Annotated in this window: 43 protein-coding genes (2 of these 43 only partly in view); 16 read left to right on the forward strand and 27 right to left on the reverse strand. The window is 42.0% G+C overall.

Annotated features, from left to right (window positions below; all coding sequences use genetic code 11):
- The 7 genes from FM107_RS08740 to FM107_RS08770 all read right to left on the reverse strand — a co-directional run.
- A protein-coding gene (locus tag FM107_RS08740) for a DUF6620 family protein (RefSeq protein ID WP_086948126.1) crosses the window boundary here: on the reverse strand, nucleotides 1-459 show its 5' portion. The gene continues 309 nt to the left of window position 1, outside the view; the window shows 459 of its 768 coding nt (coding positions 1-459); the start codon lies at nucleotides 457-459; its stop codon lies off the left edge, out of view.
- A 38-nt stretch (nucleotides 460-497) separates the two neighbouring features.
- Nucleotides 498-1,301, reverse strand: coding sequence for a hypothetical protein (locus FM107_RS08745; RefSeq protein WP_086948127.1), 804 nt, complete (start codon nucleotides 1,299-1,301; stop codon nucleotides 498-500).
- An 11-nt stretch (nucleotides 1,302-1,312) separates the two neighbouring features.
- Nucleotides 1,313-1,555 carry a hypothetical protein gene (locus FM107_RS08750; protein WP_086948182.1) on the reverse strand — a complete coding sequence of 81 codons (243 nt, stop codon included), beginning with the start codon at nucleotides 1,553-1,555 and terminating at the stop codon, nucleotides 1,313-1,315.
- A 7-nt stretch (nucleotides 1,556-1,562) separates the two neighbouring features.
- Nucleotides 1,563-2,555: an SPFH domain-containing protein gene (locus FM107_RS08755; protein ID WP_086948128.1), complete on the reverse strand. Its 993-nt coding sequence runs from the start codon at nucleotides 2,553-2,555 to the stop codon at nucleotides 1,563-1,565.
- A 143-nt stretch (nucleotides 2,556-2,698) separates the two neighbouring features.
- Nucleotides 2,699-4,528, reverse strand: a complete 1,830-nt coding sequence (locus FM107_RS08760; RefSeq protein ID WP_086948129.1) for a hypothetical protein — start codon at nucleotides 4,526-4,528, stop codon at nucleotides 2,699-2,701.
- Between the two features lie 199 nt (nucleotides 4,529-4,727).
- Nucleotides 4,728-5,630 (reverse strand): hypothetical protein, encoded by a 903-nt coding sequence (locus FM107_RS08765; protein WP_143559460.1) that lies wholly within the window; start codon nucleotides 5,628-5,630, stop codon nucleotides 4,728-4,730.
- Between the two features lie 130 nt (nucleotides 5,631-5,760).
- Nucleotides 5,761-6,441, reverse strand: coding sequence for a hypothetical protein (locus FM107_RS08770; protein WP_143559461.1), 681 nt, complete (start codon nucleotides 6,439-6,441; stop codon nucleotides 5,761-5,763).
- Between the two features lie 455 nt (nucleotides 6,442-6,896).
- On the opposite strand from FM107_RS08770, the gene FM107_RS08775 reads away from it, so the two are divergent.
- From FM107_RS08775 to FM107_RS08790, 4 genes are all read left to right on the forward strand, one after another.
- Nucleotides 6,897-8,144 carry a PQQ-dependent sugar dehydrogenase gene (locus tag FM107_RS08775; protein WP_086948132.1) on the forward strand — a complete coding sequence of 416 codons (1,248 nt, stop codon included), beginning with the start codon at nucleotides 6,897-6,899 and terminating at the stop codon, nucleotides 8,142-8,144.
- A 129-nt stretch (nucleotides 8,145-8,273) separates the two neighbouring features.
- Nucleotides 8,274-9,020 (forward strand): 5'-nucleotidase C-terminal domain-containing protein, encoded by a 747-nt coding sequence (locus tag FM107_RS08780; protein WP_256959437.1) that lies wholly within the window; start codon nucleotides 8,274-8,276, stop codon nucleotides 9,018-9,020.
- Nucleotides 8,995-9,954 carry a bifunctional UDP-sugar hydrolase/5'-nucleotidase gene (locus FM107_RS08785; protein ID WP_086948133.1) on the forward strand — a complete coding sequence of 320 codons (960 nt, stop codon included), beginning with the start codon at nucleotides 8,995-8,997 and terminating at the stop codon, nucleotides 9,952-9,954. Before FM107_RS08780 ends, FM107_RS08785 begins: the two co-directional genes overlap by 26 nt.
- 19 nt (nucleotides 9,955-9,973) lie before the next feature.
- A complete protein-coding gene (locus FM107_RS08790; protein WP_086948134.1) occupies nucleotides 9,974-11,182 on the forward strand; it encodes an MFS transporter in 1,209 nt (402 codons plus the stop codon).
- 10 nt (nucleotides 11,183-11,192) lie between these two features.
- Here FM107_RS08790 and recR read toward each other — a convergent pair whose 3' ends face one another.
- Complete coding sequence (recR, locus tag FM107_RS08795; protein ID WP_086948135.1) at nucleotides 11,193-11,807, reverse strand: recombination mediator RecR; 615 nt, start codon at nucleotides 11,805-11,807, stop codon at nucleotides 11,193-11,195.
- Between the two features lie 182 nt (nucleotides 11,808-11,989).
- On the opposite strand from recR, the gene FM107_RS08800 reads away from it, so the two are divergent.
- Nucleotides 11,990-12,694, forward strand: coding sequence for a TIGR00730 family Rossman fold protein (locus FM107_RS08800; protein WP_086948184.1), 705 nt, complete (start codon nucleotides 11,990-11,992; stop codon nucleotides 12,692-12,694).
- Nucleotides 12,695-12,767: 73 nt separating this feature from the next.
- On the opposite strand, the gene FM107_RS08805 is transcribed toward FM107_RS08800, so the two are convergent.
- Nucleotides 12,768-16,109: a carboxypeptidase regulatory-like domain-containing protein gene (locus FM107_RS08805; protein WP_086948136.1), complete on the reverse strand. Its 3,342-nt coding sequence runs from the start codon at nucleotides 16,107-16,109 to the stop codon at nucleotides 12,768-12,770.
- 403 nt (nucleotides 16,110-16,512) lie between these two features.
- On the opposite strand from FM107_RS08805, the gene FM107_RS08810 reads away from it, so the two are divergent.
- Nucleotides 16,513-19,068: a TonB-dependent receptor gene (locus tag FM107_RS08810; RefSeq protein WP_218778944.1), complete on the forward strand. Its 2,556-nt coding sequence runs from the start codon at nucleotides 16,513-16,515 to the stop codon at nucleotides 19,066-19,068.
- 121 nt (nucleotides 19,069-19,189) lie between these two features.
- Here FM107_RS08810 and FM107_RS08815 read toward each other — a convergent pair whose 3' ends face one another.
- From FM107_RS08815 to FM107_RS08850, 8 genes are all read right to left on the reverse strand, one after another.
- The gene (locus FM107_RS08815) at nucleotides 19,190-20,941 is read right to left on the reverse strand and encodes a hypothetical protein (RefSeq protein ID WP_086948137.1); all 1,752 of its coding nucleotides are present in this window, start codon (nucleotides 20,939-20,941) and stop codon (nucleotides 19,190-19,192) included.
- Between the two features lie 45 nt (nucleotides 20,942-20,986).
- Nucleotides 20,987-22,804 (reverse strand): hypothetical protein, encoded by a 1,818-nt coding sequence (locus FM107_RS08820; RefSeq protein ID WP_218778945.1) that lies wholly within the window; start codon nucleotides 22,802-22,804, stop codon nucleotides 20,987-20,989.
- Between the two features lie 23 nt (nucleotides 22,805-22,827).
- The gene (locus tag FM107_RS08825; RefSeq protein WP_086948138.1) at nucleotides 22,828-24,588 is read right to left on the reverse strand and encodes a RagB/SusD family nutrient uptake outer membrane protein; all 1,761 of its coding nucleotides are present in this window, start codon (nucleotides 24,586-24,588) and stop codon (nucleotides 22,828-22,830) included.
- A 40-nt stretch (nucleotides 24,589-24,628) separates the two neighbouring features.
- Complete coding sequence (locus FM107_RS08830) at nucleotides 24,629-27,748, reverse strand: SusC/RagA family TonB-linked outer membrane protein (RefSeq protein ID WP_086948139.1); 3,120 nt, start codon at nucleotides 27,746-27,748, stop codon at nucleotides 24,629-24,631.
- Between the two features lie 19 nt (nucleotides 27,749-27,767).
- On the reverse strand, nucleotides 27,768-29,681 hold the full coding sequence (locus FM107_RS08835; RefSeq protein WP_086948140.1) for a RagB/SusD family nutrient uptake outer membrane protein: 1,914 nt from the start codon (nucleotides 29,679-29,681) through the stop codon (nucleotides 27,768-27,770).
- Nucleotides 29,682-29,693: 12 nt separating this feature from the next.
- Nucleotides 29,694-32,888 carry a TonB-dependent receptor gene (locus FM107_RS08840; RefSeq protein ID WP_143559462.1) on the reverse strand — a complete coding sequence of 1,065 codons (3,195 nt, stop codon included), beginning with the start codon at nucleotides 32,886-32,888 and terminating at the stop codon, nucleotides 29,694-29,696.
- Nucleotides 32,889-33,473: 585 nt separating this feature from the next.
- A complete protein-coding gene (locus FM107_RS08845) occupies nucleotides 33,474-35,852 on the reverse strand; it encodes an endonuclease MutS2 (RefSeq protein ID WP_086948142.1) in 2,379 nt (792 codons plus the stop codon).
- Nucleotides 35,853-35,860: 8 nt separating this feature from the next.
- Nucleotides 35,861-36,517 carry a DUF4296 domain-containing protein gene (locus tag FM107_RS08850; protein ID WP_179204445.1) on the reverse strand — a complete coding sequence of 219 codons (657 nt, stop codon included), beginning with the start codon at nucleotides 36,515-36,517 and terminating at the stop codon, nucleotides 35,861-35,863.
- An 80-nt stretch (nucleotides 36,518-36,597) separates the two neighbouring features.
- On the opposite strand from FM107_RS08850, the gene FM107_RS08855 reads away from it, so the two are divergent.
- From FM107_RS08855 to FM107_RS08880, 6 genes are all read left to right on the forward strand, one after another.
- Nucleotides 36,598-37,299, forward strand: coding sequence for a YggS family pyridoxal phosphate-dependent enzyme (locus FM107_RS08855; protein WP_086948187.1), 702 nt, complete (start codon nucleotides 36,598-36,600; stop codon nucleotides 37,297-37,299).
- Nucleotides 37,286-37,738 carry a GNAT family N-acetyltransferase gene (locus tag FM107_RS08860; protein WP_086948144.1) on the forward strand — a complete coding sequence of 151 codons (453 nt, stop codon included), beginning with the start codon at nucleotides 37,286-37,288 and terminating at the stop codon, nucleotides 37,736-37,738. Before FM107_RS08855 ends, FM107_RS08860 begins: the two co-directional genes overlap by 14 nt.
- Nucleotides 37,738-38,568, forward strand: a complete 831-nt coding sequence (locus FM107_RS08865) for an RsiV family protein (protein WP_086948145.1) — start codon at nucleotides 37,738-37,740, stop codon at nucleotides 38,566-38,568. The genes FM107_RS08860 and FM107_RS08865 overlap by 1 nt, the downstream gene beginning before the upstream one ends.
- A gap of 17 nt (nucleotides 38,569-38,585) precedes the next feature.
- Nucleotides 38,586-39,848: an aspartate kinase gene (locus tag FM107_RS08870; protein WP_086948146.1), complete on the forward strand. Its 1,263-nt coding sequence runs from the start codon at nucleotides 38,586-38,588 to the stop codon at nucleotides 39,846-39,848.
- A gap of 35 nt (nucleotides 39,849-39,883) precedes the next feature.
- Nucleotides 39,884-41,077 carry a hypothetical protein gene (locus FM107_RS08875; RefSeq protein ID WP_256959438.1) on the forward strand — a complete coding sequence of 398 codons (1,194 nt, stop codon included), beginning with the start codon at nucleotides 39,884-39,886 and terminating at the stop codon, nucleotides 41,075-41,077.
- A 101-nt stretch (nucleotides 41,078-41,178) separates the two neighbouring features.
- Nucleotides 41,179-42,171, forward strand: coding sequence for an LLM class flavin-dependent oxidoreductase (locus FM107_RS08880; RefSeq protein WP_086948147.1), 993 nt, complete (start codon nucleotides 41,179-41,181; stop codon nucleotides 42,169-42,171).
- 94 nt (nucleotides 42,172-42,265) lie between these two features.
- Here FM107_RS08880 and FM107_RS08885 read toward each other — a convergent pair whose 3' ends face one another.
- From FM107_RS08885 to FM107_RS08895, 3 genes are all read right to left on the reverse strand, one after another.
- Nucleotides 42,266-43,336: an acyl-CoA dehydrogenase family protein gene (locus FM107_RS08885; RefSeq protein WP_086948148.1), complete on the reverse strand. Its 1,071-nt coding sequence runs from the start codon at nucleotides 43,334-43,336 to the stop codon at nucleotides 42,266-42,268.
- Between the two features lie 5 nt (nucleotides 43,337-43,341).
- On the reverse strand, nucleotides 43,342-43,953 hold the full coding sequence (gene pnuC / locus FM107_RS08890; RefSeq protein WP_086948149.1) for a nicotinamide riboside transporter PnuC: 612 nt from the start codon (nucleotides 43,951-43,953) through the stop codon (nucleotides 43,342-43,344).
- A 182-nt stretch (nucleotides 43,954-44,135) separates the two neighbouring features.
- Nucleotides 44,136-45,629 (reverse strand): malate:quinone oxidoreductase, encoded by a 1,494-nt coding sequence (locus FM107_RS08895; RefSeq protein ID WP_086948150.1) that lies wholly within the window; start codon nucleotides 45,627-45,629, stop codon nucleotides 44,136-44,138.
- Nucleotides 45,630-45,865: 236 nt separating this feature from the next.
- Between FM107_RS08895 and fabG the strand changes: the two genes are divergently transcribed.
- On the forward strand, nucleotides 45,866-46,609 hold the full coding sequence (fabG, locus tag FM107_RS08900) for a 3-oxoacyl-[acyl-carrier-protein] reductase (RefSeq protein WP_086948151.1): 744 nt from the start codon (nucleotides 45,866-45,868) through the stop codon (nucleotides 46,607-46,609).
- A 109-nt stretch (nucleotides 46,610-46,718) separates the two neighbouring features.
- Nucleotides 46,719-47,693 (forward strand): acyl transferase, encoded by a 975-nt coding sequence (locus FM107_RS08905; RefSeq protein WP_086948188.1) that lies wholly within the window; start codon nucleotides 46,719-46,721, stop codon nucleotides 47,691-47,693.
- Between the two features lie 2 nt (nucleotides 47,694-47,695).
- Here the strand turns inward: FM107_RS08905 and FM107_RS08910 are convergent, their stop codons facing one another.
- Nucleotides 47,696-48,565 (reverse strand): neutral zinc metallopeptidase, encoded by an 870-nt coding sequence (locus tag FM107_RS08910; protein WP_086948152.1) that lies wholly within the window; start codon nucleotides 48,563-48,565, stop codon nucleotides 47,696-47,698.
- Nucleotides 48,566-48,674: 109 nt separating this feature from the next.
- On the opposite strand from FM107_RS08910, the gene FM107_RS08915 reads away from it, so the two are divergent.
- Nucleotides 48,675-49,253, forward strand: a complete 579-nt coding sequence (locus FM107_RS08915; protein WP_086948153.1) for an alkylphosphonate utilization protein — start codon at nucleotides 48,675-48,677, stop codon at nucleotides 49,251-49,253.
- 59 nt (nucleotides 49,254-49,312) lie between these two features.
- Here the strand turns inward: FM107_RS08915 and FM107_RS08920 are convergent, their stop codons facing one another.
- Together FM107_RS08920 and FM107_RS08925 are read right to left on the reverse strand one after the other, a co-directional pair.
- On the reverse strand, nucleotides 49,313-49,684 hold the full coding sequence (locus FM107_RS08920) for a hypothetical protein (RefSeq protein ID WP_086948154.1): 372 nt from the start codon (nucleotides 49,682-49,684) through the stop codon (nucleotides 49,313-49,315).
- The gene (locus tag FM107_RS08925; RefSeq protein WP_086948155.1) at nucleotides 49,671-50,303 is read right to left on the reverse strand and encodes a hypothetical protein; all 633 of its coding nucleotides are present in this window, start codon (nucleotides 50,301-50,303) and stop codon (nucleotides 49,671-49,673) included. Before FM107_RS08925 ends, FM107_RS08920 begins: the two co-directional genes overlap by 14 nt.
- 99 nt (nucleotides 50,304-50,402) lie before the next feature.
- Between FM107_RS08925 and FM107_RS08930 the strand changes: the two genes are divergently transcribed.
- Complete coding sequence (locus tag FM107_RS08930; protein WP_086948156.1) at nucleotides 50,403-52,409, forward strand: M13 family metallopeptidase; 2,007 nt, start codon at nucleotides 50,403-50,405, stop codon at nucleotides 52,407-52,409.
- 74 nt (nucleotides 52,410-52,483) lie between these two features.
- Here the strand turns inward: FM107_RS08930 and FM107_RS08935 are convergent, their stop codons facing one another.
- From FM107_RS08935 to FM107_RS08950, 4 genes are all read right to left on the reverse strand, one after another.
- Nucleotides 52,484-52,930: a DoxX family protein gene (locus FM107_RS08935; protein WP_086948157.1), complete on the reverse strand. Its 447-nt coding sequence runs from the start codon at nucleotides 52,928-52,930 to the stop codon at nucleotides 52,484-52,486.
- Nucleotides 52,931-53,104: 174 nt separating this feature from the next.
- Nucleotides 53,105-56,278 (reverse strand): efflux RND transporter permease subunit, encoded by a 3,174-nt coding sequence (locus FM107_RS08940; RefSeq protein ID WP_086948158.1) that lies wholly within the window; start codon nucleotides 56,276-56,278, stop codon nucleotides 53,105-53,107.
- 18 nt (nucleotides 56,279-56,296) lie between these two features.
- Entirely contained in the window at nucleotides 56,297-57,355 is a 1,059-nt protein-coding gene (locus tag FM107_RS08945; RefSeq protein WP_086948159.1) for an efflux RND transporter periplasmic adaptor subunit, read from the reverse strand.
- A gap of 10 nt (nucleotides 57,356-57,365) precedes the next feature.
- Nucleotides 57,366-57,671, reverse strand: partial view of a TolC family protein gene (locus FM107_RS08950; RefSeq protein ID WP_086948160.1) — the end only. It continues 1,032 nt past the right edge of the window; only the last 306 of its 1,338 coding nucleotides appear in the window; its start codon lies off the right edge, out of view; the stop codon is at nucleotides 57,366-57,368.

Raw genomic sequence — 57,671 nt, forward strand, 5'->3', positions numbered from 1 at the left:
CGGTTTGTTACTCGGGACTAGGGTCGCAAATTTTGGGTGTTCTTTTGCCTGACCAAAATGCTTCGAGTATACGTTCACAAGGTTATAACTCGTATCATCCCGCATTCTGTTATTCCAAGTCGTTTGCACCTCATCCCATATAGGTCTTTCAACTCCCAGTGCTGCGGACACTTCATCCGCCGTACAGCCCTCTCCTATTTTATAGGCACCAGCGGCATAATCACCGATCGTTAAACCATGAACGGGAGCCAGTAAGGGATCGTTTGGATCTTCGGTTGCTGTATTCATCGTTTTAACGCCGACCGAGGCCGTCCCCATGTCAAAAATTTTCTGCATATCCTCTTGCCCATAATTGGCGCTGGGTTGTTCTGAGGTATTCTTTTCAAGCTGAGTTTTCATCGCGTCTTTCGCAAAATCTTCAACTTTGTCATTAAACTTTTTTATTAGCTTTTTAAACATGATATTTTATTTTTAAGTGTCTATTTGTTTTTCTTTTCTTACCAGGGCAAAATTTCGTTTTCAAAATCTGCCAACATACGTGTACGATAGTTTTCATGCTGCTGCGACATTCCAGGTAGGATGGCATTCATTTCATCGATCAGTGCGTCTAGATAAGCGTGGAACTCCTTTTTAGCGTCTTTTTTACTTGTCAGCTCCTTTTTCTCTTTATAAAGTTGATACGATTCTCTACACCGCGCGCGTGCCAGTGGTTGAACAATATGTTCAATCATCCGTGCTTTGGTTCCCGGATTGAATGTATTTTGTGTTTGACAATAGGTACATGTGATATAAGATGATTGAAAATAGAATTTATCTATCTCGAGCTTTGCTCCACACTGCATACAACTAAATGTATGAACGGCGGAATTGTATTCGTCCATTGCTTGGGCATATTCTTTCTCCAAGTCACGCTCGAGTACGCCATGAAACAACTTTTGCATCGTATCAACCATACGTGCATTCCAATCGCCGTAAAAAGGAGCTATTTCAAGCATCTCCATACCCCGTGCAGCAGGAATAACTTTTGTTTGGTAGGTTGCACTTGCTTTCTGAATAATTTGTGTGAACTGGGCTAGGATTGCAGATTTGAACTGTAGAAAACTTCGCTTATACGGATCTGTATCCGCATCTGCAATAATTTGGGCCGATTCCTCGACATCTTTCACGATCTCTTGAGCGCGCTCGTCTAGTTTTGCCAGAAACACCTGAAAACGGCTAAAAGCGGACGTAGATTCCAATGGTTGCGCCTTATCATCTCGATCCGTCTTTTTTTCTTTGTTAAATCCAAATATATTACTCATATCTCAAATTACTACTGTGAATTATCCTTGGACGTTATATTTATACCATCGTTCAATACGACTTCAATCAATTGCCGCCCGCAATAAGCGCAATGTGTCAACCCATCAACTTTAGCGCGCCCTGCACCGCAATCAGGACACTGAAGCATCGTTGTATTGGATTTCTCTAGGACAATCGGCTCGCGTTTCTGCTCCAATACTTGCTTCTTTAGTCGTTCAACTAATGAAATTCGTTGTTTATCTGGTGTATTCATTGTTAGCTTATAATTTTGAAAGTAATTCTGTCTTTTTATCCTTATATTCCTTTTCATCAATTAATTCCGCATCGAATAGCTTTTTTAATTGCAATAAGGAGGCGGTAATATCGTTAGAACTCGGCTTGGCAGCGTCATTTGCAGGCAGTACCGGTGCCGCGGGAGCGCTTTGCATTTCTTTAATGAGTAGCCCTAATCCGACACCTTGTTGAACGTCGCCCGACACCGAGTTGTCAGGTGATCCAATTGCCAATGAAGTATTAAAATCTCGGAAACGAGCTGTATCGTCGGCAACCATATTCATTCCGGTAACTTTATCAAAATACTCATTTACCTGATCGGGTAGGCTAACCGAAGAAACGGTAAATTGAGTTATACTTACTCCAAAATCTTCAAAATAGGGTTGTATCAAGGGTTCAATTTGACTGTTCAGTACCGAAAAGTTACGTGCAATATCCAGCACAGGAACTTGTAAATCGGCTAAGGCTTCGGCAAATTTAGGAGCGATGTAGTCCCGAAGCTTCGCTTCGAAATCCTTGATCGTCAGCATTGCGCTTATTCCCGCATATTCCCGAAAAAAACGCTCAACATTACTTATACGCACGTTGTAGCTACCAAATGCGCGTATACGAACCTGCCCAAATTGCGGATCACGTAACAGCACCGGTGCGGGGGTCCCCCATTTTAAACTCACAAATTGTTTACGCGCAAAATAAAATACATCTGCTTTGAAAGGGCTTTCAAAACCATGTTTCCATCCTTTAAGACGACTCAATATAGGGATATTCTCGGTCTGTAAAACATGAGTACCTGCCTCGAATATATCCGCTACTGTCCCTTGTGTCAGAAACATACTGGATTGTCCCTCGCGAACGATCAGCTTCGCCCCATTCTTTATCTCGCGATCCTCATCAGGCACTTTCCACATCATAACTGGTGCCGGTTGATCATGCCATTCAACGACTTCTATAAATGGTAAAAAATTGTGACCTTTATTCATCGGGTAGATTTTTAGTTAAAAATACTTTGCTCCTAAATCTACGTCAGAAGGACGCCACTTGCTATATAATGGCTGACTACAAACCGACTACAAAACACATAAAAACCTTTATATCAAGAGCTTAAAACGAATTAACACATGAGCTAAAAATTACTAATTAAGGTTTGCAGATAATTATCTAAGTCAGTTTCTTTGGATAATTGCAACTTTTGTTTAATTCGATATTTGCTAACGCGTACACTTTTAGGTTCGATATGAAAGGCGGATGCAATTTCTTTGGTGGTCAACTGTAAATGAATGTATGCACAATGTTTAAGTTCGAGTGAAGTTAGCTTATCTTCGGATTGATTTTTGAGTTTCTCAAAGAAATCCGGATGAATATCTTTAAATGCACGTGCCGATTCTTGGACCTTTTCCTCTAGCCGCATTTCTTCCTTTATGATATGATTGATAAAGCCAACATTACCCGATGTATCCAACTGCTTAAAGCGCTCCTTTAGCTGAATAAGGAGCCTGTTTTTCCGCTCGATCTGCAATGCATCGGCCATTGCTTCCTTATGTAACTGTTCTTGTCGGATATACAGAAGCTCCTGCTCGGACTTTAGTCGAGCTTGCTCCTGGAGCTGAAATTGCTGCTCCAACTTTGCGCGCCGCTCGTTGTCATCTTTCTGTTGCTGTAGCCTTAAATTGCGCTCGCGGGCCAACCTATGTTTATTTTGACTTGAAATTCGAAGAAGCAAGAGAATAATAAAAAGCAATACACACAGACCAATTAAAAGTATTACTTGAATCCGGCGCTGACGTTCACGATCCTTTCCTATCTGTATCTCAGCTTGCAATCGACTATTTTCAAACTGCGTTTCTAACCGCTTGGCTTGCCGCATTTCTGCTTCGTCGAAAATCTTTTGATTAAATTCTTGCTTCTTTTGCTGGTAAAATAATGCTTTCTCAAAATCATCTCGATTATTATAAAAATCACTTAGACCTTGCGTAACGTTGGCAAGGGCATAATACGAAGGCGCCTTTGCGGCATTCAAATGAATATAGGAGTCCATTAAATAACTTTCGGCAGCGAGGTCGTTCCCACGTTTCTTGGCCACTTCTGCAAGCAAGCCGTTTACATTCCCCATAATCAGATAGTTTCGGTCGTGCATCAAGTAACTATCTTTGGCGACATTTGCATACTTTAGAATGCTATCCTGGGTCGCACTATTCTCGGGCGTATGAAACTTAAAAAAATAGTTTGCCAGATTTACGTTAGAAATTGCATAGGTGCGTTTACTGACGGCCGATGGATTATGATGATAAACTTCCAGCGAGCTACGTAAATGATGTTCAATACTATCAAGGTAACTTGGATTTTTGTCCTTTCTGTACTGATATTCCATTACTGTTGCATACGCATTAAATGCGTTCGCAAGTAACTCGTAATCTTGGGCCCGTTGTGAATTTTCGATCGCTAATTTTGCATATTTGTTTGTTAAGGCAAGATCATCCCATCCGGAGTACACGCCATATAAAATATAGTATGCTCTAGCCGCAAGTGCGTAATTGGAGCGTTGCTCCACCAGATGTATTGCTCGCTGCGCATACTCCACGGCCATGTTTCCGATATCTAAATAATTATAGTAAGTGGCCGCACCAATGTATGCTTGGGCTAATGCATCGGGGTTGTTCGCAACCTTAGCCAGCGTCAAATTGGTATCTACATATAGTTTTGCTCGATCAAAATCATCGGTTACCAAATAATGTTTACTTAATTCAGCGAGCAGTTTCCCGCGTTCAACAGGGTAGTCATCGAGATCATTCCGCTGTTTCATTTGCTGAAGTAAACGATAGTTTTCTTCGGAATTAGCTTCCATACGTGCGTGCGTTGCTTCATCTAACAATACGTTTAGAGAATCTTGCTGCGTCTGTACAGTAAAACTAAATAGAATAAAAATAAAACAACTAAAATATAAAATCTTCGGCATGTTTGATTTACATGGATTGAATTAAACCAAAAGTAGAAATTACGCTATCCAATGGAAATAAAAAATAAATATATTAATTTAATTCAACTTCATGGATTGTCTAAACGATCATAGGAATTCGTTTTACCTGGTAAATGTCTTCTGTGAGCGCATTTGAGATTGCGCACGAGAGATTCCAGCTGCCCCGGACCTCGCTAAATTAACCGATGTACGGGCGTGAGGAATCCGGAAGCGATAGATCGGACTCCGCGGGATAATAATCCTCTGCCAATATTACTTTCGAAGGGTCCTCAGGCAAATAAAGAATTGGCAGTTCGGTTTCGGTCGTTGTGTGTAGTTTCAACAGACTAATAATTTTTGTTATTTCTCCCACACGGACCTGACCTTGTCGGTCTCTAAACTCAAATTCGAAACGTACTTGCGGCTGCTCGTTTATATAGGTGCCTGTAAGGCTTCTATTACGCAATTTGGCCATTGCAAATTCACCCTGCATAACAATTTTTCTATTTAAAACGGCGTCTTTCGAGTGCACACCTACCACATCACTAAACATTAATCCTCCAATGAGCGAACCAAAGAACAATCCCCAATAGGGTATCGTGATCCAGGGATGAAAAAAGTGTAAAAATCGCCACCCCATTCCATTATTTTGAAGCCAATAGGAAAATAATAAATAACCGATGCAGAACACAAGAAGAAAGATAAATCCGTACGTATAGGAGCGCATTACACGTGATTTGCCTACCCAGGCCCCCTCAATAATATACAGCGGATCGCCCAAACCACGATTAATACGGATGTTGAGTTTCGTTCCCTTTTCAAACCGTTTCTTTTCTGGAGCGCTGTCATTAAGCTCGTAGGGCATTTTTAAAAACACATTAGCCAGGTTTTTAAAACGCAGTTCTAACTCTAATTGCTGCGTATCTTCGGTCTCTTTTCGAATCGTCTTCGATTCTATTCGCGCTACTCGCACAATCCCGTCACGCAAAGTGGCTTCTGCATTTCTCGCCGTTTTTATTCCTGCATTAATCGTTTTCAAATAATAAACGCTGATAAGAACGATCCATCCGAGAGTTCCAATAAACAGATATAAAATAGACATCCAAGGTGACGTGTAGCCAACTAGGGGCCCAGCTCCGAATAATAGCGATGGATATTCGAAAACCATGGGAAAGATAAAAATGAAAAACATTAAATAGTAAAACCAAAACCGTCGCGACATATCTTATTTATTAATCTCGTTCAAACCTTAATATTTCGCCAGATAGCGTTGCGCGTAAACTATATGTTGCGCGCGCGCCCTGTAGCGAAGCGTACCATTGATTACCGATATTTATTGGCCTTATTATTAAATATATATGACTCACATCTGCTGCCCCTTCAATCGATTGTGATTCTTTCCTCAGATAGTCATAAATCATGGTTACGGTACCAAAATCAACCGTATCGAGCGGTATTAATCCGTCGTTTAGGCTATCGTGGCCGCTCACACGCATTGCTTCAGGCGTTTGCCATTGACCATCGCGAAAGGTATAGGTGTCAATATTTTCAGCGATCGAGGGATCCTGTAAATTTAACATGATGCGTCCGTCATCGTAGAAATGTATATCGCTATAAACGTTCAACACTTTCCCCTGGAATTTTGTCAATTTCTCGAGCTTTTTCTTCGCAGCACGTAGGTATCCAGCGTCACGCAGGTAATTTGTTCGCTGCTCATTTTCCTTCTCTCGTTGTTGCATACTCGCTGCTGTGCCGCCGGGCGAACCGCCTTCGGCAGGTTGCGTAAATGTATCTTTAAAACTTTGCGTAACCTGGGTACAGCTGCTCATCAAAAACATTAATATCGCCAAAGTTATTCCGCTGTGGGCATGAATACGTATTGCTTTTGCATTATTACTTTTATTCAAGTTCATGATTTTTATCATTAACCGAATATACCACTCCTGCGTCCAACACATTAATTAATTGGAAAGCAAACACGACTACAAATTGACTACACATTATGCAATATATTGTTTTTTAGATCTTTATAAATTCATTTAAGATAGTGTACGCGTACGTGCTAGCTGCCCTTGGGGAAATGTTCAATTGCTAAAAATGCAAGATGCGTCCACAAAGAAAGATGGTCTTTAGCTACATTATGGGGCCGAGTGATCTCGTAGAACGAAAACAGGAATGCGGCTTTGTTGGGGTGGCGAATAATAAAATTTAATCCCGGTTTTTGATTTGAATTGAAACAAATTCTTGTATTTTGCGGTTAAATTCTCGTGGACTTAAAACGAAACTCGACAGAGAATAACATATTACTTACACGCAAGCAAATCAACTAGTCAAAATATCTATCTTTAGTTACGTAATAGACAAACATATGAAAAGGAAACTACCAGCATTTTTGTTACCAGCATTCGGTTTATTGATAGCCTCTTGTAATAATAATACAGCGGCATCGAACAATTCTTCAGATACCACTGCCACAGACAGCATCTATCCGCCTGTGGAAACGCAAAAAGCCAACGCGGATTACAAACCAGCGTTCGAAGGGCAGACGCGAATCGCCGGCGTAAAAACGACGACAGCTTATGAAAGTACGGTTGTTACCGACAAGCTTAAATCTCCTTGGGCTATCGCCGTATTACCTGATGGGCGGCTATTGATCACAGAAAAAGAGGGAACTTTACGTATTGTCGGTCTAGATGGAGCCGTCAGTGAGGCAATCATCGGATTACCCAAAGTTGATGCCGACGGACAAGGAGGATTACTAGGCATTACCTTAGACCCCGATTTTAGCTCTAACCGGACAGTTTATTGGGCGTTCTCTGAGCCAGCGAATGGTGGAAATCATACGGCGGTGGGTAAAGGCCGACTTTCCGAGGATGAGAAAACTATTGAACAAGCATCTGTTATCTATCAAGCACTTCCAACCTACGATGGTAAACTGCATTATGGTGGACGGGTATTATTTGGAAAAGACGGGTTTTTATATTTAAGTACCGGAGAACGATCAGATCTAGAAACTCGGCCGCAAGCGGCAGATTTAACTTCTGCCTTGGGTAAAATTATACGAATTACTAAAGATGGCAAACCAGCGGAAGGCAATCCATTTGCCTCTCAGCCAGATGCTCGTCCAGAGATTTATTCCTATGGACATCGTAACGTGCAAGGCTTGGCCTTCCACCCTGAAACGGGAGACTTATGGGAAACTGAATTCGGTCCTAGAGGGGGCGATGAATTAAATAGAATTGAACCAGGGAAACATTATGGTTGGCCAGCAATCACCTATGGACTCGAATATAGTGGAGAAAAGGTAGGCGATCCGGTTATTCAACAAAAAGAAGGCCTCGAGCAGCCAGTTTATTATTGGGACCCTGTCCTCTCTCCTAGCGGAATTACATTTTACGAGGGTGAACAGATACCTGAGTGGAAGAACAATTTATTCATCTCGGGCTTAAGCAGTACTCATATTGCACGTATCGTAATTAAAGACAAGAAAGTAGTGGGTGAAGAGCGACTCCTTGCAAAAGAAGGTCAGCGCTTCCGCGACATCAAACAAGGTGTGGATGGAGCGTTATACACGATTACCGATGGCGGTAAATTATATAAAATTTCTAAAAAATAAGGTAAACAATAATACAGTTACAATGGGCACTTGGCATACCGCAAAGTGCCCATTTTTTTAACAAGATATTTATCATTGGTCTATAAGAAATCTAATTATAGTCTGTATTTTTGTAAAAAATTCATGCGTATGAAATGTTCATGGCATATAGCGATATTGCTAATTTCGCTGTCAATTGTGTCCTGCAAAACACAACTACACCCGGATATAAGTAAGGTACAATATTATCAAATTGATAGTACCATGGCGAGTGATACGGCAATCGTAAATTATTATTCCCCTTTCAAGAAACAGCTCGAAGAAGAAATGGACCGCGTCATTGGCGTCACTGATGTTTCATTAACTAAAAACCGGGGGGCAGAAAGTCTTGCAGGGAATTTCTTTGTTGATGCGCTTTTATGGAAAGGAAAACAGCTGGATCCGGAGGTAAGCGTAAGCTTTGCAACTAAAGGCGGAATTCGTGCGGAGATTTCTAAAGGGGATATTACCGTTGGGAATATTTTTGAAATGATGCCTTTTGAGAATGCGATTACTATACTGACGGTTACTGGCGCGGATCTACAGCGCTGGGCCGATTACATGGCTAGCATGGACGGGCAGCCTGCTGGGGGAATTAACCTTGTTATCCAAAATCAAAAGGTGATTAGCTTCCAGGTCAACGGAAAGCCCGTAAACCCGCAAGGTACCTACAAAATGGTGACTTACGACTACCTAGCAAACGGGGGCGATTATATTACATTCTTGGATTCCGTGCTTGCACGTAAAGACTACCCTCAGCGCGTTCGAGAGACATTAATAGAATATGTATCTCTTTTAACTAATCAAGGCAAACACATTCAGACTAAATTAGATGGAAGAATTCGTACCGCGAACTAGAAGACAGTTTATAAAACAATCTATTGCACTAGGGGCGATTGCTACACTCGGTGGCGGCTATCAAAATGTCCTGGCCGGCGCAAAAGATGTACGATTGACAATCCTGCATACCAACGACGTACACAGCCGCATTGAACCTTTCCCGATGGATGGTTCAAGGAATCAAGGACTAGGTGGTGTGGCGCGTCGAAGTACACTTGTTCAAAAGATACGTGCGGAGCAGGACAACGTGCTACTCCTTGATTCGGGAGATATGTTCCAAGGTACCCCGTACTTCAATTTATTCGGAGGCAAATTGGAACTAGAGCTCATGAGTAAATTGGGTTATGACGCCGGCACTTTTGGCAACCACGAGTTTGACAACGGACTGGACGGTATAATAAAACATTTTGATCGTGCGAACTTTCCTTTCTTAACGGCCAACTATGACTTTTCTGGAACGGTGTTAGCAGGTAAAACAAAAGACTACGTCGTTATTCAGCGCAGTGGACTGCGTATAGGAATCACGGGCGTGGGGATAAATATAGAAGGACTCGTCGACCCGAACAGCTATAAAGGGATGACTTATTTAGACCCTGTTCCAATTGTAAATGACGTCGCGAAGCTTCTAAAAGAAAAGGAAAAATGCGATCTAGTAATCTGTCTCTCACATTTGGGTTACGCATATGATGACGACCAGATATCCGATTGCAAGTTAGCCGCGAATATCCGTAACGTAGATATCATTCTGGGCGGGCACACACATACGTTTTTAGATAAACCAACGATAGTTAAAGATCTCGATAGCAAAGATGTATACATAAACCAAGTGGGTTTCGCTGGCATACGACTGGGACGTCTAGACGTCATATTTAACAAATCCCAAGGGAGTAAAAAGGTAATTGCACAACATTATACGATCGACCGGTCATTCGACCAGACGGTAACTACCTAAATCATCAGCATAATTTTAATTGAAAAAATTAATTCGTCTCTATATTGACTCTTATCGGGGCCTCTCTAAAGAAGCTTGGTTACTAGCAACGGTCATGCTTATTAACCGTATTGGATCTATGGTGATTCCCTTCTTGGGTATATATATGTCCTCAGAACTCGGGTTTAGCAAGCCACAGATCGGAGTCGTTTTAGGCTGTTTTGGACTTGGTTCCGTCTGCGGATCGTGGTTGGGTGGCTGGTTAACAGATAAATTTGGAAACTATAAAGTGCAGTGTTTTAGCCTACTACTAACTGCACCTATATTTTTAGTGTTACCAAGTTTCCAAAATGTAGAAACCCTAGCGGGCATGATTTTTTTGCTCACGTTAGTTGCCGATACGTTTAGGCCGGCCAACTCTGTTTCTGTAGCCCGATATGCAAAACCTGAGAATCTCACCCGCGCTTATTCGTTGAACCGGATGGCTATAAATTTGGGTTTCTCCATAGGCCCAGCGTTAGCGGGGGTATTAGCAATGATCTCTTACAATTGGATATTTTACGGGAACGCCATAGCCGTCTTACTCGCGGCATTCGTTTTTATCGTATTTTTTCACAACAAAAAACCGCGTACAATCACCAAGCCTTTAGCGGCACCCAACGATAAGAGACGAACATCAAACGATCGTAACGCATACCTAGACCCTCCGTTTATCATATTTAATATATGCTGCTGTTTGTTCTCTATGGCTTTCTTTCAACTGCTAAGCACGCTGCCGCTGTACTACAAAGAGGAGATGCTTCTTAATGAATCCCAAGTAGGATTATTAATGGGGTTCAGTGGATTAACTATCGTCATATTTGAAATGTTACTCGTACATGCTGTTGAACATAGACTCACGCCGCGAACGGTCATGATCTTGGGATCCGCAATCGCAGGTGTTTCCTACTTGATGTTATATCTACCGTTGGGTATAATTTGGTTGTATATGTCCATGTTTATTCTCTCGGTTGGAGAAATGCTTACCTTACCCTTTACGGCAACCATTAGTGCTTCGCGAGCTACGCTAAACACACAAGGTGCGTATATGGGTTTTAACTCGCTGGCTTTTGCCGCGGCCAATATCTTTTCCCCATTTTTCGGGACCTATTTAGCCGAGCACTATGGTTATGATATACTGTGGCTGTGTACAGGAACGCTTTTAATCGTTACGAGCTTCGGCTTTTCGTGGATCTTAAAAAAAATGTAAATGGACAATATTATCCTGCATTTTTTTCATACGGTACACGGGTAACTATTGACCTCCCTAGAGTCAACTCGTCAACATATTCAAGTTCACCTCCAAAGGCAATACCGCGTGCGATAGTGCTGATTTGGACATCAAATTCTTTAAGTTTACGATATAAGTAAAATATCGTAGTATCTCCCTCCATGGTCGCGCTTAAGGCCAACACAACCTCTTTGATTTCCGTGCTCCTTAATCGTTGAACGAGCGCATCAATTTTTAAATCCGAAGGTCCTACCCCGTCCATCGGTGATATTAAACCACCTAATACATGGTACACCCCCTGATATTGATTGGTATTTTCAATAGCCATTACGTCGCGTGTATCTTCAACTACGCAGATAATCTCTTGGTCGCGTTTATGCGAACTGCATATTTCGCAGACCGTGTCGTCTGAAATGTTAAAGCAATTTTTACAGTACTTGATTTCTTCTTTTAATTGATTGATTGAACCGGTAAAGCGTGCTACTTCTCCATCAGTTTGCTTTAGTAAATGTAAAACTAGTCGCAAAGCCGTCTTTTTCCCGACGCCCGGAAGTCTTCCAAACTCATCAACCGCTTGTTCTAATAATCTCGAGGAGAATTGCATATTGCAAATGTAAACAGTAAAAAGGGAATATTCAAAAAAGAGAATAAGCACCAAAAGAAACGATACCCATGTTTGGCATCAACCTGCCATTTGCATCATCTATAACATATTGCTTGAGTCGATTAAAATTCAAAAAAAGAAAAAAATCACTATATTGGAAACATTAAACAATGATATTAAATATGGTAAAAGAGGATAAAATCCGACGTTCATTTGCCAACAAAACTTGGCAAGAAATTAAAGTTAAAGATTCGTGGCAGATCTTTAAGATAATGGCAGAATTTGTCGATGGATTTGAGAAGCTCGCAAAAATTGGTCCGTGTGTATCAATATTCGGCTCTGCACGCACCAAATCAGAACATAAATATTACGAAACAACAGTAGAAATAGCGCGTTTACTAGCCGAAAAGGGCTATGGAGTTATCTCCGGCGGCGGGCCGGGAATAATGGAAGCTGCCAATAAAGGTGCATTTGAAGCTGGCGGGAAATCCGTCGGACTAAATATTGAGCTCCCTTTCGAGCAATTTAATAATCGATATATCGATCACGATAAACTTCTTGAATTCAATTATTTCTTTGTTCGTAAAGTGATGTTTATGAAATATTCTCAAGGTTACATTGTGTTACCTGGTGGCTTTGGAACGATGGACGAACTTTTTGAAGCCATTACTCTAATTCAGACAGGAAAAATCGCACGATTCCCGATTGTATTAGTCGGCAAGGAATATTGGGAGGGGTTATTTAACTGGATTGAAAAAACTATGTTGAGTAACGCGAACATATCCGAAGAAGATTTGAAACTATATCGATTGGTAGATACCGCCGAAGAAGCCGTTGAGCATATCTTTAGATTTTACGATAAATACCTATTAAAACCCAATTTTTAAGCCAAAACATAAAAATACAAAAGGTCCTAGTCGATGTGCTAGGACCCTTTTGCTTATCAGCGACTAATTGTTATTAGAAGGAATAACGTAATCCTATCATCGCACTCCAAGTAGTACCAGTCGTACTCGCAGGACGGAAAGGCGTATCGACTAAAGTAGGTTCATTCTTATTAACATTCGGGTCCTGCGTGTAGGTCATTCTAAAGGTAGGCACACCATCTTCAACACTTTGCGTTCTTAATATATTTCTGCCAGCAGAAAGGATATCGGTTCTTACCCCCCATTCTGAGTTCAACAAGTTACCGATATTGACCACATCAACGGTGAACTGCAATTTATCATCTCTTAGTGCTATATTATTAAATAGATTCTGCGTCCAACGGACATCAATTCTATTCAGCCAAGGCGTTAAGAATTCATTTCTTGGCAAATAACCACCACGGTACGATTCCAAGTCATTTTCAACGATGAATTTCTCAAAAGCTTTCTGTTGATCCGCAACAGAGAAATCTTTCGTTAGGGTTTCACCGGAGGGGGTTGTATACTCTTGAGAAAACGCTTGAAAAGTAAGTTCTGCGGTTGACTCAGGTAGATAGATTAAATCCATCGCTTGCCCATCACCATTTAAATCGTTTTCATAGTAGTATGAATATCGTCCTTGATTGGAACCATTATAATAGATACCCAATGTCGTGTTCTTAATGGTGTAGCTTACATTAGCAACGACACGGTGTGGGATAGCAAAATTAGATATACTTAATATATCATCATTCGGTGAGCTGACTACGGGCGAACCGCCCCACGCAGAAGAAGCATTCGATCCCGCATTAGCCGAAACTTCTTTCGCATTTGAATATGTATAAAACACTGATCCAGATAAACCATACCAAGGAGCTGCCGTAGCGCCAAATGTTGCGGAGAATGCATGCCCTTTCGAATTTGTATTGGTTAAAACCGTAACCGTATTTGCGCCCATTTCGGGATTATATTGATACGACTCGCTAGTCGGATAATACTCACGGTTGTCGCCAGAGTAGTTCATCGTAAAACTGGATGGCTTCCTATTTGCCCCATACTGGAACACGGCATTCACGTCTTTGGTATAAAGAATGTCAGTGGTTAATGTAATCGGCGTATTAGGAATTCTGTAATCCGCGCCAAAGCTTGTTCTCCATACTGAGGGCATCTTAAAATTGTCATCAACTAAGGAGAACGAAGAGGGGGCGCCTTCATTTGGCGTGTTGATAAAAACGTCCTCCGCCCCTGCTGGAACGTTATTTACGTGATAGTAAATATCCTCTGGGTGAAACCGCACGTTACCAATCCATCCAGCCACATCATCGTACGAACCCGGCTCGACATTGTTTTGTAAAACACCCGAATTAGTTGGCATATTTGTCAACCAAACAAAAGGAACACGTCCGCTGAAGATTCCCGTCCCCCCACGAAGCGTTAAGCTACGATCGCCAAAAACATCGTAGTTAAATCCTAAACGCGGAGAAAGCATAATACGAGACTTCGGCCATGATCCCGACGAGTATGTACGGGGTGTACCGTCAACATCTAACAATTCAAGTGCATCAATTGACGGATTGGGAGTTAAATCGTTGAGATAAATCGGTAATTCCGCCCGTAAACCAACCGTGAAGTTAAACCGGTCGTTTAGACTAATCTTATCTTGAGCGTATAATGAAGCAAGTCCGAAGTTCACACGTGCATAGGTCTCTTGCCCTTCATAAGGATACGTTATTCCAAACATCGTTGGTGCCACCTCGGCGGCGGTTCCTGTTGTCAGAAAGTCCTCGACGGAATTATAGCGATAATACCCCGTACCCATTCTTACGTATGAATTACCAAACTTCTGTACTTCATACGCAGCACCACCGGTGATACTATGTTTACCGACGTTATATGTTAAGTTATTTGTAAAACTGAAGTTATCATTAACCACATCATTTAAATGCGAGAACAACTCCGTTCCAAAACTAATATAATTAAGCGAACCGCCATCCCAAATGTCCACAAAAGGAAAAAGGGCATCGTTTGGAGTGGTCCGGGTGTCTTGAATTTTTGAATAAGTGAACAAAAATTTATTCGAAAGCGCAGAATTAAAATTCGAGTTCAATTCAGCAGTGAACGAGCGCACAATATTTTCGAAAGCATAGTTACCATTCTCAAAGGTCATCGAGTTTTCACTAACCCGGTTTGAATTGGAACGTGGTCGAGGTCCAGAGTTGCCGTTTGCAACTTGCATGGATTCACCTTTAAGCACGTTGTAGCGGAATGCCGCTTTGTGCTTTTCATTGATGTTCCAGTCAATCCGAGCTAAAAATTTATTTCCATGCTGCTTCGCTTCATTGGCATATCCTTGGTATCGACCTGGATCATACCCAAATTGATTAATCAAATGATTTTTAACCGCGATTAAATCAGACTCCTTTACCCGCGAAATATTTTGCGCCGGCTGTGCGATACCATCGGTTGAGGCTTTCCAAAGATTCGCACCCGAAGCATTCACTCCAGTGGCTACTTCCTTTTCCGCGCTGACGAAGAAAAATAGTTTATTTTTGATGATCGGTCCGCCTAATGTTAGCCCATAGTTTTTCTTGGTGCCATCGACAAACTCAATGTTCTCTTTATTGATTTTTACACCATTCAGGTTTTCATTATTATAATAGCCATAAACTGACCCGTGAAATTCGTTCGTTCCCGATTTTGTTACCGCATTAATTCCCGCCCCGGTAAAACCGGATTGTGTAACGTCGAACGGCGCAATATTAACCGAAATCTCTTCGATCGCATCAAGCGAAATCGGTTGAGAGTTTCCACCTGGTAGTGGCTCGGTGCTTAAGCCAAAACCATTGTTGAAGTTTGCGCCGTCAATCTGCAGATTGTTGTATCGAGCATCGCGTCCCGCAAATGAATTCCCATTCGCTTGTGGCGTTAACCGGGTAAATTCGGTAATACTTCTGCTGGTTTGAGGAAGTTCTTGAATTTGTTTCAACCCGACCCGGGTTGCAGCGCCTGTTTTATTAATATTTGCACTGTTCGATCCCGTCACAATGACTTCTTCCAAGGCCATTACGTTGCTCGTAAAAATTGGATTAAAAACAAATGGTTGTCCGAGTTCCAGGTAAACATCTTCAAACACGAGCGGATCTTGTCCCACATATGTTACCTCAATCCGGTAAGGTCCACCAACACGCATGTTCGTTAAGTTAAAACGTCCCGCGACATTCGCCGATCCGGAATATGTTGTTCCGGACGGTTCATGTGTTGCTTTAACAGTCGCACCTGCCGTGGCGTGTCCCGAGGACTCGGTGACAACGCCAGACATACCACTAGTGGTGACCTGGGCATAAATTGTGCCGTAGCTGGCTAAAACTAAAGCAAAGAACAGTAGAGATTTTTTCATATGAATTTTGTTAATATTTAGTGGGACAAATTTAAAGATATGTGTTGATAAATGTTTGTGTTAACAAAAACTTAATATATAGATACCCAACAACATAGAGCAGTTTTTGAGAAGAAACCAGGGCGATAAACTAAAAAAAATCAAAGAGTGAGAAGATAATCGGTCTCCGAATGAAAAAATTGCAATTTTTCTCAATTTTTATTTAGAATTTAACAAAAATTAACAAATACCAGATTTGAAATAATATTAAGAATATTTTTAAAAAAACTCTGCAATTACAACAGTTCTTGTTATCCTACTGATAAAGTAGATAATCGAGATCCGAAACTTATTTTAAATCAACAATTTAGTTTTCAAAGTAAAAAGCTAACTTTGCGCCAATTTTAAAAATTGTATACACAAAATGCAAAAAAAAACCACAGTATGGCTTGCCTTTTTGGCATTAATGCTAGTCGGTAACGTCGCTCTCGCTCAACGAGTACTTACCGGAAGAATTACAGATGGACAGCAGCCTATCGCAGGAGCATCTATCACAGTTCAGGGCACAGTAGCGGGAACATCTTCCGACAATGACGGTGCTTTCTCGATACCGACTGATCAAGAAACAGGTAATTTAGAAATCCGTTACATGGGCTTTCTAACCAAGCTCTTACCCTATTCCAATCAATCAAATTTGGGAACTATTGTTTTGGAACCGAACTCTAACGAGTTCCTTGACGAGGTCGTTGTGGTGGGACGTGGAGTCATTGATATTGCGGAAGGAAGAAAAACACCCATTGCCGTATCGACAATTACGCAAAAGCAAATTGAAGCAAAGGTTGGTTCTCAAGACATCACCTCTTCACTCGCTAATACCCCGTCGGTATACATTACCGGACAGGCGAAAGGCTTTGGTGAAACGGCAATGACTACGCGCGGTTTTGACCAGTCCAACACGGCTTTCTTATTGAATGGTCAACCAATCAATGGAATGGATAATGGCAGCCTTTATTGGTCGAACTGGTCAGGTATGTCTGATATCGCGTCACTTATTCAGATTCAACGCGGATTGGGCTCCTCGAAACTCGCCATTTCATCCGTGGGGGGAACCATTAACTTTGTCACTAAATCGACTGAGAAGCAACAAGGTGGTTTTTTAAAACAAAGTGTAGGTAACGACGGCTATCTAAAATCAACCATCGCTTACAACACTGGCCTAATGAGCAATGGCTTTGCGGTATCTGCAATGTTTACGCATTGGCAAGGAGATGGCTATGTGGACGGTACAGCAGGTAAAGGACAGAATTACTTCGTGTCGCTCGGTTACAAAGTAAACGACAAGCACAATCTAAACTTAATGATTACCGGTGCGCCCCAATGGCACAACCAAGGGTATACTGCCACACTACAGAAGTATTTAGACAACGGTCGTCGTTTCAATAGTAATATTAGTGAAGTCGATGGCAAATCAGTCAATTACCGTAAGAACTACTACCACAAGCCCGTTGCTAACTTAAACTGGGATTGGGAAATTGATGATAATGCTTCGCTTTCGACCGTAGTATACGGCTCAATCGCACGTGGCGGTGGACAATCGCAGCGTACCGATGCGACCGATGAGCGGGTTCCTTACTTGGCCGCAGACGTTAATAACCACCAGTGGTTCGGTTTAGTAACCAACTACAACCGTCAGCTGAATGAATATCTGAATTTCAACTTAGGTTTTGATTTACGAGATTACAAAGGGGAGCATTACAGACAAGTCACTGACCTGTTAGGTGCTTCGGCAATCAGCCACACCGGAAACGTAAATTTTGACGGACCAATAGTTACCTCGAATACATACAGCACCAATCCTTGGAGCGCATGGTCCGATCGACCTGGCAATGCCGAAGACAGACTCGCTTGGGATTATAATCAAATAATTCGTTACGGCGGTCTATTTGGACAGATTGAATATGCCAGAGACGGCTTCTCCTCTTTCTTCCAAGGATCGATATCACAACAGCAAAACATCCGTAAAGATTTTTTCCAGTATACGTCTGGAAATCAGAAATCTAAAGATGTAAATAACTTTGGTTACAATGTAAAAGGTGGCTTGAGTTACTCCATAGACAACCATACCTTCTTTGGTAATGCGGGCTACTATTCACGGCAACCGTTCCAAAACAACATTTTCATGAACTACGCAAATGATATTAATCCATATGCCGAAAATGAAGAAATAGTTGGGCTAGAATTGGGTTATAAATTCACTTCACAATACATTGACGTTAACCTTAACGCTTATAAAACTACTTGGGCCAATCGCGTGACTGGTGAATCGCGTAACGCATCGGCAGAAGACGTGGAGACATACAATCCGACCGGAGATCCTTCTTTGCTCGTAGAAGGTGACTATTTGTATTTTTCATATTACGGGGTTAAACAAGATCATCAAGGTCTTGAACTAGACTTTGTCTCACGTCCGTTTACAGGTCTTCAAGTCACCGGATTTGCGTCCCTGGGCGACTGGGTGTACGATGGGGTAAACACCAGTATTACGCGGAACGAAGATCGTGCTGTTTTAGCAACAACAGAAACGGACCGTACAGGTGATCAGGTAGGTAATGCCGCACAAACCAGTTATGGATTAGGGGCTTCATACAAGATTATAAAAGGATTGTACGTTGACGCAGACTTTAGAGCATTCGATAGATTATATTCATCTAAAGAGTCCAAATCAGGCGAGGTAATGGAGCTTCCAAGTTATCAACTATTCGACGCCGGTGTTTCTTACGAGTGGAACATCACTCCTAAGAATACATTAAGCTTCCGTGTAAATGTGAACAACCTATTTGACAAGTATTATATCTCTGAAGCCTCGACGAGTATATTCCAAGAGGACGGAGCTGAATATTGGAACGGCATCAACACCTCAAATACTGTACTAGTCGGTGTGGGCCGTACATGGAATGGTACCGTTAAATTTACATTCTAAGTACTAAAAATATTTTTAATAATAAAGCCCCTATTTTGGGGCTTTATTATTAAAAAACAGTTTTTGTTCTGGCTTTCGAATTCACAAGTTCCCGTTTTTAGATACATTCGGCGTAAGGTAACTACTGCACGGCAAAACGAATATTTAACCGTCCCCCGGGTGCCGTATCTCCATTTATATACCAATCTAGCGGATCATCTTTCATCATATTATCGGACCACTTAAAATCAACAATGTACTTCTCTTGGGTAAGGCCTACGAGTTTATTGGGAATTGTTATTATTAATTCCCTATCCGAAGTTTCAAATTCAATCATCGCAAAATCTTTCCAGACTCCATTCCTATAACGTTGCAATCTATCGCCACGAATTATCCGGTAATCATACCCATGCCAGCCCGAATCAAAATTCTCATCAACATTCAACCATAGCACCATCCAGTTTTCCTTGTCGCTTTGGACTAACTTGTTTGCTGATTGGACGTAGAAACCCAATTTTTCATTAGAAACCGCAACCTTCAATGTTTGTAAATCATTCCGACCTGATTCATTCACGTACTGTACTTTAGGTTCGGATTGGGCGCCAGGATGATCTCTGTTTATTATGTCACCAACATAATCCACATACAATTCCGGAATATTCGTCCATGCTCCTATAGCGGGTACTTTGGTCACTTTTTGGATGGGTTTTAGGGTGTCGGTGCCTTTATACCGAAGAATATTCGCGATCATTTGCATGTAATAATTATCCTTCAATCCTCCCGTCCAGGTAGGTTCTATATCCCGACTATATTCCGAATTTGCTTGATCGACAAAAAGGACTTGGTCTTTCTTATCATCTGACCGAGCCCATTTTCCTGCTATCCATTCATTCCAACCGGTAATAAATATAAACGGTACATCTTCGCCCAGCGCAAAATTCCATTGTTCCTGTATATTATATCCATAAAAGATATCCTTTTCTGGATTTCCAGGGTTGTTCTTTCGAAAGCTTCGCCCCCAGTTCCCGGCAGCACCATAGAAGGCAGAGCCACCCATAGACGCATCTAAATTCGGATGTTGTGCGGCCGAAACGTTAACAATTTCGCGTTCGCCACGATTGTTTTTATAAACCTTTTGCGGCCGCTGGAATTCTATCCATGGCCATCCATCTACCCGCTGCGGCTCGTTTGGCCATTGCGATTCCCGGATGGTAAAGAATTTTTCATAATTCTTTCCTTCCGCTTCGTTCCCTTTACCGATGATCAGTGGCTTGTTATCTAAGAAATACCAATTGTCTTTATATTTTTCATCTACTTTTTGCGAATAGAAATTATCATAAATTTCTTGCATAGCCTCGCCAGAAGCTGTATTCGTGTAGAAGACTAATTTGGGAGCCCGCTTGCCCTGTTTTCTTACTGTTTCCATAGCTGCTATCAATGACTTCACTTGATCGGGGTAGGTCAATCGATTCGTAGCGTCAATGACTAAAAAGTCAATCTGCGCATCGGTAAGTAGCTGTATGTTTTTTAAATGCACCCAATAATCATCCCCTCGGTAGTATCCATAAATAGGTTCTCCCCAGAAATAATATTTACCAGGACCGGCAGAACCGCCACCCCAATTCGGATGATGAAAATCATGAAATACTTCGGGATAACGCTGATATAATTTTGTTAAATCCCAATGGACTTGCGATGTGGGTGAGCCAGAGTGTCCTTGCCACAAAAAGTAAAATATACCGACCTGCTTGTCTTGCTTTTTATCGCCTACCTGCTGATGTTGCGGTACTATTCGTCCTAAATCATCGGCAGCCGAAAAGACCTGTCCTTGTAAAGAGATACTCATGAAAGCAGGCAGAATTAGCAGTAATTGCTTGCTTATAGCTTTAATCATATTAAATTTTCAAGATTATCGATAAGAAATTTTGGTTCCATAGCGCTATTTGCTCGTGTTATAAATAAAATTAAATCGGCCTCCGGGAGCAGTATCTCCATTCACGTAAAAGTCCATGATATTCCCGATTTCTTGCATATTATCATTCCACTTAAATTCCAAATCGAGGACGCTTCCACTGATGCCTAATAACTTCTTTGGTAGTGATATCTCAAGCGTGTTAGCCTTTACCACAAAAGTCACTTCTCCGATCGCCTCCCATTGCCATCGGCCCGCAACATTCCGTTCTACGCTTACTTTCCCGGCTTTTGGATTTCGCCTGTTGACCATATATTCATAGCCATTCCATCCGGTACGCTTGTCTCTATCGGCATCGATAAACAGCATCATCCAATTCGGGTCTGTCGACGGTGTTAAATTTTCCGCTGTTTCTACATAAAAGAATAACGTATCATTATCTCGAGCAACTTTAGCTTCAACGATATCGTTTCTACCGGTGTTATTTGTATAATATTCACTATATCTCCCACGGTGATCTCTATGCATGGTATTGCCCACGTAATGTTTGTACACCGGAAGTACATCTTCCCAATCGCCAGCTTTCCCGAGCACGATAGACTTCGGTTGCGAGGCCGTTGCGATGGGATTCATCCCCTTGAACCTACGAACATTATCAACCAACTGCTGATAATACACATCGCCTTTATCACCCCAACCTTTATTCGGTTCAATATCTCTACTGTGATTCCAGTCGTATTGATCGACAAAGGAGAAAGGATCTCCTGTCCAACTATCTTTAGGCAACCACTGCCCCGCAGTAAATTCGTTCCAACCGGTAATAAATACCAACTCCGGGTCCAGTTCATGCGCTCTGTCCCACTGCTCTTGGAAATTCCATCCATATAAATAACCGTCTATTCTGGGATCAAAACCATTGCGCATACTAAAGTTCCTTCCGTACGTGCCTGGAAGGTTAAAGGCAGAGCAATGACCGTCTGTCGAAGGACCCGCATTTTGAGCTACACCAACCGCGACTTGCTCAAATTTACCGCCGTCTAGCGGGACGTAACCATGCTGCGGATAATTTTCCAACCACCCCCACTGATCTTTACGCGTAGGTCCATCGACATAGTCCGGCTGTCCAGGCCGGAAAGTAAAAAAATTAGCGATTTTCTTATCGGTACCCGATTTTTCTAAATTGTCAGGATAAGCCATTATGCCGGGCTTCCCTTTCCAGATAAACCATAAATTTTTGTATCGGCCCGGTTCGTACACATCTTTATACAACTGGCGCAGCGAGACATCAGAATTTGCTACGGGACCAAAAGGCAGCATAAAAGCAATTTTCGGGACATTGACACCATCTTTTTGCGCCTGATCCCACGTTGCCAACAACGCTTCGTAGGACTCCTTCCAGGTCAGGCTGCCATTGGTACAATCAAAAAATACAACGTCCACGCCAGCATCAGCCAGCATTTCGGCATGCTTGCGGAGCACCCAGGGGTCAGTCGTTTTGTAATACCCGAAAAGAGGCTGTTCCCAAAAGAAGAAACCGGGCTTCTTGGTACCCCAGGCGGGGTGATTATAATCCTTCATCGCTTCGGGATGCGCTCGAACAATCTCCGTAATATTCTTTACCTGGTAGCTCGTATCATCTTCCCCTTGGTGCCAAGTCCAGTAGAACATGGCAACGGTTTTATCTTTCTTTTTGGCTCCCGCCTGATCAGGACCAATAACTTTTCTTCCTAACGCGTCGGTAAACGCCCAATCGTTACTGCTGACATAAGGCACCTGTTGGGAATGTGCACTGACCGAAAATATTAATATCAGTACCAATAATAAGTGTGATAATCTATTCATCATAAAAAGTATATGTTTTCCGGAGGCTAGTCAAGCCATCCGGGATTTTGCCAATTTTCGCCAGTTAATTCAAAGATTTTGTTAACTTCCGTTTGATCGACCGGGTACAATAAAAACTTCTCGTCCGAACTTCCTCTGTCCCGAAATTTGAATCGTGTATATGTTAGGTTCGTGCCATTCCTTTGAATCCGCATGCCCGTAATAAACTTATCAGTTTGGTCTAATATTTCCCACCTTCGTACATCGAAATACCGATGCTCTTCAAATGCTAGTTCAACCCTTCTTTCATTTCGATATCTTTTTTCAAACGCATCTTTGGTTAATCCCTTTTGAATAGCAGGCATCTCCGCTCGTGCTCTTATGGTATTCACCGCCTGTCGGGCACTTAATCCCAGGTTAGCCTCCTCCACGACCACATCTGGTCCGACGGACTGGTAGGCGGCTTCGGCAAAATTCAAGTACAACTCACCGAGCCGGAACAACCTGACTGCGCCATCTGAATTGTTGCTCGATCCGGAACGATGGTTATTAAATTTTCGTAAATAATACCCGGTCCGGGTAAACCGTCTATCGGTACTGGAAATCCCTTCATTGCCGCCTACGAAAGTTTCAACTTGCTTGCCGGCTAGATCTCTATCTGCTCCATTAAAATAAATTGAAGCATAAAAGCGAGGATCTCGTCCTTCGTACGGGTTATTGGGGTCGTAACCCGAGGTCGTATTTATTTCAGGTTGCAAATGGTCCGCATCGGCATAGCCTAAAATAGCCGGTTCACCATTCGCCATTTCGTAACTATCGATAAGCTCTTGTGAGGGATTCGGTCCGGCCCTCTCCATCCCCGGATTTGTCGGCAGACCGGCATTTTTCCACATGAGCATCTGGCCACCCAACTGGTAGATCGTCTCCTTATCGACCGATCGCTGGTCATTGGAACTCGTAATAAAATATAAAGCATATGCATTTTGGGCGATGCCCTCGGCGGGCTTAACATCAAACAATTTATAATCGTTCGCTAGGCACGCTGCTAAAGCCTCAGCGGTAATTGTCGTGGCATCCGCCCAAGAGTACGTACCATCGGTCCACAAGGAGCTAGCCGCGTAGGTTACTGCCTGGGATTTAATAGCATAGGCTATCGCACGGGTCATTTTTCCAAATTGATTTTCATAGATCGCCCAAGAGAAACCCTCCCTGGTGTCGTCAACCTTCAGTGCTTCATCACAGTCATTCATTATAAAGGCAACGACCTCTGAAAACGAAGATTTATGATCTTGTGAAAAATCATGATCAATGGCTAGCGGCTCTTCGAATATAGGCACCGAACCATATCTTTTTATCAACTGGAGGTAATACAATGCCCTTAATGTGTGGGCCTGTGCTATCCACCCACTTTTTTCTTCTTCACTAGCATATACGGAGGCTGTTTTAATTTCCGACAAGAAAACGTTACATTTTCTTACTCCTTCATATAACCTCGACCACGGGCTCCCATCAGGTGAATAACTTGCAAAGCTCGTGGTCGTAATATTTCCACCGTACCACATGGTGTATTTTGAACCGTCAATTACATCGTCTGCATCTTGCGCTTCATCTGTAAATGAGGACCGCGTGACGTCTGGCATTGGTGCATAACCGTAGCATGAATTCAAGTATCCCCTAGTTCTGTTATAATCGCTAAATACCTCGTTCATACTTATACGGCCATCACTCGGTAAATCAAGTTGCTTGTTACACGAGGTTGATACGCCTATGAGCAGCGAAGCGTATAAGATTTTTTCATATAGTTTCATAATGAAAGTTCTGTTTATTGAATAATTTATTCACAAAATTTTATAGCTTTAGATTAACTCCAAAGCTATATACTCGGTAAACCGGAAAACTCATGTAACCTGCGCCTTCGGGTCCAAAATCCTTCGTTTTCATTTTATCCCAAGTAAACAAATTTTGACCGGACAACACGATACGAATTTGATCAAAACCAATCCTTTTAATATTATTGTTTGACAAAGAGTAACCGATTTCTAAATTTCTCAACCTTAAATACGATCGATCAAAATTAACAAAGTCACTCTTTTCATGATTCACGGATTTTTCTGTGGAAAGTGCAGGCCAACTGATGGTTTGTCCATTATCATAGCGCTCCTGTGTCCAAGCATTCTGATGCAAAGCGGTAAACATTCCACCGTTTGCCGTTTCCCAAATCCCATTTCCATCCATCATGCTCGAATAGTTGCCTAAACCTTGGAAAATAAAGTTCAAATCGAATGCATCGTACTGGAATCCTCCTGAAAAAGAATAGGTAATTTGCGGAATTAGCCCATTACCAACTGGCCCTTGGTCCCTCTCGTCGACCGTCCCATCCTCATTTAAATCTTGGTACCGTAAATCTCCTACTCGAATATCACCAAATCCGTAAGAGAGACCGGATGCATCGATTTCCGCTTGGGAATTGAAAAATCCATTTCCTTGGCTATAATCTACTAAATAGCCAAACTCCTGCCCGAATGAATAGCCTTCCTCACGAATACGATATGCAAAATCTGCGGTTCTTTCCGCTTCATTCCACCGGATAACCTTATTATGATTCTTTGAAAATATCCCCGCCAGGAAATAGGAAAGTCGGTCATTTACGCGGCGATCAAATCGCAGGCTCAATTCATAGCCTTTATTTTCAAATACCCCTTCGTTTAACTTCGGATAGTTACCTAGCGGAATCCCCTGATACGACGGTATGGTTGCTACGGCTCCCACAATCATATTGTCCATATCTTCTTTAAAGATATCTGCCGTAAAAGTAATCGCGTTAAACAGACCCAAATCGAGTCCTATATTTGTTTTGGTAGAAATCTCTGCCTGCACGTTGGGATTGCCGGTCTGATTCTCCTGTACCAAATATTGCAAATAACCGATAGGTCCACCCGGCTGAACGAGTATTTGATCTAAGTAGGCATATCTTTGCAGGCCGCTCTGGTCGTTTGCTGTTTTACCCCACGATCCCCTTAGTTTTAATAGACTTAACCACGGTTTACTGGAGGCCAAAAACGATTCATTACTCGCGATCCAGCTCGCGCTTAACGCAGGGGTATATAAGTAGCGATGCGATCGCGCATATTGCTCGGAACCCGAATATCCAAATACACCTTTTAACAAGTACCGATCGTCATAATTGTATACCACTTGTGCGCCCGTACTGAGCCGTTTATAAGGCAAAAGTTCTGGTGCATTGGTGTTGGATTTTGTTAAATCTTGAAATAGACCGTAAGCCATGGCGTCAATTTTATGATCGCCAAATTGGCGTGAATAACCTAATTGTCCTTTATAGGTAAGATGGTAGTAGTAAGAATGGGTTTTTGAATAGCCCAGCGGCGTATTATTTTGCTCCCCTTTTTTTGTAAACTCCAGCTCATCCCAGTCTTCCGAACGTAAGAAACGCTGATAGTCTTGTTTGGTCGCCAAGCTACCCACTGAGTTGGTTTGATAAGCAAAGATCCCGGAGAGATTCAATCCTGGCGTTAGAAAGCTCATATCCAGATCTAAACCAAACTGCGAACTAATATTTGTTACCGTATGATTTACATATCCTGACCTATTGAGTATCCCATAGGTGGGGTTATCAACACGGTCGGTCGTCACGATCTGTCCCGCTTCAACAAGGACATCGCCATTGTCATCCAAGATCTCTGGTGTCAATGGTCCATAGCTCGTCGGCGGCATAAGAAAGATACTACTGTAGGCACCTTCATTTGATGCTCCCCCTGGAACTTTCTCCCTTTTAACATTTCCACTTAATCGTAGAAATCCACGAAGATACCTGTTAAATTGAATATCAACATTTGAGCGATAATTTAACCATACATTTTTAGGATTTGCATCGTAGTCCGTTGACTCGGTATTAAAATATCCGCCCTGATGCATAAAATTTAGATTCGAAAAATAAGTCACTTTGTCGTTTCCTCCAGTTACATTTACCCCCACCCGTTGCATGGACGCATATTCTTTCATGTAACGTTTATACCAATTATTACTCGGGTATAGCGGAGAGTCATTGGACTGGTAATGCGCTATTTCATCCTCGGAAAACAGGCTAAAAGGACCTAATCCGTCATTAATACCGGCTTGGTTGCTCATCTGCGCGTATTCCAGCGCCGAATACATTAACGGTGTGGTGGTCATCTGCTGGAAGGATTGATCCAATCGTGCTTTGATTTCTACCGCTCCTTTTTTTCCTCTTTTTGTTTTTACCACCATTACACCGTTTGCCCCTTGGATACCATAAATAGCCTGCGTGGAAGCATCTTTCAAAATAGTAATCGACTCAATTTCATTAGGTGATATATACTCCAACGACTGATTACTATTGTAAGATGTCGGGATACCGTCTATCACTACTAGCGGATCCCCTTTTCGTGCAGCTGATATTCCTCTAATAAATAGATCGGTGTTCGCCCGAGAAAGCTCTGAAAATGTTTCTTGTGTGGTCAATCCGGCTAACCTGCCCGCGAAAGTTTGGCTTAGATTTGCTACGGGATGTCTTTCTAACACGTCGCCCGACACGACGGAAACTGCACCGGTTAGCTCGTTACGTGTAACACTACTATAACCCAGATCAATCACTTGATCCATGTGATGGTTATCGGTTGTGAGTACCACTGTTAAACTGTCATGCTGCGATTGGACACTAACATTTTTCGAGCGATAACCTACTAATTGAAAACTCAGCTGATCGACGGGCTCGCCGAATTCCAAAACGAAAGTGCCATCCCAGCTCGTTGAAGTTCCTGCCCTTTTATCTTCTGTGGTAATAATTACATCCTTAAGCGGGCTCTGAAATTCATCAACAACCTTCCCCGTTATTTTTAATGGCTCTTCCTGCGCAATCAACTTGAAGTTGGTTAACGTAAGTACAAATACAAGAACGTATAACTTAAAATTTATTCGAAAATTTGTCATCGTATTACTTTTAATAATTTTACCATCCTGGATTCTGCCAATTTTCTCCAGTTATCGAATTCATCCTATTTGCCTCCGCCAATGGCATTGGTAGCCAGATAAACCGATTCGCGTAGTTACGCCGCTCGACATCTCGTACGACTCTCCGATTGTACGTATAGGTGCCATCTGCATTTCGGGTAATATTCATCGCGGTAAGCCATTTGTCCGTTTTTTCCAAACTTTCGTTTGGCTTTGCCCATCGTCTCACATCAAAAAATCTGTTCTCCTCAAATGCCAATTCTACCCTTCTTTCATGTTTAACACGCATAATCATTTCTTCCTGATCGAGCCCTAAGGGGATCGCAGGCATGCCTACTCGATCGCGGATCTCATTGACTGCGGCAGCAGCCTCTTGCAAGTGCCCCGCCTGCGCTGCTGCTTCAGCAAAATTTAAGATCACTTCACCCAATCGGAATAATTTTGTATTTGCGCCAGCAACAGTATTATTGGTACCCGCAGTTGGATGTAAAAACTTCCTTTGGTAATAACCTGTCCTCGTGCCCTTTCTGGCGGTTCGGCTAATACCCGTTTGCGGTTCACCAGCATAAGTGGCGATGATTCTCGCCCTTGCTCCAATCCCTGCAGGAAAGTTCTCCGGAGATTCGGCAACTTCGGCGAAATTCCAGAAAGCATACCTCTTTGAGCCGTTGTAATAAATGCTTGCGTAGAACCGCGGATCGCGGTTAGCATATGGATCATTCGGGTCATAGGTCGTATTATCTTTATTGTAATTGGGCTGCAGATGTTTTTCATCTAAATAAGGGTTTGCCAAGTCGAGAATTGGCTCTCCATCCACCGTTTCGTAGGCATCAACCATTTCCTGTGTCGGACAGGTACCAGTTTTATACCCGTCCTGCGCACCGATTCCGTCGATATTCCAAATATTTCCTTGACCGTCTCGACTTTGCCATATCGTCTCCTTATCGACTCTAGTTCCAGAGAACTGCATCCCCTGCGTAAAATATTCATTATACAACGATGCCTTCTCATCCACCTGCGGACCGATATAAGAGCGGTCCGAAAGATAGGTTTGTGGATAGTTCACTTTATCGTAAAGTTGGTATCCATTATTTCGCAAATTAGCTAACGATTTTTTATTGATCTCATAGGCTTGCTCCCAGTAATTCTCACCACCGTTATTCTGCGCGCTCGCAGCAAATAAAATCATTTTCGATTTTATCGCTTCCGCGACAGCCTTGGTTATTCTATGTTGCTCCCCTTGATCTGTGATTGTCCATGGTAATTCTTCGGTGGTTAGCGCGGCATCGCAGTCTTCAATAATAAATTTTACAAGTTCATAATAAGTTGGTTTTTGCGTGTCCGAAAAGTCCACATCAAATTCTATAGGTTCCCGCATGATGGGAAGAATAGCGCCATACCATTTCAGGAGCTCATGGTAATAATATGCCCGAAGCAGATGTGCCTCTGCTTTCCATCGTCTACGATTCGTTTCACTGTTTACAACAGCATCATCTATATTTTTGATAAAAACAGCACAATTTCTTATTCCGGCCCAATAGCGATTCCAGTAGTCTCCATTTCCCACCTCGGCACTAACATCTGTCATCGGGTGGTTATTTGCAGAGGCGTCTCCGTTATAGACGCGCCCCGACATTAACGTTGGTTCAGATTCCGCATCTGTATCCCACGCTTCATCACTCCATACAACAGGACCGCGCATCCAAAAAAAGTATCGCGTGCCTTTTGCCGGAATTTGATCATAGCAACTATTCAGAAAAGCAGCAACCTTTAGATTATCTTGAAATACATCATCGATAGAAAAATATCCATCGGGCGCCATTTCCAACGGCTTATTGCACGAACTAAATCCGCCACACAATATACAGGCGAGTGTAATTCTATATACGTATTTTCTTAAGCTCAAATTCATGATTCATACATTTTAAAAAGTAACACTTAATCCCATATTCCACATCTTGGTTACGGGATATCCTATCGGATCTACATTCTCGGGATCCAAATGGTCCATCGATAACTTATCCCAAAGGAATAAATTATGCCCACTCACATAAACCCGAAAGGCTCTCACCCCAACAGATTGCAGTACGCTGGCGGGTAAGGTGTAAGCCAGTTCAATGTTCCTCAACCTCAGATAAGACCTATTCATGATGAAATAATCATTACTTACTTGATTCGTATTGCTTTGGGTACTTAAAGCAGGGTAAGTTATCTCCTCGCCATTGGCATACCGCTCGGCAGTCCATGCTGTTTTATGATATCCGAAATAAGTGCCTTGGTAAGTATTCTCATATACTCCTTGCGTACCACCCCAGGGACTTGCATAGCGGCCCACGCCTTGAAAGAATGCAGATGCATCGATTCCGGCATACGAAACCGTTAGTCCAAATCCATAAGTTATCCCTGGAATCCCAGACGCACCTATAGGAACTTGATCTTTATCATCGACAACACCATCTTCGTTCAAATCAGTATATTTAAAGTATCCGACCCGTGGCACGCCAAATCCATAGCTGGTTGTTGATAAGTAATCATCCAGTTCTTCCTGGCTGTTGAACATACCGTTGCCATTGCTATAATCGATTTTATAACCGAAAGATTGAGCTAGCGCGTAGCCTGTACTCCGGTACCGATGTACATACGTCTCATCCCGAATAGGTTCATCGATAAATTCTACGACATTTTTATTCTCGCCGTAGTTTCCATTAAACGTGAGGTGTAGCTTGTCAGTTAACGCCTTTTTATAACTGAGCTCGATCTCAAAGCCTTTATTGTTGACAATACCCATATTTACCTTCGGAATATTGGATAAGGAGATACCCTGAAATGAAGGCACAGACTGTCGTTGGATAAGAATTTGGCTTCTATCTTCTATAAAATAATCAACGGCGATGTTTAGGTCTTTAAATAGGCTTACATCAACACCATAATTTTGCTTTTGCGCAAGCTCCCAAGTGATATTTGGATTACCAATTAAACCTTGAATAACACCTTGACCGCTTCCGGCATTTCCAGGCACTGTTGCCAATGACCCCAAGGGTCCGCCACCAAGCGTATTTTTGGTTTGGTAAAGAAACCTTAAGTTGCCCATTTGGTCATTACCAACCTTACCATAAGAAGCTCTAAACTTCAAGCTGCTAAGCCAGTCATACTTCGGCATAAAAGGTTCATTACTTAAAATCCATCCTACAGAAAAAGCAGGGAAAAAACCAAATCGTTTACTGGGTGCAAATTGCTCGGATCCGTTATACCCCATATTTACTTCTGCTAGATAACGGTCATCGTACGCATAGGTAAATCTTCCTGCAACACCAATTACATTAAATGGAATTTCACCTGCGACAGTTTCCCAATAATCTCTTTGCGCCAGAATCATCCCACCAACATCGTGTTTATCGGCAAACGTCCGTACATAATTTATGCTCCCTTGCAAGTTAATGCTGTATCTCGAATCGGCGCCTTTTGTTAGGCTTAAAAGCTCTTCTTCAGACCTTTTAACCGCATAGTTCATCGTGTTTGAGGAAGGGACAACTTCAGCTAAATATAAACGCTCGCGTTTATAACCTTGCGCCGCAGTTGTCGCGCGCGCATCATAGGACATCATACCTTTTACACTCAGACCCTTTACAAACTTTTCCAGAGAAATATCCATACCTAAGGATACATTCAGATCCGATCTGACTTCATTCCTGTAACCCATTCTATTTAAAATTTCGAATGCAGATCGATCCATATACCCAGGATCGACAATTTGCCCTGGTTCAACACCAAATCCATCAATCGTCGTCGGTCCCGGAGTAATCGGTAAAATAGATTGCGCCTGATAAATTAAGTCACGCATCATCCAATTGGTATCTCCACCGTACATACCGGCCGAAGGCATATTTACCTGTTCGATATAGGTTCCAATATTTAAGAAGGACTTTACGTATTGACTAATTTTATAATCTAGATTCGACCTGAAATTATAGCGACGCATCCAAGAAGAAGGGTCGTAACCCAATTTTTCCTCGGGTTCAGTTATTAAATTACCGCCTTGTTTTAAAAAGGCCGCATTCACAAAATAGCTCATCTTCTCTGTTCCTCCCGACCCGTTAATATTAAGCCGGGTTTGGGGGGTATTTTTAGCAATGAACTCGCGATAATAATCGTGATCGGGGTACATGTAGCTCAGCACTTTTGCCTGCTGGTCATATTCCGGGTCATTCGGATCCAGGCCCGCTAACGGGTTTGCGTACTTGTCGATAATATCTTGTGAATATGGCGCCTGAAGACCGTCATTTAAAGACGATTCATTACGCAGGTTAAGGTATTCCAGTGAAGTTAATCTTTCGGGTTCTCGGGTGAACGAGGTCCAGCTTTGGTCAAGACTGGCATTAAGTTCCATCTTTCCTTCCTTACCGCGCTTTGTTGTAACAAGTATAACGCCATTCGCTCCCCTTACGCCAAACACGGCGGTAGCTGATGCATCCTTTAGTACAGTTACCGATTCAACTTCATTCGCATCGAGCGTTCGAATATTATCGCGAGGCACGCCATCAATTAAAATCAAAGGTGATTGCCCATTAGTCGTCGCCGCTCCACGTAGGAACATAGTCGCATCATCTCGCCCGGGTTGTCCCCCACCACGCTGCATTGCCGAAAGCCCTGGTAACTTACCTGCTAAAGCGACCGCCAGACTTGCCGAAGGACTTTTCTTGAGCTCATCGCTCCCAACAGAAGAGACCGCGCCTGTCACCGATATTTTCTTTTGTTGCCCATAGGCGACTACGACAACCTCATCTATATCTTCCCCCTGCTTGAGTAAATTAACAGAGATGTTCTTGGATGAACTTATATCCATATGCTGCGGTTTATAACCGATATAGGTAAAGCTTATCGTCTCGTTTTTTGGGAGTTCGAGTTCGAACCGACCGTTTTCATCACTAGATGTAACGATATCGCTATTTAAAACCCGGACGGTAACCCCGGACAAGATCACCTTGGTCTGCGAATCTCTGATGGTACCTTCAATCTTGAATCCACTTTGTGCAAAAAGGGGGATCCAGCTGATCGATAGAATAAGGAAAAGACAGAATGACTTGAACAAAAAACTTTTCCAAAATAGTGTTCCTTTCATCTTTTTTAGGTTAGTTAGCGTGTTATAGGTTGTGCTCGTATTAAATCGATAAAATAATCTTTCAATACCAGCGTAAATCTCTCTATGATTTTTTGAAAAAAATCGTGAAATCAATAAAGAGTTACTGTAATTTGGTTAGACCTTTAGGTGTTTATATTGAGGTCGGTTTATGTTATTGATTTTCTCTACTCAAAACTAATTATATAGCTATAAAATCCCATCCTGTACCGTCCTGATCGCCACTAAAGTTTTGATTACCAATAAAACAATTACGCGTATTAAAGACTTGCTAAATCAATTAACGTCGTTCAATTCTCTAGAAATATAATTAACAAACGGCGCTAAATAACGCTAGATATAGTTCGTTATCACGCTATCAGGACACCAAAAAGAAATGGTAAGCTTTTATTTAATGACACAATCGGAAAGCAATAATTTTATCGTCCATGAGTCACGGGGGTGGATTTTCATGAATAATATCGTAGCTGCGCCCCTCCTCCCAATAGTCGTTGGCAGCCTCGTCGTACAAGCCAGCGGCATATTGTTGTTATAAAGGAGCGACTAAAAACGAAAAACCGTCCAGCTCTATCCGATGTGCGCGTACGTCACACCATCACCACCGCGATCAACATGCTCATCCTCGATGCGCGAGACATGGTTGTACTTACGTAAATATTCTCGAATAAATTTCCGCAAAATGCCATCACCCTTACCATGAAGGATTTTTAATGAGGGATATCCTATCATCACTGTTCGATCAAGAACAGTTTCGAGTCTACGTAGCGCATCATCGGTGCGCATACCTCGTAGATCCACTTCGGGACTAAAGTCAGCCGCCGAACCTGCACCGAAGGTACTGTGCTTCTTCACTGTCTTCGCCTTTTCTTTTCCCTTAAGTTTGATCACCTTATTCTTCTTCACCACTGTACGAAGATCGCCTAATGCTAAAATTAGATTATTTCCTTTAGACACCTCCATCACTTGGCCTTCGGTTTCTGTATCGATCATACGCACCCAGTCACCTACTTCAATCACCTCGTCCAAGTCGGACACCACCGGATTCAATTTTGTGCCTTGCTGCGGCTCGGAATGTTTATCAATTGCCAAATGCAGATTCTTACGAATTGCTTTGGTTTGTTCTTTATCTGCTTGCACGGACTTGATGTCCGCAATTGTATTCTCCACCAATCGATTCGCGTCTTTTAAGATTTGTTTGGCTTCTTCTCTGGCTTGCCGGATGATCTGAGACTTATTGTCTTGCAGACTACCATTCAACCCTTCATATTCTTTCTTCAATGCTTCCAGCTCGGCTTCACGCTTATTAATTGCTACTTTCGTATCGTACACATATCGCTTGTCGCGCTCCAGATCGATCAGCAGCGTATCTACTTTCTTTTGCTGGGTGCCAATTTTCTGTCTCGCAGCCTCTAAAACATTCTTTGCTAAACCAATTTTTTGCGCGATTTCGAAAGCGTACGAACTCCCGGGTTTTCCAACTTGAAGAATATATAATGGACGCATTGCCACATTATCAAACAGCATTGAGGCATTCTCTATCCCCGGGGTATTACTAGCGAAGACTTTCAAGTTTGAATAATGTGTTGTTATTACGCCACGGACATCTTTATCGTGTAGAACTTCCAGTACCGCTTCAGCAATTGGTCCTCCAAATAGCGGGTCCGTTCCCGTCCCAAACTCATCGATCAGCAAAAGCGTTCTCGCGTTCGCAAACTCGGTAAAATGTTTCATCTTGGACAAATGCGCGCTGTAGGTACTTAGGTCGCTTTCTATTGATTGGTCATCCCCAATATCGGCGAATATTTGTTTAAATACCCCTACCTTAGTGGTTGGTTCCGAAGGAATTAAGAGGCCTGATTGCGTCATAATTTGCAACAAACCGACGGTCTTCATGCATACGGATTTACCGCCCGCGTTTGGGCCAGATACTAAAATCACGCGATCTTGATTATCAATCTTGATATTTAATGGAACTACAGTCTGGTCACCTTCTTTTTTTGCGTTAATATGCAACAGCGGATGGCGCGCATTCACTAAATTGATTTCCGCCTCTTTGGATAATTCGGGCATTTCTGCTTGGATATCTATCGCAAAAAGTGCTTTTGCACGCACAAAATCTAACTTACTCAATAAACCGTGATAAGCTAGTAGTAGCGGAACATGCGGTCGCAGTTCGGAGGTTAAAGTGGTTAGTATACGGATCACCTCGCGGCGGCGCTCAAACTCTAAATCTCTAATTTTATTATTCAACTGAAAGACTTCTTCGGGCTCAATATAAGCAGTTTGTCCCGTTGCAGACTCATCGTGAATGAGCCCTTTCATCTTTCTTTTGTTTTCGGCGAGGATAGGGATACATAATCGTCCGTCGCGAACTGTCAGATTTCCATCAGCCGTCCAGCCGTGGCTTTGCGCAGATTTAAAGACTTGATCAATGCGTTTACGTGCCTCTTGTTCGCTCTTTATGATTTGATGATTTATTTCAAGTAGTAATCTTGAAGCGTTTTCCTTCATTTTGCCCCGATCATCAATTACAGCCTCTATTTGCCTAACAATTCGTGTCTCAATAGGTAGGTGCTCAAAGAGAAGTTCGAGATGCGGATACTGTCCTTCGCGTTCGTTGAAATATCGAATCACAGCGTATACGGTACGCAATGAAAGCAAGATTCGGTAGAATTCGTCCTCTCCTAAAAAAGCCCCCTCGACCTTTACTTTCTCTGCGTAGGGCTTTATTGGATAAAGGTGATCTACGGGTAATGGATCATCGTTAATAAGTATATCTTTAAATTCCTGGGTTTGACGTAGGAAACGATCTATTTGATCGAGTTTTTGTTGAGGTTGAATCTTATCCACCATCATCCTTCCGGATTCACTCAAACATTTTTCTTTAATAAATTCCTTTATTTCGTTGAAACCCAGCTTATCTATCGCGTTCTTAGGAAAAATCATAGTACAAATTAATTATCAGTAGTTGCTTCAGCGGCGTGCTCGGCAGGTTCCTTCTTTTTATCGGGACCGGCCGAAGGATTACGTATCGGGGTAGCACTTACGCTGCCCGATTGAACGTTTTTAGCATTCGGTTTCGAGTTATTTGTCCGTCCGTTATCGGCGCGAACGTTAATGCCTACCCGTGCTATGAACTCCCTATGATACTTGTCAAAGGAGAGTGGTACGGTATCTAATTTCGCCTCGAGTATTAATGAACGCTGCTCGCTGGCGAGCTTCGTATAATATTGTATACGTTGAATACTGTCATTTCGTATAGCTTGTATTGTCGAGTCCGCTCGTCTGAACTCGGCATCTCTTTGGGTCATCGATTGGTTGATAGTCCCATATAATTTTTTCGACAATGTTGGGTTTCCTAAATAATAATCTACATTTTTTTGAAAACCCGCAGAATCAAGTTGATATTTATCAAATATATGACCATAAAGACTATTAATTATTTTACGGCTACTGTCAATAGACAAAGTACTGAGATAACCGTCAACCAAATGCACCTCGGACATCAACTCTACCATGGTTTGTTCCGGCAATATGCCTTCTGGTGTCGATTTCCGACAGGAAGTAATCAAAAAAATCGACGTCAATATAATGAGTAATAAGCGTTGCATTTTGTAAGTTTGTACAAATTTACAAAATGCCATTTGAATAAATGCTTTTTAAGTTTTTGAACAAAGAATTTACGACCATCATGAGTATTGCTACAAATATCGAAGCGCTGCAAACAGACTTTAAACCAATAAATGTAAAATTAGTTGCTGTATCCAAGACCAAGCCGGTTGAAGACATTCAACAAGCTTATGACGCGGGACAGCGTCTGTTTGGTGAAAATATGGTACAGGAACTCATCGAGAAGCAGCAAACACTTCCCAAAGATATTGAGTGGCATCTGATCGGGCATTTACAAACAAATAAAGTGAAGTATATTGCACCTTTTGTAGCCATGATACAAGCGGTGGACTCCTTTAAGCTTCTCAAAGAAATAAACAAGCATGCACTTAAAAACAATAGAACAATTGATTGTCTGTTGCAAATCCATATTGCTGATGAGGACACTAAATTTGGGTTGGATCATGCCGAACTCATCGATTTGTTACGCGAAGATGAATTCAGCGCATTAAAAAACGTAAGAATACGAGGTCTTATGGGTATTGCTACCAATACGGAAAATGAAAAGAATATCAAGGAAGAGTTTTATGAGTTAAAAATGTTGTTCGATGGTGTTAAGGTAAGCTTCTTTCGATCTGAAGATTCGTTCGACACACTTTCCATGGGTATGTCCTCGGACTACCAGCTCGCAATAGGTCAAGGAAGTAACATGGTTCGTTTAGGAAGTACGATCTTTGGAAAACGAGTAACCAAACAATACAAATCAAAAGATGGTAACGATTAGAAAAGCACGCAAAGACGATTGCACGGCAATGATGGACCTTATTCATGAATTAGCCGAATTTGTGAAGGCTCCCCAAGACGTAACCGTTTCTATGGAAGAATTTGAGAATAGTGGCTTTGGTGATCACCCGGTTTGGGGCGCTTGGCTAGCCGAGCGCGATGGTGTCATCCTAGGGATGTCTTTGTACTATATCCGTTATTCAACTTGGAAGGGACGACGGTTATACCTTGAAGATTTAATTGTAACACAATCCGAACGCGGAAATGGGATCGGCGGAAAGCTCTTAACACATACCATAAACTTTGCTAAAGAACAAGGATTTAGTGGAATGATGTGGCAAGTTTTAGATTGGAACGAAGCGGCAATCGGCTTCTACAAGAAATATCAAGCCGAATTTGAAACGCAGTGGCTAAACGTGACTTTAAATTTTGATAAATAATGAAATACAGTCTCAAATATTGTTTTCTTTTTGTTTTTTTATTTAACCTACAATCTTGTAATTCAACAAAAAAACAGGATGCAGAAGCATCCACTGAAAAAATTCCTTCAGAAACCGAGTCATTTAAAGACACCCTGGTATACCATACCGAGCAGTATAAAGAATTTAGTCCTTATTTCTCCAAAAACGATGGTGATTTTGATTCCACAACTTATACGGCTGTCTATCCTGTTTTTTCTTCGGAGATCGATAGCTTATTTAAACCGGCAATTTTCGTGGATGGAGAAAGCACTGCTGCACAAGTTGCTGCTAGTTTCCTCGGTGGGTTTAATGAGTATGCCGAAGACAGTATGGATGCGGGAAACAACTCTTTTCATACTTGGTTTATGGATCAGCAGTGTCACGTGATCATGAATATACCTGGCTTTGTAACCTTAAAAAACAACATATCAACTTACTCGGGAGGTGCTCACGGAATTGAGCTCAACCTTTGGTTTAACTACGAACTGGCCGAAAGAAAACTTTTAGCGATAACTGATATCGTCAACGACACCACGCGATTAAAAGAAATTGTAGAAATACATTTTAGGAAACACGAGAAGCTAAGTGATAATGAAACCTATGAGCAGAAATACTTCTTCGATAATGGGCAATTTGTTTTAGCGGATAACTTTGGATTAACGACTAAAGGATTGGTCTTCCACTATAACCCCTATGAAATTAAGTCATATGCGGAGGGCCCGACTACTATAACAGTTCCCTATGCAGAAATAAGCGGTATTTTAACGCCGACTGGAAACACTGTGTTAAAAAATATCGCCCAAAAATAATCGTATCAGAAAGTTAAATGCAAGTATTTAAATTTGGAGGAGCATCCGTAAAAAATGCTGACAGTATAAAAAATGTTGCGTCAATTATCGCTCGCTACAAAAAAGATGAATTGTTAGTTGTCGTGTCTGCCATTGGAAAGACCACAGACAAACTTGAAAAATTAACTAAGGAATACTTCCGCGGCGCGGCCGATACGTTTGAACTGTTGGAAGAGATAAAGCAAAATCATCAGGTGATTTTAACCGAGTTATTTCCAGATCGACTTCACCCGGTGTATAACGATATTGCAAACAGTTTCGTTGAAATTGAATGGATTCTCGAGGAACCACCCGTAGATCCCTACCCTTATTTGTTTGATCAGATTGTTTCCATCGGTGAAGTTCTCTCATCAAAAATACTCGCAGCATATACTAGCGAGACCGGAATCGAAACAAATTGGGTTGACGCTCGCGATTATATATTCACGGATAACAATTACGGTGAGGCGAAAGTAAATTGGCAAAAAACAGAATCTAAAATTAGCAACGACTTACCGCGTATTCTGGATAAGTTTGTCATTATCACACAAGGATTTATCGGATCCACCTCTGAAAATTTTACCACGACACTGGGCAGAGAAGGTTCTGATTACTCGGCGGCAATTTTTGCATCCTGTTTACAGGTGGACGATCTTACAATTTGGAAAGATGTACCCGGCGTGCTAAATGCGGACCCAAAATGGTTCGATCGTACCGAGCTCATTCCAGAACTTTCCTACACGGATGCTATTGAATTGACATACTATGGTGCAACGGTGATTCACCCAAAAACAATTAAACCCCTGCAGAACAAAAAAATAGCACTAAACGTACGTTCATTTATTAACCCTGCAGAAACTGGAACCATCATACGCACCACAAATTCAGGTCTGGCCATTCCTTCGTTTATATTTAAAGTAGATCAGGTACTTATTAATATTCAGCCGCGAGATTTTTCCTTTATCGTTGAAGATAATTTAAGCCACATCTTTAATGCTTTCCACAGTCATCGTATAAAAATTAACATGATGCACAACAGTGCGATATGCTTTTCAGTAAGCGTTGACGACACAGGAGAAAATATCGAGGAGTTGCTCGAGGAATTGGAGAAACGCTACACCGTAAACCTTGAGCGAGATTTAGAGCTAATCACCATTCGATACTTTAATCAGCAAACCATCGATCGTGTATTGGTCAATAAATCAATCATTAGGGAGCTTAAAGATAGCTATACCTGTCAGTTGCTTGTTAAAAACATATAGCGCTTTGGCATGTTACTGCATTAAACTAAATCGCCATGCTGAACAGGAAGATATTAGCTGCTGAGGTTCAACGTTACCTAACTTTGCACCTAGGTGAGAACCCCGCGAATGTAGCCTTAAAAAAAAGTCCTTTTGCCGGTATCAGCTCCAGCGAACTTGCCCAGCAAATTGACGGCCGGCAGCGTGCGTTAAAAAAGATTCCCGAATGGCTGCGCCATTCGGGAATATACTTTCCCCCCAAGTTAAATCTAGAACAGTCCTCTTCCACGCTTACGGGAAAATATAAGTCAAAACTAATTTCTCCCGGATGCTCGCTCATTGATCTAACCGGGGGATTTGGTGTCGATAGCTTTTACTTCGCCGCCGTGGCCGCCTCTGTAATACATTGCGAGGTCAATACCGCGCTATCGGAAATCGTCGAACACAACTTTAAAACACTTGCGCTGAAGAACATCGTTTGTTTAGCTCAGGATGGCATAGCCTCACTACGCCATGCAACCGGCACTTTTGATTATATCTACCTGGACCCCTCCAGACGTGTGGAAAGCAGGAAAGTATTTCGTCTTCAGGATTGCCTGCCGAATGTGTGTGACCACCAATCCTTATTTTTTAAAAAATCAGATACGATTATTACAAAACTTGCTCCCCTACTTGACATATCCCTTACCTTGGAATCCCTGCAACATGTCGCTTCTGTATATGTTCTTTCGGTGGAAAATGATTGCAAAGAACTGCTCATCGTGCAACAAAAGGGTTTCACTCAGGAGCCCACAATACACGCGGTTTTATTGGGCAAAGGAGAAACACGCGAATTCACATTTAAAAGTAGTGTCGAGAAAAACTTGACGCTTGACTATAGCGCACCGCAGAGCTACCTTTACGATCCGGATGTCGCAATCACAAAGTCCGGCGCTTTTAAAAGTGTTGCCGTAAAATTTAATGTCAGCAAACTTGAAGCGTCAACACATCTGTATACCAGTTCGGTATTACAATCAGATTTTCCGGGGCGCAAATTTAAAATCCTAGAAACGCTTCATCTTAAAGAGTTAAAAAAGATGCGCGATATTACTCAAGCTAATGTGGTAGCAAAGAATTTTCCTTTAAAAGTCGAGGCAATCCGCAAAAAGTATAAAATAAAAGATGGCGGTCCCCAATATCTGTATTTTTGTACGCTAGCCAGTGGCAATATGGTGGTCGTGCGTTGTGAGCGATTGCCAGAGGAAAGCTAGTACCGTAATCCCCTTCTCTCAACGTGTTCATAGCATAGCAGATAGATTGCTTGACAATGGCATTACATTCAATTGAAATCCGATTCGTAATTTTATGACCTATGAGAAAGATCAAATTATCCGCTTTAGAATTGGCGACCGTCTGTAAAGGAAGTACCGCCAAAGACGCGATAGACCGCAGTGTTGAAGGGGCTAAATATATAGAGGATTTAGGGTATGAACGTATCTGGTTCGCGGAACATCATAATATGGAACATATTGCAAGCTCGGCTACCGCCGTCTTAATCGGCCACGTGGCTTCCCATACAAAGTCCATTCGCATTGGCTCGGGAGGAATAATGCTACCCAATCATTCGCCCTTAGTCATTGCCGAACAGTTCGGTACATTGGAAACCATCTATCCAGGAAGAATTGAACTCGGGTTAGGTAGAGCGCCAGGGACCGATCAGACAACCGCCATGGCACTTCGGAGAAACAATTTAAACACGGCATTTTACTTTAAAGATGATGTTCAGGCTCTTCAGCAATATTTCCGAAACGATGACCCCTCTGAAAAAGTTCGTGCATTCCCGGGCGAAGGTTTAGACATCCCGATCTATATTCTTGGGTCAAGCACCGACTCCGCACATTTGGCCGCACAGCTGGGTCTTCCTTATGCCTTCGCGGCACACTTCGCTCCTGCGATGTTCGCTCAAGCATCCGAAATATATAGGAATGAATTTAAACCCTCCGAAACTTTAAAAGAACCGTATTTCATCGCCTGCGCGAATGTTATCGCAGCCTCGTCTACCGAGGAAGCTAAATTTTTGTCTTCCAGCTTATTTAATATGTTTGCCGGGATTATCACCAATCATCGTCGTCCATTAGGTCCACCAACCGAAGAGCTGATTTATCACGGAATACCTGAAATTGAAAAAGCAGTATACAGTATGACCTCTTGCACGTTTGCCGGAGATAAAACCACGCTAAAACAAGAACTGTCGGAGTTTACCGATCGCTACCAGATTGATGAAATAATGACAACAAACTATATCTTTGATAATCAGAAGCGATTAGCATCTTTTAAATTATTAAAAGAAGCCCTGTTCGACTAAGCTCGGAGAATGGCGGGGCAATTTGTCCGCTTTTCAAAACGCATTCAAACAAGCAAATAAATCCGTGGTTTCTCTGCGATACCCTGATTAAGTTCTAACTCGGTTTACGATTTAACAACGCATGCTGGGATGCCGTGAAAAGGTGACGGAAGACAATATTAATTTCATTATGCCGCTGGGCGCCAGCAATCCCCGTAAATGGAAATAACGCACTGACCGACGTTCGGATATGCTGGACACATTGTTCGGTTACTTCAGATATCTGAGATTCGATATCGTCACTTGGCCTTCCTTTGCCCCAACTACCCCGCATTAACCCGTATAGACGATCCGAGAATGATTGAATTATCGTCCGAGAGGCGTCAATCTGTTTAAATAAGAATTTACCCATCACTGAATCCCAGGCTTGGGTATTTACTTTAACGAGTAATTGCTTTTCAAATAGGTCCAGAAATCGTCGAGCCATACCGATATAATTTACCCCCAAAGTGCACTCAGCGAAAGACAAGAACGAGTAATCAAAAAGAGGCTCTTCACTCCTACGCTTCTCGTATTGCAAATCAAAACATTGCGCGTTGGAAACTTTTAAATTCATCGTCGAAAAGCTATGACTGGCAGTACATTCCAAGCCAAACGTATCCCAATCATCATGAACCAATACGTCGTCTTTGAGGACATAAAATGAATGCACCAAGGGCTGTCCCCGTGAATCCAGTATTTGCTTCCCCTTTTCAAGTACTGTAGCATTTAATGTAAAATGTGTTAAGTGCGGCGCGCCAGTCGCGTACTTCCAGTTCCCATTCAATATATAACCACCGTTAACCTTTTCTGCCGTCCCGGAGGCCATTCCGCTCCCTCCCCAGCATACATTCCGCTGAGAAAATATTGTTTGGGCAAGTTTAGGCTCAATAAATCCAGCAAACATATTGGCACCAGAACATAAAGTTACCGTCCACCCTATCCCCCCATCGATATACGCGATCTCCTCGAGCATTCGACAACCTTTAGATAGCTCGAAATTCAATCCACCATACCGCTTAGGCACCCAAAGGTTAAACCAATTTTGATCATAAATAATTTCTAGTAGGTCTGCCGTTAGGCGTTTTTCAGCAATAGTATCTGCAATATGCTCTTGGATTGACCTTTGTAGTTCGACACTCAACATAATAATTAACTAAATACAGTAGAAGATTTAATAGATTTCCATTTTAGATACCCAAAGATGGCGACAATAAACAGCACAATTGTTAGGCAAGCAAATAGGTACAAATTTTTATGAAATAATAGTGGGATAGCGATAATGTTACTAATATTTAGCAATATCCAATTTTCTATCTTGCGCTTCGCTAATAACCACATGCCGGCCCAAGCTGTACTTGAGACGATAGCGTCCAAGAATGGTACGTCAGAATCTGTAAAATTCACTAATGAAGAATATAAAAAGATATATCCCCCCAATACGATGGCAATGACGATGCCCCACTCTCGCTTCGTACAATTAGTGATCGGTGTTTCTTGGTAACTCTTGAATTTCCAGTACCAAATACCGTAGATGCTCATTGCTAAATAATACAGGTTAAGCAAAATCTCCGCGTACAAGCGCGCGTCAAAATAGACGGAAATTGTTAATAGGATAGATATAATTCCGAAATAATAATTGGATAGTTTGTTCGCCTTCGATAAAAACACCTGTATGACGCCGAAAGCTACAGCCGATAACTCAAGCCACGAGGTATCGTGAAATGCGCTCAAAATGTTATCTAAAAAATCAAAAAAAAACATGGTGCATATAAATAAAAATATACACTTATGGAGATCATTCGCTCGAAAAAGAAAATTTCCCTACGCCAGCATTACCTGGATCAGGTTTCTCCTATCATTCGATAAGATTGGGTCTGTTCTCAGCCGCATTCTCTTCAGGAATTATCCTGTTGAGTGAGCACCCCATAAGTATGAATCTAAAACTAAATCAACTTAAGCGCTTGATGTGAACGTTGACGAACCTCTGTACATAAAGTCTCATCGTCATTCAATTCTCTTCCCCATGTTGGAATCATCTCGCGTAACTTTAATCTATATTCCTCCGATTTCGCACGTTCAGGGAAACATCTTTTCAACAGATTTATCATAATAGGCACGGACGTTGAAGCCCCCGGCGAGGCACCTAGCAAGGCTGCGATACTCCCATCGGCACTTGACACCACCTCCGTTCCGAATTCAAGAATACCACCGTGCTGCGGATCTTTCTTGATTACTTGGACGCGTTGTCCAGCAGCTTCGATTTCCCAATCTTCCAATTTAGCCGTCGGCATAAACTGCTTCAAGGCATCTAACTTATCAGATGGGCTTTTCATCACCTCAGTAATTAGATACTTCGTCAAATCCAGGTTGTCCAAACCAGCTGAAATCAGCGGACGAATATTTGACAATTTAATCGATGCTGGCAAATCGAAATAAGAACCTTTCTTTAGGAACTTCGTTGAAAAACCTGCATATGGCCCGAACAATAATGACTGTTTACCATCGATGTACCGTGTATCCAAATGCGGAACAGACATTGGAGGTGCACCAACGGATGCCTTTCCGTATACTTTGGCATGATGCTGTTTAATTATTTCTTCATTGGTACAACGTAGCCACTGCCCGCCAACCGGAAAACCGCCATATCCTTTTGCTTCAGGTATACCGGATTTCTCTAACAGCAGTAAGGAATGTCCGCCGGCACCGATAAAAACAAATTTTGCTTTAATCCCGCGTTTCGCACCTGTTTCACTATCTTTCACTTCGACTTCCCACAGGCCATCATCGTCACGTTCGATGTCACGAACTTCTTGATTCAGGGAAAGCTTAATATTATCTTTTGTTTGTAGATGTTTAATCAGGTCCCGCGTGAGGGTCCCGAAATTCACATCAGTACCAATATCCATTCGAGTAGCAGCAACCATATCATCCGTTGGGCGATTGTCCATCATTAATGGAAACCACTCTTTCAATACTGCTTTATCTTGGGTGAATTCCATGTCTTTAAAGAGATTCTCCTTAACCATCGTCTGGTGCCTGGTTTTTAGAAAAGCTACGTCCTTCTCACCGAACACAGCGCTCATGTGCGGTACTTGACGGATAAATTCGGTAGGGTTTTTGAGAATATTCTTTTGGACTAAATAGCTCCAAAACTGTTTTGAAACCTCAAATTGCTCTGCAATATTAATCGCCTTGGTAATTTTAACGCTTCCATCAGCCTGCTCGGGCGTGTAATTCAATTCACACAGCGCAGAATGTCCTGTTCCCGCGTTATTCCACGCGTCTGAACTCTCCGCTGCCACTACATCCAGGCGTTCGATGATCTCTATATTAATCTCAGGATTGAGTTCATTGATTAAAGTCCCCAATGTTGCACTCATGATACCTGCGCCGATCAAGACAACATCGACTTCAGATTTTTTAGTTTTTTTACCCATGATATTTTGATTGGTACAAAATTAACATTCAAAACGGTTTTAACCGAATCAAATTGTCAAATTTCTTTCATTATGATATGATTTTATCCATTTCTCACTCTTTGTGCGGGTTTAATTAGACGGGAAACATCCTGCAACAAATCATCATCTAGCTACAAATAAAATATAAATTGTGTTTTTAGGCTAATTATTAACATTTTTGTAAATTATTTGGAAAAAGGAAAACGCATAAATTAATGAAATTATTAGCAGGTAAGACCGCTCTTGTTACGGGAGCTTCGAAGGGGATCGGGCGTAAAATTGCCGAAGTTTTTGCCCAACAAGGAGCTAACGTAGCATTCACCTATTTATCGTCTGTAGAAAAAGGACAGGCTCTCGAACAAGAATTAACGGCTTTTGGCACGAAAATAAAAGGGTATCGCTCCGATGCTTCGCAATTTACTGAAGCTGAAAAGCTTATTGAAGATATTATTTCAGAATTCGGAACCATCGATGTCGTTGTTAATAATGCAGGTATCACTAAAGACGGTCTACTGATGCGAATGACGGAAGAAAATTGGGATGATGTATTAAATGTTAACTTAAAATCTATTTTCAACGTCACTAAAGCAGCATCGAAATACATGATGAAGAACCGCAAGGGATCATTCATCAATATGAGCTCAGTCGTGGGAATCCAAGGGAATGCTGGGCAAGCCAACTATGCGGCATCCAAAGCAGGAATTATCGGTTTTTCCAAATCCGTGGCACGAGAACTAGGCTCGCGAAATATTCGGACCAACGTTGTAGCCCCCGGCTTTATCCGTACAGAAATGACGGATGTTTTAGACCCAAAAGTCGTTGCCGGCTGGGAAGCAAACATACCGATGAAGCGTGCTGGTCAGCCCGAAGATATTGCGAATGCTTGTGTGTTTTTAGCATCTGATTTGTCTTCGTATATTAACGGCCAAGTCCTTCCGGTGGACGGAGGCATGCTTTAATACGGAGGCAATCGACGAAAAACATTTTTGATCCGCTATTGAATAGATGATTCATGACATCCGTGACTCATCTGTTCAATTCACAAACTATTCCTTAGATATTGCAAATATGCTGGAACAAGTATTCTCGATAGAAAGTCAAGCTGATTTTGAAAGAACGTGTTTGGATGTTTTTCGTCACCAATATGCCCATAACAACATTTATCGTCAATACGCCGACTATGTAAAAAAGGGGGTAGAAGCTGTACATACAATAAACGAAATTCCGTTTCTCCCTATCGAATTTTTTAAAACGCAAACCGTATATAGCTCGTCTAAAGATCCAAAGATAACCTTTCACAGTTCAGGAACTACGGGCAGCCTAACAAGTAAACATTTAGTAGCTGACTTAAATTGGTATGAGGAAAGTTTCAAGAAATGTTTTAGCACCTTTTATGGCGATGCGCAAGATATTGCAATTTTAGCGTTACTCCCATCCTATTTAGAAAGATCAGGGTCCTCACTAATTTACATGGTGGACGACTTGATCCATCAAAGTAACCAATCGGAATCGGGTTACTTCCTTTATAACCACCAGGATCTTTATCAAACACTATTAGCGCTGCACGAAAAAGGAACGAAAACAATCTTGATGGGCGTAACATATGCGCTACTTGATTTCTGTGAGAACTACACCCTAAATTTCCCAGAATTGATCGTCATGGAGACAGGCGGAATGAAGGGAAAAAGAAAAGAAATGATTCGGCCCGAGCTCCATCAAATTTTATGTACGGGATTTGGCGTGTCGCAGATACATTCCGAATATGGCATGACCGAGCTGCTGTCACAAGGTTATTCCACCGGACAGGGGGTGTTCAGAACACCCCAGTGGATGAAAATAAGAATCCGCGATACGAATGACCCATTCACCTATCTAGCGGACGGAAAAACTGGCGCAATAAACGTAATTGACCTAGCAAACTACAATTCGTGTGCTTTTATCGCGACTCAAGATTTAGGAAAGCATCGTCCAGATGACAGTTTCGAAATTTTAGGGCGTTTTGATAATAGTGATATTCGCGGCTGCAACCTATTGGTACAATAAATCTACTTCAGGCTTGGATCTCCAAACGTGTTTCCGGCATTTATATCGCCCGTTTCATACCCTTTCTTAAACCAAGCTGCTCGCTGCTCCGATGTACCATGACTGAAGGTCTCTGGATTCGATTGACCGTACGCTTGCTCTTGCAGGTGATCGTCCCCAACCGCGGCAGCCGCACGCATTCCGTCTAAAACATCTTCATAGGTCAGTTCAATGTCCGTAACTTCGTTCACATGATGCGCCCACACCCCTGCGTAGAAATCTGCCTGCAACTCAGTCATCACCGATATTTTATTGTACTCAATTTCGCTCATCTTTGCGCGCATTGCGTTGGTCTTTTCCAGTACACCAACGATATTCTGGATATGGTGTCCTACTTCGTGCGCGATTACATATGCCAAAGCAAACTCACCGGTGGCACCATGTTTTTGCGTCAGTTCTTGATTGAAGCTCAAATCCAAATAGATCGTTTGGTCGCCGGGGCAATAAAAAGGTCCGAAACTAGAATGACCCGTTCCACAACCACCTGTTTCCTCTGTTCCGGTATATACCGTTAATTTTGTCGCTGGATATTGCTGTCCTTGCGCTTGAAACACCGCTCCCCAGACATCTTCGGTACTCGCTAACACTACGTCGGCAAATTCAAGAAGCCGATCCTCTTCAGGTGTCGACTCATAAGTCCCCGTTTGCGTGGGTGCACCACCTGCTTGGCCCTGTTGCATTTGATTTAGCAATTCCGAAGGGTCCCCACCTAACAAAAATCCAACGATCAGTACGATTACCCCGCCAACCCCACCTAGAGTCAACTTTTGTCCTCCACTCATACCTCGTCTATCTTGCAGATTTCCGCTTCTGCGTCCGCCTTGCCATTTCATAGCTTTTAGTTTTTATTAATCAATAATACTAATTTTTAACAGCATATTACATAACTTTGACAAATATTTGGTAAATATAAGTTGTAACTTCGCCTCAAAATTTAAGTAGATGTCTATAGAACAAGAATTAGTTAAACGTAGCGGCAATTCCTGCGAGCTATGTACTTCTCCCGACGATCTGTCGGTCTATGCGGTACCACCTTCTGACCTAGATTCCGTGGACAATGCCGTTTTAGCATGTCAAACATGTCTGGATCAAATTGAAAAAAAAGAACAATTAAATGTTGATCACTGGCGCGGCTTGAGTGAGACTATGTGGTCCGAGTATCCATCGGTACAGGTTGTTGCATGGCGTATGTTAAGTCGGCTTCGGAACGAAAGTTGGGCCGCAGACAGTCTTGATATTCTTTACCTCGACGAGAATAACCTAGCGTGGGCAAAGAAAACGGGTGACCACGAACAAGACAGCACGGTCAATTTTCACTACGATAGCAACGGAACGCGTCTTTATGAAGGTGACACTGTGGTACTCGTAAAAACGCTCGAGATAAAAGGTTCATCCCTTTCGGCAAAACTAGGAACTGTAGTCAAGAACATACGTTTGGTTCAAGATAACAATGAGCAAATTGAAGGAAAGATCGAAGGCCAGACGATCGTAATCCTCACCAAATTTTTGAGACGAGGCTAACCAATATGGTTAGCTTTTTCATCGCTAAACCGCTACTTAAATTATTGGCTGATAAATCGCTAATTATCAATGATCCATTGAAAGAAAACACCTTGGGCTGTCATTATTTCATTCTGGTATTCATACTTAAAATCAATATAATCATCAATTGCAGCCACCGTATCTGAACAGCAAAATTGCCGACTAATCATAAAGTGCAAACGAAAAATCCCGGCATATCGTTCATCATCGTATTCAAATTTCGTCACACGCATATTGACAACCGCTGGACCACCTTCGCGATCAGAAAGTGCATCAATAATATTTGATTTTATACAATCTAGCTGTGCGTGCCCTATTAAATCTAATAATCTGCTGGGGGTATTCTGCATATTTTCAAACACAAATTGGGGCATAACAATTTTTATTTCTATCGGATTACCTGTACTCATATGCTAATGTTTTTTGTATCGCTTTTGCAGATGTGAAATATTTGATTTCATAAGATTGCTTTTGCGATTCATCGATTCCAAAGTACAAAGTTAATGCATCAAAAACGCAATATTCAATATACATAAGTTCAAATCTATGCAAACGCTTATCAAAAGAGATACGGCTCGCTTTTTTATCGATTATAAAGGGATGGCGATCTTGTTTGCGAAATCCAATCTGCGGAACTAATTTATCAAGCCGATCTTCCCATGTACTCACATAGAACAGGAGGAGCTGATCAAGTAGCTGCTGTTTCAAATGCATTTTAAAATTATTTGAAATGACACTTCTGTTTGTAAAGCAGAATATCATATTACCGGATAAATAAGATTTCCCAGTTCCTTTTCGTAATATTACCGGCCATACCCTGCCGAAAATATCCAATTCTGCATAATACTTCTGGTGAGGCGCGTGCCCCCCTTTTTGTTGGATATTCCGAATTGTCCATCTCACTTCATCATTCGACATCGCACCGGGTACGTAGATAATCTTATTCGAGTTGTCCCATCGACACACCTGCACATCCAATCCACCCGTAATTAGTACCTCAACCTCGTAGCCATCTACATTCCAAATCATCGCGAAAATTACTTATTATTAGACTTTGTTGGAAGATAATCGTGATTTTTTTACAAACAGAATTACTATGTTTGCATAAAGAACATAAAAACTATTTGTATGAAAAAATTTCTTGCTAGCGCCGCGCTTATAGCGGCTACAGGAGGTTGTTTAGTTGCGCAAGAACACGCCGCAATTAACTTGTCATATATGGACACTACTGTCCGAGCACAAGATGACTTCTATAATTATGTTAACGGTAACTGGATGAAGACAGTTGAGATCCCTTCCGATAAAGCACGCTGGGGGTCATTCGATGAACTACGTGAACATACCGACGAGGCTGTGCTTAAAATTCTAAAAGAATCACTAGACAATACGCATGAAAACGGATCTGACGGTCAAAAAATCGCCGACCTATATAAATCTTTTATAGACTTCGATACACGTAATACACTAGGGATAACACCTATTAAATTAGATTTAGAGAAGATAGATGGCATCAAAAATATTCAAGACCTCTATGATTACCTCCTCGAAGTAGGGCCGACCGGTGGCAACCCATTTTTCGGCGCATACGTATACGCACACATGAAAAACAGCGATATAAACGCTGTTTACCTAGGCGGTGGAGATTTGGGATTAGGACGCTCCTACTACCAGAAAATCGATGAGAAAAACACGGAAACTTTAGGACAATATGCGAGCTTTGTTTCCACGTTATACAGTACTATCGATCAACGTACACGTGACCTAAAAGGACCAAAGATAGTCGCATTCGAAAAGGAATTAGCATCGTACCTGAAAACAATCGAAGAATCTCGCGACGCGCAAAAGCGCTACAACCCGGTCGCTGTAAAAGATTTAGGGTCCCTTGTGAAAAACATTGATGTTGCAAAATATATTAAGGAACTGGGTTTCACGGCCGACACAGTGATTATCGGCGAGTTAAAATACTACCAAAACCTCGACAAGATCATTAACACGGAAAAACTCCCACAAATCAAGGAGTTTTTGAAGTACAATGTTATGAACAGCGCGACGGGTTATTTGACAAAAGATTTGGATGAACTGTCCTTCGATTTTTACGGACGTACCCTCCGCGGGCAGAAAGAGCAGCGCAGTTTGGACAAGCGAGGATTGGAATTTGTGAACAGCTCTGCGGGTGAACTCATCGGTAAGCTATATGTGGAAGAAAATTTCCCACCCGAAGCGAAAGCGGCATGCGAAGAAATGGTGCAATATCTTGTAAAATCTTTCAACAAGCATATAACCCAACTTGACTGGATGTCCACTGACACCAAAACCAAAGCACTGGATAAACTGTCAAAATTCAAAGTAAAAATTGGCTACCCGGATAAATGGAAAGATTATTCCAAATTGGAAGTAGGCAACTCGCTATTTGAGAATGTAAAACAACTTCAACTCTGGTCATTCCAAAAGAACCTTGAAAAACAAGGAAAACCGGTCGATAAATCAGAGTGGGGAATGACTCCACAAACTGTCAATGCATATTACAGTCCATTATTTAACGAAATTGTATTTCCTGCCGCAATCCTTCAAGTGCCGTTTTACGATTATAAAGCGGATGCAGCGGTAAACTTTGGCGGTATTGGGGCTGTAATAGGGCACGAACTTTCCCATGGATTTGATGATTCGGGTTCGCAGTACGATGGCAACGGGAACTTAAACAACTGGTGGACTTCGGAAGATAAAGAAAAATTTGATGCCGCAGCAAATTCGTTAGTCGCGCAGTTCGAAGCGTATCAGCCTGTTCCGGGAGTATTCGTTAACGGTAGATTTACGTTAGGCGAAAACATTGGTGATCTTGGCGGATCATCTATCGCATTTGACGCTTTACAAATGTACCTAAAAGATAAAGGTAACCCCGGTTTAATCGACGGGTTTTCGCCAGAACAGCGGTTCTTCCTTTCATGGGCTACAATTTGGAGAACAAAAACAACGGATGAGTTTGTTGTAAATCAAGTAAAAACAGACCCCCACTCTCCTGCACAATATCGGGCAGTAGCACCAATTATTAATATGGATGCTTTCCACGAAGCGTTCAATATTAAAGATGGTGATAAACTGTTCAAAACCAAGGAAGATCGTATAAAAATATGGTAACCTAAACGGACGACATGAACAAAGAAGGTGCAATTAAAAACTGCACCTTTCTTTTTTTTCGTTAAAATTTTCAACTATATGGAACGCTCATAGCCGGGTTTATCCATTAAATGATCGAGGGAATACTTTCCGGACCCCATAACCAAATAAACGAACAACAAAACTAACACAACGAGTGAGAGCCAGAATTCAGAGTTTAAAAAGCTAAACCCATTGGTGATATTGACAAAAAATACGGCACCTATGAGAATAGGGATCTGCAACAGAACAGCTAATCGAGTTTTCAATCCCAAGATCATAAAAAGTCCACCGACTAGGTGGGCAAACACCACGTAATGAACGGCCGACCAAATAGATAGTTGAAAATTTGTTTCTCGAAATAATTCCGCTACTGCCGCTCGATCATTGACAAACCCCACTCCTTTTGCAAATATTATGATACCGAGTGCAATGCGCACGATATCAATCCAGCGCGGATGATGCTTATCACCCCAATGCTCAACTTTTTGGACCAAGTTCATATTACCTCCATTTTTAAGGGTTACTAAGAATTCAATACCTTAATTTCTATAAAATATTGACTATTAAGTTTATACACGAATAATCCAGCAAATATCGTGCTCAACTACTCCGGAGAACAAAAAATGCCAGCATCGGTAAGATACTGGCATTATAGCTATGGGGTAAAATATTACCTATTGTTTAATAGCCATTTCGTCTACATAGTCTTCATTTTCTTCGTAGTCAGCTACTATTAACGCGTTATAATCAGTCTTCTTACCACTGCCAAATCGTCTAGATAGGCCGTCGAAAATCGAATATACGACGGGCACAACGACAAGCGTAAGAAAGAGCGAGGATAGCAGCCCCCCCATAATTACAATGGCTAATCCTCTATTCATGTCTGCACCATCACCAGTAGCCAAAGCGATTGGAAGCATCCCAATAACCATCGCAATCGTCGTCATCAAAATAGGACGGAAACGAGCGTGGTTAGCGGCCACCAAAGCGTCAAAAGTATTCGCCCCATTGTCTTTTTGATGATTCGCAAAGTCAACAAGCATAATCGCATTTTTAGCAACTAATCCTATCAGCATGATAATACCCAAGATTGTAAAAATATTCAACGTTTGATTCGTCAGCGCAAGAGCGAGCAGTGCCCCAATAAATGACAAGGGTATCGAAAATAATACCACAAATGGCGTTACAAAGTTATCGTATAGAGCGACCATCACCAGATATACAAGTAGAATCGATGCTAGAAGGGCAACCCCTAAGGTCCCGAAACCTTCTTCTTGGTTTTCCATATTTCCGCCCCATTTAAAGGACACTCCAGGTTTCAACTGTACTTTTTCGAATTCAGTTTGCCACTCGGCAGCAACCGTACCTGTTGGACGGCCAACAACTTGTGCTTGCACCGAAACGGACGGTGACTTATCTCTTCGCTCGAGCAAACTTGGCCCTGAGGCGAAGGCTACATTCGCAAACTGATCCAGTCGTAATGTCCGACCTGCGCTATTTACAAATTTCAACGCCTGCACGTCTTCGATGCTTCCTCTTCCGCCTTCTTCAAATCGAATATTGATATCATATTCGGTATCTCCAGCACGGAATTTAGTGTCCGTATTACCTGAGAACGCCGTTTGCATGGTCACCCCGACGGTTGCCACATCAAGCCCGAGGGAATTCATCTTATCCCTATCAACTTGAACCGAAATTTCGGGATTACCATCTTCAGAAGTTAATTTTACCTCCGTCGCGCCGGGCACTTTGTTTAACAATTCTTCAAACTCTCGCGCAGTCTCTAAAGCATCCTCCTGAGAGGAACCAATTACAGTGAGGCTCAAAGGCGCTTGCTCTGCCCCCATGATACCCATATTCACCGTTTTTATTTTTGCTCCCACTAAAAGACCTTCCATCTCACGCTTCAATTTCGCGGAATAGACTTTCGTTGGCTCGGTCTTGTAATACCCTTCTTGCAAAATAATATGGATTTCCGACTTATATTTTGTACCCGAAGTGTTGAAGGTACCGTCGGAGGCCTGCCCAACGGTGGTAATTAACCGTTCGATTTCCGGTTTTTTCGACAATATCGCTTCTGCTCGTTGGGTCATAAAGTTCGTTTGCTCCAGAGAAGCATCTTTGTTCATCTCGATTTGAAGATAAAACTCCCCTTTATCATTTGCCGGAAAGAAATCACTACCGATATACCCTTTACCCACTAGCATAAAGGATAGTACGAGCAGTACGATCGATATAAGCAATGTTATCACTTTGTTTAACCTAGTTTTCAATGACCATTTCAACAAACCAGAAATTCCGTCCGTTAATTTCGTTAAACCTGCTTCAAAACCATATAATATGCGTCCAAAGATGGTGTCTTTGTCGATATGCGAAAGTTTACCCATACGCGAGTACATCCACGGTACCACCGTAAACGACACCAAAAGTGAGAGTAAGGTCGAAACCATCACTGTTACACAAAACTGACGCAAGATATCAGACACGAAACCAGATGATAGTGCGATAGGAAGAAATACAACTACAATTACCAACGTAATTGCAGACACGGTAAAACCAATTTCCTTCGCTCCATCAAACGCGGCCCGGACTTTATTCTTCCCCATTTCCATGTGACGGTGAATATTCTCAATTACCACAATTGCGTCATCGACCAGAATCCCCACAACAAGAGAAAGTCCTAACAACGACATTAAGTTCAAAGTGTATCCCAATAAATTCAAAAAGATAAATGTTGCTACCAATGATAAGGGAATAGCTACTACTGCAATAAACGCATCACGCACACTGTGCAAAAAGAACAACATAATGAATGCTACCAAAGCAATTGCAATCATTAAATCATGCACAACATTATTCGCTGCCGTTAACGTATACTCGGTGGTGTCATTGGCAATTTGGATTTTTATCCCTTGCTGCGCGTAATCTCGCTCCACAGTCTCCATCGTACGGTGGACAAATTCCGAAACCTCCACAGCGTTCGCATCGGATTGTTTGAACACTTGCATCATAATCGTATTGGAACGATCGATACGAGAGATCTTTTCCACGTCTTTAATACCATCTTGAACGTCTGCAACATCACGAAGACGTATGTGAGCACCGGATGGTGTCGTCAATGGCAGGTTACGAAGTTGCTCGATAGAAGTGAATTTCCCCGAGAGTCGAAGTGTCGTTTGATTATCTCGGGTCTTCACATTTCCTGTCGGGAAATCTAAATTGGATGCAGCAATCGTCTGTTGCACTTGTACAATTGTTAAGCCGTAGCCTTCTAGTTTCTCTGGGTCGGCGCTAACTTGAATTTCGCGTTCTTCCCCGCCAACCATATCAACTTTTGCAACACCATTTATACGGGCGAAAACAGGTTGAATTTTTTGATCCAACAAATCGTAAAGATCCTTTTCTGTTAGGTTCGATGTTACCGATAAATTCATTATAGCGATATCATCGATTGAAAATTTAGAAAGGGCCGGCGTTTCCGCATCATCGGGTAACTCGTTGATGACTGCGTTGATTTTTCGCTGCGCATCGGTGAGCAAAAAGTTTACGTCCGCGCCCGTATTCAGGGTGATACTTACCACAGAAGCGGATTCCATAGATTTGGACTCAATTTTTTTTACATTCTCGAGCGACGCAACTGCATCCTCAATAACTTTCGTCACCGAGGTTTCTACTTCTGAGGGTGCAGCGCCAGGGTAAACTGTCTGCACGCTAATCACATTCACTTCGAATTTTGGAATCAACTCGTACCCCATTTGGGTGTACGAAAAGATACCACCAAGCGTAAGAATAATAAACAGTACTATAATTATACTTGGTCTCTTTATGGATATTTCAGATATTTTCATCTATTAGAATTCAATATTTTACTTAATAATTTTCACAGGTGTTCCGTCAACTAGATTTATTTGACCGGAAGTAATCACCACTTCGTTTTCTTGAACACCGGATACAATTTCAACGTCGTCTCCAAAGCTTCGTCCGGATACCACCGTTTTAAGAATGGCTTTCCCGTCAACTACAACAAATATGTTGTTAGAACTGACACTACCTACGAATGCGCTGCGTGGCACCACCATTGCTTTAATCTCTCGGTCGCTACCAAAATAGGCTGAACCATACATACCCGCGCGCAAATCGTTGTTTGAGTTGTTGTTAATTTCTAACTCAACCGGAAAGTTTAAACCACCATCAGCTTTAGGTGCTATGAAAGTAATAACGCCATTAAATTCTCTATCAGAAAGCACAGCTGATTCTACTCTAACGGTTTGTCCAAGCGATAAGAAACCTATATTCTTCTCATCTACATTGACCATAAGTTTTAATGTAGACACATTGACAATTTCGAACATTTCTGTTCCCGGGCTTACGTAACTACCCGGTTCAATACTCCGCCGGTTGACAATCCCTGCAAATGAAGCGGAAACATTCACATCGCCCGCAGAAATCTGTGCCGTTTTGAGATTATTACTCGCATTCTCAAGTTGTAACTTAACCTGATCCAATTGTTGCTTGGTTACCCCGCCAGTAGAATAAGCGTTCTCAAAGCGATCGACTTCGGCCTTTGCATTTTCGTAAGTCGCTTTCATGTTAGCGACGTTAACATTTTGTTTATCACCATCCACTATCGCTAGTGTTTGCCCCGCACGAACAAATGCCCCCTCATCCACCAATACACGGGTCACTTTCCCTGCAGCTTCAGCGGCTAAAATAACCTCTTGCTTCGGTGCAAAAACACCATTTGTAACATATTGGGCATTTACTTTTCGAATGCCGGCGGAATCGACGCGAACAGCGACCGATGAGTTCTCTATGGCAACGACAGCCGTTTGTTCCTCATTTTTCGTCTTGTTTCTATCCAAAATATAAAAGATACCTGCCAGAGCAGCAGCAACAATAAGTACTGTAATTATCAGACGTTTCATATATAGTTAGTTATTCGTTTACTAAAGATTTTAAATTTCCGTTCGATTTAATAAGTTGAATTTCTGCAACTTTATAGTTTAATAGCGACGTGTTTAGATTATTCTGTGCATCTGCATATGCGTTTTCCCCATCTAGCAAGTCTGTTAAAGTTGCTAGGCCATTTCGGTAGTTGTTTTGAGTATCTGCTAATACTTCTTTAGCCAGCGCGACATTACGCCGGTTTGCATCGACAGTCAAAATGCTGTTTTTGATCTGTGCTTTTGCATTCTCACTCGCTAAATCCAGCGCAAGTCTCGTGTCGTCAAAGTCTATTTT

Source organism: Sphingobacterium sp. JB170 (assembly GCF_900163865.1).
Lineage (GTDB): Bacteria > Bacteroidota > Bacteroidia > Sphingobacteriales > Sphingobacteriaceae > Sphingobacterium.

Bases quoted from the DNA above. Each gene is read 5' to 3' on its own strand.
- FM107_RS08810 (WP_218778944.1), top strand. From the start codon at position 16,513: ATGCAAAAAAAAACCACAGTATGGCTTGCCTTTTTGGCATTAATGCTA.
- FM107_RS08875 (WP_256959438.1), top strand. From the start codon at position 39,884: ATGCTGAACAGGAAGATATTAGCTGCTGAGGTTCAACGTTACCTAACT.
- recR (WP_086948135.1), bottom strand. From the start codon at position 11,807: ATGCAATTCTCCTCGAGATTATTAGAACAAGCGGTTGATGAGTTTGGA.
- FM107_RS08870 (WP_086948146.1), top strand. From the start codon at position 38,586: ATGCAAGTATTTAAATTTGGAGGAGCATCCGTAAAAAATGCTGACAGT.
- FM107_RS08805 (WP_086948136.1), bottom strand. From the start codon at position 16,109: ATGAAAAAATCTCTACTGTTCTTTGCTTTAGTTTTAGCCAGCTACGGC.
- FM107_RS08845 (WP_086948142.1), bottom strand. From the start codon at position 35,852: ATGATTTTTCCTAAGAACGCGATAGATAAGCTGGGTTTCAACGAAATA.
- FM107_RS08785 (WP_086948133.1), top strand. From the start codon at position 8,995: ATGGAAGAATTCGTACCGCGAACTAGAAGACAGTTTATAAAACAATCT.
- FM107_RS08905 (WP_086948188.1), top strand. From the start codon at position 46,719: ATGCTGGAACAAGTATTCTCGATAGAAAGTCAAGCTGATTTTGAAAGA.
- FM107_RS08840 (WP_143559462.1), bottom strand. From the start codon at position 32,888: ATGAAAGGAACACTATTTTGGAAAAGTTTTTTGTTCAAGTCATTCTGT.
- fabG (WP_086948151.1), top strand. From the start codon at position 45,866: ATGAAATTATTAGCAGGTAAGACCGCTCTTGTTACGGGAGCTTCGAAG.
- FM107_RS08750 (WP_086948182.1), bottom strand. From the start codon at position 1,555: ATGAATACACCAGATAAACAACGAATTTCATTAGTTGAACGACTAAAG.
- FM107_RS08760 (WP_086948129.1), bottom strand. From the start codon at position 4,528: ATGCCGAAGATTTTATATTTTAGTTGTTTTATTTTTATTCTATTTAGT.
- FM107_RS08945 (WP_086948159.1), bottom strand. From the start codon at position 57,355: ATGAAACGTCTGATAATTACAGTACTTATTGTTGCTGCTGCTCTGGCA.
- FM107_RS08765 (WP_143559460.1), bottom strand. From the start codon at position 5,630: ATGTCTATTTTATATCTGTTTATTGGAACTCTCGGATGGATCGTTCTT.
- FM107_RS08935 (WP_086948157.1), bottom strand. From the start codon at position 52,930: ATGAACTTGGTCCAAAAAGTTGAGCATTGGGGTGATAAGCATCATCCG.
- FM107_RS08800 (WP_086948184.1), top strand. From the start codon at position 11,990: ATGGTAAAAGAGGATAAAATCCGACGTTCATTTGCCAACAAAACTTGG.
- FM107_RS08885 (WP_086948148.1), bottom strand. From the start codon at position 43,336: ATGTTGAGTGTCGAACTACAAAGGTCAATCCAAGAGCATATTGCAGAT.
- FM107_RS08820 (WP_218778945.1), bottom strand. From the start codon at position 22,804: ATGATGAATAGATTATCACACTTATTATTGGTACTGATATTAATATTT.
- FM107_RS08835 (WP_086948140.1), bottom strand. From the start codon at position 29,681: ATGAATTTGAGCTTAAGAAAATACGTATATAGAATTACACTCGCCTGT.
- FM107_RS08755 (WP_086948128.1), bottom strand. From the start codon at position 2,555: ATGAATAAAGGTCACAATTTTTTACCATTTATAGAAGTCGTTGAATGG.
- FM107_RS08925 (WP_086948155.1), bottom strand. From the start codon at position 50,303: ATGATTTGGAATGTAGATGGCTACGAGGTTGAGGTACTAATTACGGGT.
- FM107_RS08855 (WP_086948187.1), top strand. From the start codon at position 36,598: ATGAGTATTGCTACAAATATCGAAGCGCTGCAAACAGACTTTAAACCA.
- FM107_RS08745 (WP_086948127.1), bottom strand. From the start codon at position 1,301: ATGAGTAATATATTTGGATTTAACAAAGAAAAAAAGACGGATCGAGAT.
- FM107_RS08815 (WP_086948137.1), bottom strand. From the start codon at position 20,941: ATGATTAAAGCTATAAGCAAGCAATTACTGCTAATTCTGCCTGCTTTC.
- FM107_RS08865 (WP_086948145.1), top strand. From the start codon at position 37,738: ATGAAATACAGTCTCAAATATTGTTTTCTTTTTGTTTTTTTATTTAAC.
- FM107_RS08860 (WP_086948144.1), top strand. From the start codon at position 37,286: ATGGTAACGATTAGAAAAGCACGCAAAGACGATTGCACGGCAATGATG.
- FM107_RS08920 (WP_086948154.1), bottom strand. From the start codon at position 49,684: ATGAGTACAGGTAATCCGATAGAAATAAAAATTGTTATGCCCCAATTT.
- FM107_RS08830 (WP_086948139.1), bottom strand. From the start codon at position 27,748: ATGACAAATTTTCGAATAAATTTTAAGTTATACGTTCTTGTATTTGTA.
- FM107_RS08910 (WP_086948152.1), bottom strand. From the start codon at position 48,565: ATGAAATGGCAAGGCGGACGCAGAAGCGGAAATCTGCAAGATAGACGA.
- pnuC (WP_086948149.1), bottom strand. From the start codon at position 43,953: ATGTTTTTTTTTGATTTTTTAGATAACATTTTGAGCGCATTTCACGAT.
- FM107_RS08930 (WP_086948156.1), top strand. From the start codon at position 50,403: ATGAAAAAATTTCTTGCTAGCGCCGCGCTTATAGCGGCTACAGGAGGT.
- FM107_RS08825 (WP_086948138.1), bottom strand. From the start codon at position 24,588: ATGAAACTATATGAAAAAATCTTATACGCTTCGCTGCTCATAGGCGTA.
- FM107_RS08770 (WP_143559461.1), bottom strand. From the start codon at position 6,441: ATGAACTTGAATAAAAGTAATAATGCAAAAGCAATACGTATTCATGCC.
- FM107_RS08850 (WP_179204445.1), bottom strand. From the start codon at position 36,517: ATGCAACGCTTATTACTCATTATATTGACGTCGATTTTTTTGATTACT.
- FM107_RS08915 (WP_086948153.1), top strand. From the start codon at position 48,675: ATGTCTATAGAACAAGAATTAGTTAAACGTAGCGGCAATTCCTGCGAG.
- FM107_RS08895 (WP_086948150.1), bottom strand. From the start codon at position 45,629: ATGGGTAAAAAAACTAAAAAATCTGAAGTCGATGTTGTCTTGATCGGC.
- FM107_RS08940 (WP_086948158.1), bottom strand. From the start codon at position 56,278: ATGAAAATATCTGAAATATCCATAAAGAGACCAAGTATAATTATAGTA.
- FM107_RS08780 (WP_256959437.1), top strand. From the start codon at position 8,274: ATGAAATGTTCATGGCATATAGCGATATTGCTAATTTCGCTGTCAATT.
- FM107_RS08775 (WP_086948132.1), top strand. From the start codon at position 6,897: ATGAAAAGGAAACTACCAGCATTTTTGTTACCAGCATTCGGTTTATTG.
- FM107_RS08880 (WP_086948147.1), top strand. From the start codon at position 41,179: ATGAGAAAGATCAAATTATCCGCTTTAGAATTGGCGACCGTCTGTAAA.